Source organism: Bacteroides muris (ex Afrizal et al. 2022) (assembly GCF_004793475.1).
Taxonomy (GTDB): Bacteria; Bacteroidota; Bacteroidia; order Bacteroidales; family Bacteroidaceae; genus Bacteroides; species Bacteroides muris.
In genome coordinates this window covers 230,687-288,357 of the sequence record NZ_SRYZ01000001.1, presented here as the reverse complement: position 1 = coordinate 288,357, position 57,671 = coordinate 230,687, and the positions used below count along the sequence as shown (strand labels likewise).

The following is a 57,671-nucleotide window of genomic DNA, read 5'->3' as shown; positions in this document are numbered from 1 at the left end:
ATGAAAATGGTGGATGGGCTGGTGCTCCGGGTTTTGATGATTTTACCAACCCTGTTCGATTATTGACAATGAATAAGGATAATATCAATAATTATGTGAAGATTATTGGTAATATTTTCCTCGATTTGAATATTTGGAAAGGCATTTCGGCAAGAACCCAGTTCGGTCTTGATTATGGCAATGCTTATAATCGTGCTGTTGATGGTGTTTGGTCGGAAACTGGAGGAAGAAATAGCGATGGAGAAAACTATGTAGGCAGTTATCAATCACATCCGTTGAGTTATGTATGGACTAACACTTTGTCATATACATTGAGTACTGGTAAACACAATTTGGATGTTGTGTTGGGTACTGAGGCAACCAGATTCGTTCAAGAAGGATTTTCTGCAAGAAGAGAAGGTATTTATTTGGAAGATAGAGATTTTGCACATATTGGTGTAACTACCGGAGAGAAATATAACTTAGGTAGTTCTGCAGATGAATATACCTATTTCTCTTTGTTTGGTAAGGCCAACTATGTTTATAACGGAAAGTACTTGCTGTCTGCTACCGTTCGCCGTGACGGTTCTTCTTTATTCGGTGAGAATAACCGTTATGCTACTTTCCCTGCTTTCTCCGTTGGTTGGAGAATCAAGGATGAAGCTTTTATGGAAGATTTTGACTTTCTGTCCGATCTTAAATTACGTGCTAGCTGGGGAGCAAACGGAAGTGTGCAAGGTCTTCCGAGAGGATATACTACCACTCCGTTTACAACAGATTATTTTGGAACATCTTATCCTATTCAGGGTAATGAGAGCGGTCCCTTGTATTCCGGTTATAACAGAACTTGGCTTGGTAATCCTGACTTGAAGTGGGAAACTACTACGCAGACGGATTTGGCTGTCGACTTCGGATTTTTCAACCAACGTCTTACAGGTTCTTTAGGATACTATTTCAAGAAGACAAAGGATATTCTTGTACAGACTCCTTATATTGCTGTGATGGGAGAAGGTGGAGAACCTTGGATTAATGGTGCAAATATGAATAATCAAGGTCTTGAATTTGAAGTTAGTTTTAGGAATGACCCAAGTGCCGAATTTCAGTATACTATTTCAGCAAATATAGGTACTTATAAGACGAAATTGACAGAGCTTCCTGAAAACGTAATTAATAAATATCCGGGAGATGGTGTCCGTGACTTCGTTATTGGTAGGTCTCCCAATGTATTTTATGGTCTTGTAGCTGATGGAATTTTCAAGACACAAGAGGAAGTGGATAACCATGCTGAACAACCAGGAAAAGCTATTGGTCGAATTCGTTATAAAGATTTGGATGGTGATGGTCGTGTAGATGAATTGACTGACAGAACGTATATCGGAACAGCCGATCCAGATTTCTTTGGAGGAATCACTTTCGATTTCAAATATCGTAATTTTGATTTGAATATGTTTTTCCAAGGTGTGTTTGGTAATCAGGTAAGTAATGATTGGAAGCGTCAGAGTGATTTTTGGCATATATCAGGTTCCGTTCCTGTCGGAAAAAATCATCCGACTAGATTATTGGATGCTTGGTCGTTTGACAATCCTGATTCAGATATTCCGGCGATGACAAATGTTATGACCAATAATGAACAGAGAATGTCTACTTATTATATAGAAGATGGTTCTTACTTGAAGTTGAGAAATATAGAATTGGGTTATACTTTTCCTGCTAAAATCACCAACAAGATGATGATGAAAAATTTGAGAGTATATGCTTCTGCAAGAAACGTATTTACTTTGAAGAAATTCTGGGGAGATGACCAATTTACAAGTTTTGACCCGGAAATGTCTGGTTATGGATATTTGACTCCATTCACAATGACTTTCGGACTTAATGTTACATTTTAATTAAAAAAACACAATGAAAAAGTTTATATCATCATTATTGATTTTAACCGCTACATTCGGCTTGACCGGATGTGAGGATTTCCTACAAGTAAATCCCAAACAAGTTTTGGATGAGAACTTGCTTGTTAGACCAAGTGATATGGAAGGCTTTGTAACAGCTGCTTATGCAAGAATGACAGATATTCCGTCTTGGGATTCACCATTCTCACCTTGGTGGTCTGGTTCTCTTCGTTCTGATGACTCTTATAAAGGAGGAGGAGGCGTCTGGGACGGCGGCGATGGATGGGGATATATGGAAACCTTTGTGAATTTGACTCCTAATGGCTGGCCTATTGATTACCCTTGGTATGTTTCTTATCAAGTTATCCAAAGATGTAATACTGCAATCCAGAAAATGCAGCCGATTTCTGAAGAAGATTTTCCAGTAAAGAACAGTCGAATGGGTGAGATGCTGTTTCTTCGCGGATTTACTCATTTCAGACTGAAAGAGTTCTTCAAATATATACCTTACATGGATGAAACTATAACAGGTACTTCTGCAGATTTTGAGGCTGTACCGAATAGGGACAAGAACTATCCGAATGATCAGTATCTGTGGGAGAGAATTCTTAAGGATTTCAAGGATGCAGAGTCATATCTTCCAGAAGTACAGATAGATAAAGGAAGAGTCAATAAGAATGCGGCAACGGCAATGGTTGCAAGAACATTGATGTTTATGGCTTATGAGCAAGATGAGAGACATCAGGTGATTAATGTAAACAAAGAACGGCTGAATGAAGCTTTGATTTATCTGAACAAGTTGACGGAACAAGAAGGTAAAGCTTTGGACTTATGTAGCAATTTTGGTGAGAATTTCATGATTGAGTCTGATAACAATACGAAAGAATCCATTTGGGAGATTCAGTATTCTATCAATGATAATAGTTCTACTGGGGGTAAAATCAATAGAAGTGAAGGACTGAATCATCCGTGGAATTGGGGAGGTTTTCAGTGTTGTGGTTTCCATCATGCAAGCTATACAATGGGTAATGCTTTCAAGACTGGTGAAAATGGATTACCGTTGTTTGATACCTATAATGATGATTGCTATGGTGATTACATAAAGAAAGCCGATGGTTCGGATGATATTACACTTGTAGATGCCGGTAATAAGGCTTTCTTCGACCGCTACACTTTCGACCCTCGTTTCAGTCATACGATATGTGCACCCGGACAGCCTTGGAAGTATGACCCTTATTTGATTTTTGAGGCTCGTGGTATTCGTAATGGTGTTGAGTATGGTTATTTGAAATCTGTGAAGGAATTACCGCATCCTAATTGTGACTGTTTGCTGTACGATGGTTGGCAGTTTAACTCTATGAACAAGAGATTAATCAGATATGATGAAGTGATACTATGGAAAGCAGAAGTCCTAATTCAATTGGACAGACAAGATGAAGCTTTGCCTTTGATTAATAAAATTCGTCAGCGTGCCGCCAATAGTCTTGAGAATCTGAAAACTGCGGATGGAAGCTATATTCTGAACTACAAATGTGAGTTGTATAAACCTGGTGTGAATTGTACATGGACTAAAGAATTTGCATGGAAGGCCATGGAATGGGAAAACCGTCTTGAACTAGCTTGTGAAGGACGCCGTTTCTTCGACTTGCAGCGTTGGGGAACTCTGGAGAAAACGATGAATGCTTATTTTGCAGTGGAAAGAAATAGATTTGACTGGATGAATATAGCACGCTTTACTGCTGGTAGAGATGAATTCTTCCCCATATCACAGGCTCAGATGAAGTGGGCAAAAGGTAATTATACACAAAATCCGGGATATTAATATTAAACTTTTAGAATTATGATTATGAAAAATATAGTAAGAATATGCATGGTAATATTTACTTGTTTATTGTTTACTGGTTGTTACGACAGAGATGTTGTAGGCAGTAAAGGAACACATTATATTTTGCCTAAAGTGGAAAACCTTGATTATTCAGTACAAGGGAATACAGTGAAGTTGACATGGCAAATTCCAGATAATATACCTGATGAGTTTTTGAGGCCTCTTGAAGTAAGTATTCAGAAAGTGGAGAATGACATCTATAGAGATGTGATAACCATTGGTAATGAAGGGACATTTGCCGAAGGCATTGCAATCGATGCGAATAAAAGGTACAGATTCGTTGTAAAATTGGTAGGAAACTTGACAGACGAAGTTGTAGAAACCGGAATATCCAGCAGAATATACTCCGAAGGTCAGGTAATTGACATTCAATAATTAAAGTTTGCTGTATCATAGATGCAGTCCGGTATTTCTATGCTTCCCGTGTACTGCATCTATAGATACAGTAAACTGACTTAAAACAGACGCTATGAAAAATATTCTATTTATGGTTCTTTCTTTCTCTATATTCTTGTTGTTTTCTTGTTCGGATAAAGAGGAAAATGAGCCTTTTATACCAGTTGATGAGATTATCTCTGCGAAAACTTTTCTGATTCCAAATAAAGACACGAAGGTTGTTTCAACGATTCTGAATTTTAAGAATATAGATGCCATAGATTATCTGATGGTTCGAAAAAGTGGAGGAAATAGTTATTCAGTCAAAATAGATAGAAATGAGTTAACTGCAGATTATGTATTTAATTATGTGGTTCAGAAGACGGATCCCCAGAATTTTAGATTGATATTGGTAGCAGTTTATAAAGATGGAAACAAATCGAATGACCTTTCTTTGAATGTGGATAACCGTTGGGGATTCTTTATCCGAAGCGTCAGTCGTACTGCTCGTGTAACTGGTAGTTCTATGGACGGAGAAAACTTCCCAAACCCTAATAATACTGCGACAAAATGGAATGTAGGAGGAACAGATCTTGGCATTATTTGGGAGATGCAGCCCGGAAAATATGGAATTTTCTTTGGTGATACTTTTGGGTATGACTTTAAGCCTAATCCGGCTAATCCTGGACCTAACGGAGGGAGTTGGCGTAGTAATGTGCTGGCTTTCTCGGAGGATAATGATTTAGAAGATGGATTGTCATTCAGTAATATGGCTACTGATGATAAAGGGTATGCCCGCGAGATAGTATATGGAGGAAAAGATTCGTCAGGTAATGGTGATTGGACTTCTATCCCAACAGCTGCTATTCGTGCTAATGGAATAGATTATGTGCATTATTTTAATATGAGAAATTGGACGGGATGGATTACAAATTATTCGGGAATATATAAGTCGGTTGATAATGGTTTGACATGGGCTAAATGTAAAGATATAACCTTCTCATCTTATAGTTTTTTTGGCCAGGTAGGGTACTTTAAGAAAGATGGATATGTTTATATGATAGGTACTCAAACGGGGAGGGATAGCAATGCTAAATTAGCACGATTTCATGAAACAGATATTGAGAATAAGACAGCTTATGAATATTGGAATGCTTTTACTAATCAATGGATAAAAGGCAATGAAAATGAGGCAACAGTATTAATAGAAGATAAGGTTGGTGAACTTTCTTTTATATATAACGAGACACATAAGAAATGGATAATTGCTTATTTCAATGCAGATAGATATAATATAACTATGCGTACGGCAGAAGACATAACTGGCCCATGGAGTGAACCCTATGAGCTTGCTAATGGTAGAGAGTATGCCCAATTGTATGGTTCTTACATTCATCCGTTGTCGGTAACTGGTGATAATTTATATTTTACGATGTCAATGTGGATGCCTTATAATGTTTTTTTAATGAAGGCTGAATTGGCTGATATGGGAGAGTTTTAATTATATTGATAAATATAATATCATGAACACACGCACATTAATTATAACTTTTGTTTGGATGATAATGTCCAACATAGGCATCTGTGCTCAAGAGCATTGGGATGCACAAGAGAGAATTGAGTTGAATAAGGGTGTTTTTCCGAAAAATTTTAGTAAAGCTATTGATGCTATACAGTATGATTTATTAGGAATTGAGAGAGGAAAAAGCCATGTGAAAGTGATAGATAACAACACTTTGTACATAAACCTTTCTTTTTCGCTTAAAAACTCTGTTCAACAAGGTGATTGGCGTATAGCCGTAAAGCCGGATTTTTTACCTTCATTCCATTGGGCGCCACATCTTACCCCTACTGATAGAAATGTCATCGATCAACATGTATTCCGTTCTCCTGCCCTTATTGTAGCAGACGATCATCAAACTCTTATTCTTATCCCCGATTTGGATATTATGCAGAAGGGGACTCCTGTACGATGGTATATGGATATGGACGCATCCTCTAATACACTTATTCTCGGAATGTGCAATAACCATGTATCCGAACACGTTCTGTTTGAGCGTAATCAAGAAACTACTTATCCAAAAGGAGATATTGAAATAGGCTTTTATTTGATGTATTCTGATAGCAAGGAAGTATTGCGGAATCCTTTCAAGAAGCCGTTAGAATTTATGTGGAGTCGATGGGGGCATACTGCATATGTGAAAGGTAATCCGGTGAAGGAGAGCCTGGAAAAGTATGTGCAACATACTTATAATTGGGCTTTTAATTCATGGTCAGAAAATGTGTGGCAGCAATTTGAGTTAGATGGAAACAAAGTGGGTGCTCCCGTATTCATTGTGAATGTTACACAAAGTCCCAATTATCCGGGAGAGATTAATGAACGTGAATTTCGTTCTATCTGGAATCAGGCATGGTTCAGTTCATTGCGTTCTGCAAGTGGGTTATATCGATATGCAAGAAGAACCGGTAATAGGGAGCTTTTTGCAAAAGCAAATTTGACAAAAGAACTGGCTCTGTCATTTCCGCAGAGGAATGGTTTTTTCTATGGACTTATCGGTACGGAAATGCATGAAGTAGAGATTGATGGTAAAAAGTATAATCGGAGCAAGGGGTGGAATACCTATTATTGGGGAAATTCCAACAGAAACCCTTATACTTGGAATCCGAAAGAATCTCCGTATCATATTCTTGATATGAGTTGGACAGCATTGTTGATGCTTCGGTGGTATGATGAATTAGAAAAAGATGCCCGTCTTTTGGCTTATGCAGAAGATTATGCGATGGCTTTACTTGGAATACAGTATGAAAATGGTTTTTTCCCTGGCTGGCTTGACTTAAAGACAATGCAGCCGATGAACCATTTAAATGCTTCTCCTGAAACATCTTTATCAGTTACTTTTTTACTTAAACTGTATGAGCTTACACATAAGGAAGAGTATAAACGGGCAGCATTTAGAGCTATGAATGCAGTTATCCATGAAATTATTCCGGTTGGGAAGTGGGAAGACTTTGAAACCTATTGGTCTTGTTCTCGTTACGGTTCGGATAACTTGGTAGGTAAAAAAGTTTTGCGGAACAATATGCATAAACAGAATAATTTTTCAATGTTCTGGACAGCTGAAGCCTTACTGGAGTGCTATCGTCTTACCTCAAATAAAGAATATCTTGATTATGGACAGCGTACACTTGATGAATTGCTGATGACCCAAGCGTCGTGGCAGCCGCCATACATGTATGTAAATGTATTGGGTGGTTTTGGTGTGTTGAATGCCGATGGTGAATGGAATGATTCACGCGAAAGTCTTTTTTCCGAACTCATCATTCAATATGGAAAACTTCTTGATAAGCCAGAGTATATAGAACGGGGATATGCTGCACTTAAGGCATCTTTTGTAATGATGTATTGTACTGAAAATCCTCAAACCAAACAGCAATGGGAAAAAGTTCATCCGTTCTTTGCTTCAGAGGATTATGGATTCATGATGGAAAATTACGGGCATGGCGGCCGTACAAATCCGGCAGGTGAAGGTATGGGTGAGTTTACAATCTATGATTGGGGAAATGGAGCAGCGGCTGAAGCGTACAACCGCATCCTTGATAAATTTGGAAAAATAGAATAATGATTCGTTAACATTAATAATTCAACTATGGTAAGATCAACTTTAACTTTATTGGCCCTATTTAATGTGGCTATACTGTTTCCGGGTAAAGCAATGTCCCAGAACAGTGAAGGGCGGGAGTTTAACGGTAAGTATCAAAAGGAATATCTGGATAAGATTGCATTTCCTATAGGGGGAATCGGCGCCGGAATGTTCTGTTTGGAGGGAACCGGTGCCATTTCGCATGTGTCTCTCAGGCACTATCCTGATGTGATGAATGAGCCGTATACCTTTGCCGCGATTTATGTAAAGGGTGTTGAAAACGGGGCAAAGGTATTGGAAGGGCAGGTTCCGACTTGGAAGTTATTTGGTCCTGCACAGAGTGGTTTAGGTAGGGGAGACAAGACATATGGCCTTCCCCGCTTTGAGGAGGCGGTTTTCCAGGCACGTTTTCCTTTTGCGACTATTGATTTAAGAGACAAGGATATGCCTTTGGTGGCAAAGATTACGGGTTGGAGTCCTTTTATTCCGACGGATGCGGACAATTCCAGCTTACCGGTTGGAGTACTGGAATATCAGTTTACAAACACTTCCGATAAGGCTATCGAAACCGTGTTTTCTTATAATACCAAAAATTTCATTGATGGTCAGGGTACTATCCGAGGAGTAAAGAACGGGTTTGTTTTAGAATCCGACCAGAACAACAGCGGACTGGCCATTTATGTGGACAATGCTGCTGCTGTTGTAGACCATTGTTGGTTCCGTGGTGCCTGGTTCGATCCGCAGACTGTGGTTTGGGATAATATTCGCTATGGGCGGATCGCTGATAAGCAGCCGGTTAAGGGTGTTGTTCCGGGAGCGTCTGTTTATGTTCCGCTGACGTTGCAGCCGGGAGAGACAAAAACAGTCAAGGTAAACTTCTGCTGGTATCTGCCCGATTCAAACCTTTCTATCGGTGGTGCCAGAAAGGTAGGACAGGCATTTACGGGGATGCCCTGCAAGGGAACGGCTTCCGGTCAGCAACCTGTGAGCGGCTTTGTCGGCAAGCAGTTGCTGAACTCGTTCGATAAGGGTGGAGATGGACTGACGGGTATTATTCAGTCTCCTGAATTCAATATTGGGAAAAGATATCTGAAGTTTCTGGTAGGTGGAGGCAGTCAGGCTGACCGTACTTCTGTAAATCTTGTAGTAGACGGAAAGATTGTAGAGACGGCGGTCGGAAACCAGACGGAGACTCTGAGTGAAACCGTATGGGATTTGAAACCTTATCAAGGAAAGAAGGCTTTTGTGAAAGTCATTGATTTGGATGTTTACCCGTGGGGACATATTCTGGCTGACCAGTTTGTGTTGACAGACAATAGGAATGAAGATATTTACAACTTGTCTTCTACATCCACCTTACTTGCCGATTTTGAAAGCAACGGCTGGGGAGACTGGCAGGTTGTGGATTCTTCCGAAGAAGAAAAACAATTCCTGGCAAATGAAGAAGATGCCGAAGCTACCTACAGACCTTGGTACTCGGAGCGCTTCAAGAGTTTGAATGAGGTTATCGGCTATTGGGATGCAAACCGGGCGATGCTGGAAAAGAACAGCCGGCTGTTCAGTGATGCATTCTATAGTTCCTCTTTGCCGGCAGAAGTATTGGAGGCTGTCGCTGCTAATTTGACTATATTGAAATCTCCTACGGTATTGCGCCAATGGGATGGAAGATTTTGGGCTTGGGAAGGATGCCAGGATTCTTTTGGCTCTTGTCACGGAAGTTGTACGCATGTGTGGAATTATGCACAGGCTTTGCCCCATTTGTTTCCGTCTTTGGAAAGAACCTTGCGTGAAACGGAATTCAGGGTAAGCCAGAATACGGAAGGACACCAGAATTTTAGAGTAAACTTGCCTATTTCGGCACCGCCCCACAACTTCCATGCTGCTGCCGACGGACAGTTGGGCGGGATTATGAAAGTTTACCGTGAATGGCGTATCAGCGGGGACACGCAGTGGATGAAAGACCTTTTCCCGGCAGTGAAGAAGAGCCTGGACTATTGCATCCGTACATGGGACCCCTTACATAAGGGCTGTCTTGAAGAGCCGCACCACAATACTTATGACATCGAGTTCTGGGGACCGGACGGCATGTGTACAAGTTTCTATTTGGGAGCTTTGACTGCGTTTATAGAGATGGGCAAGGAGCTGAAGCAACCCGTCAAGGAATATACGGCCCTGCTGTCAAAGGGCAGGAAATACATGGAAACTGCACTCTTCGATGGAGAATATTTCATACAGAAAATTCAGTGGGAAGGGCTTCAGGCTCCCAATCCGGTCGATGTAATGTCTTTCGGGGGAAGTTATTCCGAAGAGGCCCTGAAATTGCTGAAGGAAGAAGGACCGAAATACCAATACGGTACCGGTTGTCTGTCCGATGGAATTTTGGGGATGTGGATGGCTTCCGTATGCGGACTGGATGAAGTGCTGGACAATGAAAAGGTCAGGAGCCATCTGGTGGCCGTACACAAATACAATCTGAAACATGACTTGATAGACCATTTCAATCCTCAAAGACCGGTGTATGCTTGTGGTAAGGATGGCGGATTATTGCTTTGCACATGGCCGAAGGGTGGTATGCTGTCACTGCCTTTTGTATACAGCAACGAGGTCTGGACCGGTATCGAATATCAGGTTGCCAGTCATTTGATGATGAAAGGTGAGGTGGAAAAGGGCTTGGATATTGTCCGTGAATGCCGTGAGAGATATGATGGAAGAGTAAGAAACCCATTCAATGAGATAGAGTGCGGCCACTGGTATGCACGTGCCATGGCAAGCTATGGAATGTTGCAGGGGCTTACAGGAGTGCGGTATGATGCTGTTGACAAAACCATGTACATCAATTCTAAGATTGGTGATTTCAAAAGTTTCATCAGTACTGATACCGGTTTCGGAACTATTGAATGGAAAGCAGGAAAGCCTGTGTTGAACGTGGTTTATGGCAACATTGATGTGAAACGCTATAATGTTTCAGGCAAGATTGTGGATTGAGGTCAATTAGGATAGGGATGTACAATCAAAGACAGATTAAGATGACAGAGAAGAAGAAACTTCTTGTTTTGTGTGTTGCATTATTTTGTTTTATAGCTGTTTCTGCACAGCAGAGAATGTCTGTATCGTCTCCTGACGGAAAACTTAGATTTTCTCTGAAAGTAACGCCGGAGAGTGTTTCATATGACATCGACTATAGGAAGCAGTCTCTTATAGCAAATTCTTTGCTTGGTTTCAGCTTTGATAGCGGAGAGTTCGGAAGGAATCTTAAAGCAGGAAAGGTGCAGCGTAAAAAGATTGATGAGACATACAAGCTCATTGTCGGCAAGACAAGTAGTGTACGTAGCCGTTGCAATGAAATGACCGTTCCCATGCAGGAACGGTCAGATTCCGGCCGTCTGATAAACCTGGTTGTAAGGGCATTCGATGACGGGATAGCATTCAGATATGAATTTCCGGAACAGAAAGCATGGGATTCATACGTGATGTATGATGAAAGGACACAGTTCAACTTGCAAGGAAACCCGATGGCGTTGCTCATGTACCTGCCCGGGTATGTGAATACACACGAAGGGGTATACAGTCATGTAAGATATGACAAGGTGGCAAGGAAAAGGCTGATAGAGATGCCGGCGACATTCGAGTTCGACAACGGGGTGGCAGTGGCTATAACTGAAGCGGCCATAAGGGACTATGCGGGAATGTACCTGGTGAAGGAGAAGGGTGGACTGGTGGGAAAGCTCTCGCCAAAACTGGGGCAGGAGAAGATAAAGGTCGAGACAGACAGTTTCCCGCACCGTACCCCGTGGCGCGTAATCTCCGTTGCAGACCGGGTGGGAGGATTGCTGGAGACGAATATACTAACAAGCCTGAACGAGCCCTGCAGGATTGAAGACACTTCATGGATTAAGCCTTGCAGGACTACGTTCACATGGTGGAACGGGAATGTCGTGCCGGACAGCACGTTCTCTCCGGGAAACAACTTCGATACAAACAAGTACTACATCGATTTTGCAGCACGCAATGGCTTGGATGCACATGGAATCTACGGATATGCAGAGACTCCTTGGTACTATGATGACAACTTCAATTTCGGATGGGCGGGACCCAATGCGGACGTTACAAAACCGATACCGTGCCTGAACATGCCGAGAATTGTGGAATATGCAAGGAGCAAGGGGGTTGGCATACATCTGTGGGTACACTGGAGACCGTTGTACGACAAACTCGAAGAAGCCTTTGCGCTCTATGAGGGATGGGGGGTCAGGGGACTCATGGTGGACTTCATGGACCGCAATGACCAAGAGATGATACGCATTCAAGAAGAGATACTGGAATGTGCGGCAAGACACAGACTGTTCATACAGTTCCATGGGTCGAGCAAGCCTTCCGGACTGGTAAGGACGTATCCGAATGAATTCACACGGGAAGGGACACTCAACTATGAAGTATGCAAATGGGACACGCTGGTGAATGCGGACCATGACATTGCGATACCCTTCACCAGGATGCTGGCGGGAGCGACGGACTATCACCTGGGAGGGTTCAGGGCACTGCCGCGCTCGGAGTTCAAGATACAGTATGTAAATCCTCATGTAATGAGCACGCGCTGCCATATGTTGGCCATGTATGTGGTTTTGGAAAACCATCTTACCTCGTTGTGCGATACGCCAAAGGCTTATGAAGGTCAACCGGGGTTCGAGGTGCTCCGTACCGTGCCGGGAACGTGGGATGAGATAAGAGTTCCGCTGGCAAGGATGAATGAGCATGTCACGGTGGCCCGCAGGAGCGGTTCGGACTGGTGGGTAGGCTCGCTGAACAACGGTACGGAAAGGGATCTGAAATTGGAATTGGACTTCCTTAGTGAGGGGGACTACCAGGCAACGATCTATACCGATGCGGAGGATGTGGAGCGGAATCCAAACAATCTGGACAGACAGGTACGGAAAGTTACAAGGAAGGATATCATTGAACTGAATCTGGCAAAGGATGGAGGAGCGCTATTACATATCAGAAGGTTATAAGGGTGATGTTTATCAGTTGAAATTGTATTTCAATCAGTTGTTAGTTTGTTAGGATAAGAAGATTGTTCCAGGATAATATTTTTAATCAATGGATTTATAGCATGAACAGAAGAAATTTTATAAGGAGAGTGGGCCTTTTGGGGGCAGGATATGCGCTGAATAAAAACTTGATGTTTGCGAATTCAGGCGTAGCTTCGACAGCTACCTCTTTTTCGTCGTTTCCAACAGTAAGGAAGCCTATATCGGAAAGGAACTTCAAAAGTCCTGCCATTGAAAAGGCCATTGCTACTTTTAAACAGAAGGTCAAGAATGAAGAACTGGGCTGGCTGTTTGGGAATTGTTTTCCGAATACGTTGGACACAACCGTTTTTTATTCAGAAAAGGATGGCCGACCGGATACATATGTGATTACCGGTGATATTGATGCCATGTGGTTAAGGGATAGTTCTGCCCAAGTATATCCGTATTTGGATTTCATGTCTGAAGATAAGAACCTGCAGAAACTGATAATTGGCGTTATCAATAAGCAGACTTCCTTTATATTGAAGGATCCGTATGCCAATGCCTTTTATGATGATGATACGAAGTATACAAGGTGGAACAGCGATCATACGGAGATGAAACCGGGTATTCACGAACGTAAGTATGAATTGGATTCGCTTTGCTATCCCATTCGCCTGGCATATGGATACTGGAAAAAGACAAATGATGCTTCTCCTTTCGATGCGCAATGGAAGAAGGCGATAGAAACCATTTTAAGAGTCTGCAAGGAACAGCAGAGAAAACATGGTAACGGGCCTTATAGCTTTCGCAGAACTTCGGAATGGGCTATAGATGCTGTTCCTATGGGTGGAGTGGGTTATAAAGTAAATCCGGTTGGATTGATTTGTTCTACTTTCAGGCCTAGTGATGATGCCACTATCTTTCCTTTTCTCGTCCCGTCCAATTTCTTTGCGGTGGCCAGTTTGAGGCAGGCTTCCGAAATGGTTCAAAAGATAACCAAAGACAATGTATTGGCTGATGAACTGTTGACGTTGAGTAAAGAAGTTTATAATGCTTTACAGACGTATGCCGTGGTGAATCATCCGAAGTTTGGTAAAATCTATGCTTTTGAAATAGATGGCTTTGGATCGGCTTATCTTAGTGATGATGCCAACGTCCCTAATCTGCTGGCGTTACCCTATCTGGGTGGTGTTGATAGTGATGATGCAATTTATGCCAATACCAGAAGATTCGTGTGGTCGGAATACAATCCTTATTTCTTTAAAGGCTTTTATTTTGAAGGGATAGGAGGACATCATATTGGTACAGACATGATATGGCCGATGAGTCTGATAATGAAAGCCCTGACCGCTCAAAACGATGAAGAGTTACAGCAATGTATCCGGATGCTCCAGAAAACGCATGCCGGTACCGGATTCATGCACGAGTCATTCCACAAGGATGACCCCAAGAAATTCACAAGGAGCTGGTTTGCATGGGCCAATACATTGTTTGGAGAATTGCTGTGGAAAACATTCAATGAGAAACCCTATTTATTGGAATACTAATCATCTAATTAATCAATGTAAACAAAAAATCATGAGAAGAATTACAAAATTCAGTTTGTTGCTTTCCCTTGTTTTGGGATTGTACTTTCCTGCTGTTTTTGCACAGTCGAACATGACGAATGAAATGTTTGACTTGGCAAAGTTGAAATCGGGTGTAAGAAACAAGAGAATCTCCAGTACCGATTCCACGGGAGGCAACAGAGACCATCTGGAACCTTTCAAGCCGGGTGAAAAGCGGATTATCGCGGACATCAAGGGGGCAGGAGCCATCAACCATATCTGGGTGACCATTGCGCCTCCTCCTCCCACGTTGAGCAGAAACGACATCATCATCCGTATGTACTGGGATGGAAACGACTACCCTTCGGTAGAGTCTCCTATCGGGCCTTTCTTCGGGCAAGGATGGGACGAAAGATATAATTATGCGTCATTGCCCCTTTCGTCAGGTCCCGAAAACGGTACAGGCATGTCGTGCTATTTCACTATGCCTTTTGAGAAGGGCGCACGTATCGAAATCGAGAATCAAACCGACCGGAACATTGATGCCTTCTATTTCTACGTGGATTATTTGGAAATGGACAAGCTTCCCAAGGATATGGGCAGATTCCATGCATGGTACAACCATAACCTCACGGAGGCCCTTCCCGAAGGTGAAACGGAATGGGGACTTACCGGAGAGCAGAAACCGAATACTACCGGTAAGGACAATTACGTTTTCGTAGACACACAAGGAAAAGGGCATTTCGTGGGCATCAACTACTATGTGCACTGCCCTACTACTATGTGGTATGGCGAAGGGGACGATATGTGGTTCATTGACGGAGAGGAAACGCCTTCGTTGATAGGAACGGGCACGGAAGACTTCTTCAACACTTCCTGGTGCCCTAAAGAGCCGTTCTCGCATCCTTATTTCGGGTATCCGCGCGTTAATAATGACATAGGCTGGCTGGGACGTACCCATGTCTACCGCTTCTTCATAGCCGATCCCGTCTTCTTTGAGAAGAGTGTGAAAGGCACGATAGAGCATGGTTCCAACAATAACCTGACCTTGGATTTGGCCACCGTCGCCTATTGGTATCAGGATTCGGCAGTATCTCTTCCCGAAGCTCCTACAAAGGCACAAAGGGCACCGAAGCCTTTCATCAATCACATGGACATACATCGTTGGCGTGACGCCTGGCGTAAAGCTAAGGGTAATAAAGCTACGCTTTGGGGGAACGAATAAGAGGGATTCTTTCTTTCGTATAGAGCCGTATTTAAGTATTGCTGTTTTTCTTAAGTCTTGCCAACGTAGTGGCAAGACTGTGCCATCGCTTTGGCACAATGTTGCCAATAGATTGGCACAATAGTGCCAGCATGATGGCACTGCTATGGTGCCGGTAATAGGTTGTATGGCTTTCTATACAATTAGTAAATCATCAATAATAGTTTCTAATATGAAAAACATTTTTCAGCAGCAACCGATGAAATGTCTCCTGGTATTTTTAATCTTTATCGGGAATATGCATTATGCACTTGCACAGTCGCCCAAGAAGGTGACCGGACGTGTGATGGACGCACAAGGTGAATTGCTCATCGGAGTAAACGTGACGGAGGTCAATAATCCCTCCAATGGCGTGATTACCGATATCAACGGCACGTATACGATTGTATTGAGTGGTGAGAAGCCTTCCTTGAAGTTTTCTTATATCGGTTTTAAGGATAAAGTATTACCGGTCGGTTCGAAGGGTATTGTCGACGTATCCATGGAAGAAGACGTGGCGGCCCTTGACGAAGTGGTGGTAGTGGGCTTCGGTACGCAGAAGAAGGCTTCCGTGGTCGGCTCCATCACCAACATTGAGCCTGCCAAGCTTGCTGCGGCTCCCAGCCGTTCCTTAAGCAATAATTTGGCAGGTATGGTACCTGGTGTTATTGCAGTTCAAAGAAGCGGTGACCCTTGGTTTAATAATTCGGATTTCTGGATTCGTGGTATCAGTAGTTTTACAGGAAATACCAATCCGCTGGTGTTGGTGGACGGTATCGAAAGGTCGCTTCACGATATCGATCCCGAGGAAATAGCTTCTTTCTCTGTCTTGAAGGATGCTGCTGCCAGTGCCGTTTACGGCGTACGCGGTGCTAATGGGGTGGTGATGATTGAAACCAAGCGCGGTAAAATCGGAAAGCCTCAGGTAGATGTACGTTTTGAACACTCCTTTACGCAACCCATCAAGATACCCGATTATATTGGTAGTGTGAAATACCTGCAATTGATTAATGAGATGTATGCCGAGCAAGGAAGAGCTCCGTTCGTGAGCGATGCCACTTTGCTGAACTATCAGAATCAGACCGACCCGGAACTGTACCCGGATGTAAACTGGTGGGATGTCGTGTCGAAGGACCATGCAGACAATACGAAGGCCAACGTCAGTGTCAATGGTGGTACGGATATCCTGCGTTATTCGCTGGTGGTGGGATATTATAATGAGAATGGTATTATTGAGCGCGACAAAAATCAGGAATGGGACTCTTCATTGAAAGTGAACCGATATACGGTACGTTCCAACGTCGACGTGAATCTGACTCCGACCACGCTGTTTCGCGCTAATGTAGGAGTCTTTCTGCAAACCAGGAATGCGCCTCCGGGAAGCAACGAAACAAATGCCGGTATTTTCTATCAGGCGATGCGTGTTCCGCCCTATGTGCATCCGGCTATTTATTCCGATGGTCGCATTCCGCGTGTGAAGTTCAAGGAGAACCCTTGGGCCTGGGCCACGCAACGCGGATATGAAAAGATGAACCACAATAAAATCGAGTCCTTGACTTCTCTTGAGCAGGATTTGAAATTCATCACACCCGGTTTGAAGGCGAAAGTGACTTTTTCGTTTGATAAGTTCTCTGCCAATTCGGTGACGCGTTCCAAGAATCCTTATTACTATAATCCGGCAACATCGCGCGATGAGGATGGCAACATTGTTACCGATGTACAGGAAAACGGTCAGGAGTTCTTGGGCTATGCCAAAGGAGCCGAATGGGGAGACCAAAGTATCTACCTGGAAGGAATGCTTTCTTACAACCGCGTTTTCGGAGGTATGCATGACGTGAATGCCATGTTCTTGTATAATCAGAAGGATTATGACAAGGGCGAAACTCTCCCTTACCGGAGTCAGGGTATAGCTGGAAGGTTCTCGTATACTTACGACAGCCGTTATATAGGTGAATTTAATTTTGGTTACAACGGTTCCGAGAACTTTGCACGTGGCAAACGGTTCGGATTCTTTCCGGCCGTGGCTTTAGGATGGATTGTATCGTCAGAGAAATTCATGAAGCCGTTGTCCGATATTGTATCTAACCTCAAACTGAGAGCCACTTGGGGAAAAGCCGGTAACAGTAATATCGGAGGCGGCAGACGCTTCGCGTATATTTCTACCATTGTAGATACCGGGTCCTATACTTGGGGTACGGATGCCAATGTTTATCGTTTGGGGCGTTCCGAAGGTGAAATCGGGGTCAATAATCTGACTTGGGAGACTGTGACCAAGATGAATGCCGGTCTGGACTTGGGACTTTGGAACAACAGTGTGAACCTTGTGGTAGATGTGTTTAAGGAAAAGAGAGAAGACATCTTCATGCAACGTAAGAATGTACCGGGTTCGGCAGGATTTAACCGTAGTGTCTGGGCCAATTTCGGTAAGGTGGAGAATAAAGGATTTGACATCTCGTTGAATGTCAACCACCAGTTCAATAAAGACTGGGCTGTGTCTGCCATGGCCAACTATACGTATGCCCACAATAAAGTGTTGGAAATAGATGAACCGGCGGCCATCCTCGGTACTTATCGTTCGGGCACCGGCAAACCGGTAGGACAAATGTTCGGTCTGATAGCCGAAAGACTCTTTACGGAAGATGACTTTGACGAGAACGGCAGGCTGAAGGAAGGCATTCCTGCGCAGAACTTCAGCGATGCGAGTAATTTGCGTCCGGGGGATATTAAATATAAGGACTTGAATGGTGACGGTGAAGTGACGGCAGTGGATGAGACAGCCATTGGCGGTACGCGTATTCCTGAGGTGGTTTATGGCTTTGGAGCAACGGTCAGATACAAGGCGGTCGATTTTGGCATATTCTTCCAGGGTACCGGCAAGACTTATCAGTTGCTGGGAGGAGAAACTTGGCTGCCGGGTTCTTCATTGGGAGCTGGCAATATCTTCTCGAATATAGACGACCGCTGGACACCGGAAAATCCGAGGCAAGATGTATTCTGGCCCCGCATGGGTGACAAGGCCGTGGCTAATAACTCCAGAGCTTCCACTTGGTGGTTGCGTGACATGAGTTTCTTGCGGTTGAAGAATCTTGAACTGGGGTATACCCTTCCACGGCGCTGGACAAGCAAGATTGGGGTTCGGGACTGCCGTTTGTTTGCAAGGGGAACCAATCTGTTGACATTCTCCGATTTCAAGCTTTGGGATCCGGAACTGGAAACTACGGATGGATTGAGATATCCTCAGATGAAATCTGTGTCAATAGGATTCAGCATTAATTTCAATAACTAACAAGATACGATATATGAAAAAATATAAATCTATATTGGTAGCCGTTTTGTTGTCGGGTTTCATGGCACTGACAACAAGTTGCAACGATTTTCTGGATAAGGCCCCTGACGATCAGCTGACCATGGAGATGGTTTTTTCCGATAAGATAAGAACGGAAGACTGGTTGGCCGGTGTTTATTCTTCTGTTCCCAGTCCTATGTGGGGATATTTTAAAGACCATGGTTACAATATCATGGGGGATGATATCACGATTCCTCAGGACTGGTCGCCCTTCGGTTGGGGCAATGTGTATGCCTATACCACTGGCAACTGGAGCCCTATTTCGGCTTGGAATCCCTATTATTGGGTAGAACTTAACAAGCGGATACGCGCCGGACTGATTTTCTTGGAACAAGCAAAGGTTATTCCGGAGAAAGGTCTCACCGAAGCCTATGTGCATCAGATGAAATACGAAGTTCGCTTCCTGATAGCCTACTATTATTCTTTAATGATTGAATTATACGGGCCTATTCCGTTTACTCCCGGGGTAATTTTTCCGGTTGATGCTCCCGAATCTGAATTGATGACGCCTCAACGGCCTTATGACGAGATTGTAGCTTGGATTGACAATGAACTTTTGGAAGTATCTAAAAGCTTGCCCGCTGTCTATCCGAATAATACCGATTGGGGCAGGGCGACTTCTATAATGGCTTTGGCTATCCGGGCGAAGACATTGCTTTATGCTGCAAGCCCTTTGTTCAACGGAAATCCCGATTTCAAGGACTGGCAAAATTCGGAAGGAGAATATTTGTTTGATGCGGAAGAAAAAACGGAAAAATGGACGAAAGCGGCAGCCGCCCATCTGGATTTGATAGCGGCTGCCGAGGCCGCCGGATATAAATTATACTGTGAGTATAATGCGGACGGCACAATTGACCCTTTCATGTCTTATTATAACATGTCATTGAAACGCTTTTCCGAAGGTAATAAGGAGATTGTCTTCGGGCGGCCCGAGAATGCAGACCTCTATTATTGGCAAGACCATCATTTGCCGAAGGGCATTGGTGGAAATGCTGCAATGGGGGTTACCCAAGAATTGGTAGATGCGTTCTATATGAAGAATGGGGAGGTTCCCGTCGTAGGATATAATGAAGACGGTTCTCCTATTATCAATCCCGAATCGGGATATGTGGAGAAGGGATTTTCCACCGAAACGGAATTCAGAACTACCAAGTGGCCCGGAGGAGGACCTTCACACTTGGCTGACAAAGAGACCGGCATGAGTCCGGTGACCGAAGAGGGTACTTACAATATGTATTGTAATCGCGAACCTCGTTTCTATGTTTCCGTAATTTATAATGGTGCTTGGTTGGGAGTGGATAACCGTCACGTAGAGTTTTTGCAGGGAGGTAGAGACACCGACATGACTTTCGACTCTCCGCAGAACGGCTATAATGTCCGGAAAAGAATCTCTTTGGATGTATTCCCCCGGGAAAACAAGTATGTATATCAACCGGGTATCTTATACCGGATGGCCGATGCTTACCTGGGTTATGCGGAAGCACTGAACGAATCGTCGTCAGCTCCTACGGCCGATGTGTATAAGTATGTCAATCTGATAAGAGAAAGAGCCGGGATTCCTGCTTTGAAAGAGGGATTGAGCAAGGAAGAAATGCGTGCCGCCATTCAACAGGAACGCCGTGTGGAATTCAATTGCGAAGGTATCCGCTTCCATGATATCCGTCGTTGGAAACTTGGGGAAAAGTATTTGGGTGGTAAGTTGTACGGAATGAACCATGATGGTTCTGAAAAGAGTGATGATGTGAACAATCCGAAAGCTTTTTATAAGAGAACTTATTATAAGAGCCGTACCTTCAATAAGAGAATGTATTTGTGGCCTGTTCCTCAAGCCCAGATGGATATAAATCCTAAACTGAGACAAGCTCCCGGATATTAATAAATCATGCGAATCAGTAGTTGCCCCCGTTTCTATATCACATTTAGTTCATAACCGGTAAAAAAGAAATCAGTTGCAACTGCTGAATCGCATAAATAATTGAGAAGAAGTATGAAATCAATAAAATTCATTTTTTGTACAATGGCGTTAGCGTTTGCCACATTGATGTCTTGCTCGGATGACAATGATGTGGACTTGTCCAATCGTAAGTTTGTTCGTATCGATCAGCCGTCGGTTTATATGGAGATTGACGAAACTGCCACTGTCACCGCTTCCGTTGACACCTTGGCGGGTGATTCCTATCAGTTGAAGTGGAGTGTGCTCGATTCCGATGTGGCGACCATTGAAGGCGTAGAAAACAATGCGGCCGTCATTACGCCTGTTGCCGTCGGAAAAACGGTCATCAAGGTAGAGACGGCCGATGGCAAGTTGTGCTACTTTAGCGACTTGACTGTTATCAAGACTCCTAAGACGTGTTACATTGACTTTGGTGTCTTCGACTCTCCAGCTCCGTTCAACAACTATCGGAATCCTAGAGACCCCGGATTGGTGAACATGCTTGATCAAAGAGGCCGTCCTACTACCTTTGGCATCGAAGTGGACAAACCGTTTTCCGGAGAATTGGCTCGTGGCTTGAGTAACAACTTGGGCTTTCCGAATACAGCTTCTGAGGATATGTTCTTCAGCGACGGCATTGCTATTCCGGTCAGTGGATTCAAGCTGACAGGTCTCTCTCGGGAAACAAAATATACGTTCAACTTCTATGGCCACATCAGTGACCGTGGAACGGAGACCGAGTATCATGTAATCGGAAAGAACGATGGCACTGCTTGTCTGGTCAATGACGATAATTTCGATAGAATGGTAAAGATCAAGGGCATCGAGCCCAATGACGAAGGTGTCGTTCATATCGAAATGAGACCAGGTCCGAACAATGTGCAATGGGCCAAATTCTTTGGCGTAAATTTCATTGTATTTTCAGAAGATGAGAATTGATGTGGCTTTATGGACACAGGTAATCCTTTCTATTGAAATAGTACTGTCAGTGAGGAGAGATACCGTTTAAGCAGGCATTCTCTCCTTGCCTTTTTAATAAACATATAACAAATAATCTATGGAGATTACCCTAAAGAAAGTTTCAGTTTTCTTGTCTGCCGTTTTGTGGGCAGGCTCGTATGTAATGGCTCAGAATCCGTACAGATGGACAGACGAGCTGGAGTTGTTGAAAAGAGTGGATAAACTGCCCGAATATCGTACGGGCTCTTATGTGGAGCAGTTTTCGAGCTACGACAGGACATGGGGCAACGACGATGGTTTTGCCGGGACTTATTCTTTCCTCCGCAAGGAAGATGATAGGCTGGTGATTGCCGAGATGGAAGGTCCCGGAGTCATCAACCGCATCTGGACACCCACACCGACGGACAACATGCTCTATTTCTATTTTGACGGACAGAAAGAACCCGGTTTGAAAATAAAGTTCTCGGACTTGTTTTCCGGTAAGGTTTATCCGTTTACGAAGCCGGTCTGCGGCAATGAAATCGGTGGCTTTTATTGTTATCTGCCCATTACGTACAAAAAGTCCTGCAAGATTGTTTTCGACGGACCTAAGTTGGAATTCATTCAGATACAATACCGTAACCTTCCGGGAAAGAAGGTGGAAACCTATACCGGTGAATTCTCACAGCAGGATAAGGAGTTGCTGGCCGAGGTGAACAAGGTATGGGCTGATTTGACTCCCGCCGTCACCAACTATACGTTCGGAAAGTCTGCCGTCACGCAGACTATGGAGAAGACATTCACCATCAATCCGGGCGAAGAAGTTTCTTTCTTTGAGATGGAGGAGCCGGGACGTATTGTCGGTATGACGATTGACGGCGGTAGCTCTTTCGAAGGCTTGTACAAGGATGTGCTTCTTTCTGCCAGGTGGGACAATGAGAAAGTGGAGGCTATCTATGCTCCCGTTGCCGACTTCTTTGGCTACGCTTATGGCAAAGGAGCCATGCGCAGCATTCTGATGGGTAAGCAGGGTACTTCCAACTACTGTTACCTGCCGATGCCTTTCGATGAATCGGCTTCCATGAAGATAATTTATAAGAAGAGAGAAGACGTTCAGCAATCCCCTGTTTCCGTAAATGTGAAGGTGTATTATAACAGTAACAAGCGCAATGCCAAGCAAGAAGGTAAATTCTATTCTACATGGCGCAGGGAGAAGACTCCGCTCGGCACCTTCCATAAGTTTGCAGCACAAAAAGGAAAGGGACACTATATAGGCACCATCCACCAAGCGCAGGGATTGCGTCCGGGTATGACCCTCTTCTTTGAGGGAGACGATACGACCTATGTAGATAAGAAGGCACGCCTGCATGGTACCGGTTCCGAAGACTATTATAACGGCGGTTGGTATGCTTGCCTGGACCGTTGGGACAGAGGAAACAGTCTTCCCCTTCATGGTTGTCTGGACTATTCGCTTCCGATGGCGCGTACCGGCGGTTACCGCTTCTTCTTGGTCGACAAGATGTCTTATGAAAAGGAAATCTATCATGGAATGGAACACGGTGAGGTAAAAAATAACTTCCCGGTGGATTATATTTCCATTGGTCTCTTTTACTCTGACCGTCCTTTGCAAAATAGGGAAGAACCTTCTGCGGAACAACGTGTGGTTTACTTGCCTACCGAACATATTTATTTCCCTCAGTTGATGGAAATGACAGTGGGTGGAGGCATTCAGGTATCCAATGATCGTGGCATCCGCATGAACACCTGTCACGGAGGTGTGGTTCGTATCAATCTGACCGATGTGCCCGAAGGCAGGTACCGTTTGCTGATTAACTATTTTGAAAAGCCAAATGGTGCGGATTTTCAAATTTGGCAGCGACAGAAACAGTTATCCGATTGGATTTCCACTAAGAATGGTAAAGAAGTAGAAAAGACGAGAGTACATGTAGGTGATATCAATCTGACGGAACAAACCAATACTATTACTTTCCATGTGAGAAACAACCAGGGTGGAGATCAATTTGAATTGGGATTGATTATTCTGGAAAGAATAAAAGAATGAGATAGATAGAGTTGGTCTGTCCACGAAACAAGGCAGTGGCTGTTTCGTCGGCAGCCCCATTTGATAAATGTGAATTGGGAATGGAAACAAAACAAGTTTTACTGTATAGTATTGTAGCTTCCGGCTTATTGGGAGTTGCGGGTTGTAAAGATGCCGATGCAGGGAAGGAATTGCCAAACGTGACGGATGGATTTATATGACGTGGTGATGCTGCGTATCTGGCGTGTTTCCTTGAGAACAATCTTCTGGATATGAAGGCCTATGAATACTGGGACGAGCCGAAAGTATTGGCGGAAGCAGATAGGTATCCTGCTTTGTATTGCGCTTACATACATCCGCAGAAGGACAATGATGAGCAGCTTTGGTTCATCATGTCCATGTGGGGGCCGTACAATGCTTTCCTAATGTGTGCCGATATGAAACCGGAATCTCCAGACCACAAGCAAGGATTCTATATTATAATAAATTAGCAGTATATGTACTGCTCTTCTGATTTATTCTTCTTCTCTTTGTATGACAGTATTGCATGAATATGAAGGGGGAAGATATATGCGCATGAAACGGAAAGTCTGTATCTCTTGTTTGGGTGTCCGTAGATGCCACCGTTACGATAAGGCAAGTATAAATCCACTTGTTGCAGAGACAATTTCATTTTTTTGGAACGTCATACCATAAATTTTCCGCTAGTTCTGATATCAGACAATTTACTACTGTTACATAATATTACTGCCAATGTAGAAATGTTTTCAATATAAAAGAGCCAAGTATCGTGAGGTGAGATACCTTTGATACTTGGCTTTTTTTCGTTGAGGAAATGTATTATTGTTTCTCTGTTATCAGTCCGACAGCATAATTCAGGACTGTATCTTCATCCTTCATGAAATCTGCTACGGTTTGGGATGCTTGATGATGGGGTGGTATGCCTATACCTTCCATAGGGAAACCTTTGGGAGAGACATCCGGCTGGCGGGTAGGAATACGGAAATAGGTTCGCTGTTTAGTGCAGAAAGGACGGGGCTCATTGCCGGTATCCCCTCCAGTGGCTTCACCGATGAGGGTGACATGGCCGCTTTCCTTCATGTCAAGTGTGAAGCTTTCGGCAGCAGAGAGTGTATAAGTGTCGGTCAGCAGGTAGATTTTACCTTTATAGGCGTCGGTTTCGGGTTGCATGATGTAGTTCTTGCTGACGCAGTGTAGTTGTGCTTCGCGGATGAAGTACTTGCAGATGTCTACTCCATTCATGCTGTTTCCTCCTCCGTTTCTACGTACGTCTATAATGAGGTATGGTAAATCCTTGACTTTGGGATAAACTGCCTTGAAATCTTCCATGACGGGGTTCATCATGGTTTTGATGGTAAGGTAACCGATGCTGTCTTGTAATATCCTGCTCTCCACAGTTTGTTCTTCGTTATCCGGAAAATAGTCCCTTTGTTTCAAGGGAAGGGTGACGGTCAGGGTATCGCTCCCTCTCAGCAATGTATAGTTTCTTAAGGTGTCTGCATAACTCCGGAACGCATCATAGGCTGTACGGAGCCGTCTGTAGGGGATGGTAGATGCTTCGGTATATTTTTCGTTCTGTTCAATCCATTGTTTATAGGGGAATCCGTTGATAGCTATAATCCGGTCTTTGTCCTGGAATCCGTATTCTGTCAGATAGTCATTGGGTTTGTCAACGAACAAGGAATCCTTTATAAAGGCTACGCGCTGATTGGCTGTGTACCTCTTGTAGCAGGTAATGGCGTGGGCACATTGTAAGGCAGAGATGTATTCCTGCACTATCAGTCCGTAGTCTGTGGGGGTCTGCGCCTGGCGAACGCGGGCGTCACAAGCTTGATACAATGAATCCATATTCAGATGCTTGGCTTGGTATAATGAATAATTCTCCATGACAATCTGGTGTATTTCTTTGAAATCTTCTTCAAACTGCGAGGGGGTTAACGGTAGTTCCGCGATGTAGAAGTTTTCTACATCAATCTGCTTGTCATTATAGAAATAGTTGGCATAAACATACAAACCACACCAAATGGTTGCCAGTACAGCCATTACGATGACTATTACTTTTGAAATTTTTTTCAGAATCTTCATGTTTTATAGAGTTTAGTCGATATTTGCTTTTTCGGCAAAAATAGTAATAATTTTCGTTAATCTTATTTTTCTAACTCCTTATTTGCCAATAATGGTAACATGGAGGTAACTAACTGAGCTTCAAGTGCCTTCTTGTACGATGTCTGGTAGTTGGCTAACTTTGCAGCCGTAAATCAAAACATACTAAGGAGAAGTGATTATGAAGAACTATCAGAAAGTAAATGTGCCCGCAGGCGAGGCACGTGTCGAGTTGCACGATTCATTGAATCTGACTGGTGCAGAAGTATCTATCAGCAATTTGCCGGCTGGTGCAGGAGTACCTTTTGTGCATTCGCACAAGCAAAATGAAGAAATTTATGCCGTCCTCTCCGGACATGGCACCATGGTGATTGACGGAGAAACCTTAGAGCTGCAGGCGGGTGACTGGCTTCGCGTGGCTCCGGCAGGAGAACGCCAATTGTCGGCTGCGGCAGATAGTGCTATCAGTGTGATTTGTATTCAGGTGAAAGCCGGTTCGCTGGAAGGCTTTACGATGACGGACGGTGTGGTGAAGTAAGAGGAGAAGTCACACAAGTAAAATTAAGGTGATAGGGGATGGGCTGTGGTGCAGGCTATTCCCTATTACTATATGATGTGCAGTGATTTATTGACTACGATTTGTTTTAAGTTAAAATTGTCAATAAGAAAAAGGATGATACCATACTTTTCAAACATTAATTTTTGATACTTACCGACTTTTTTGAACCCTATTTCGACTTTTTATTTGTACTTTTGCACCGGATTTCTTAATCAATAGTGCTCGAAATTCGGTTCTCATCTTTTTTATATTCCCTGATGAGGTCGTTTGTAGCGCATTGTGGCAGATGTTGTGCTGTCCGGACTCTTATGGTTCATTATTAGTATTTCCGAGGGAATGAACAGAGGTTAACGGCTTATAGTTAACGGTTAGAGGAAAAAATAATGAACAACAATACATTTATTTTTATTTCATGAACAAACTTATGGTTTATTCAGCTCTGGTTGTCGCTCTGATGGCCGGAGAGCTTTGTCTTATGCCTATATATGCACAAGACAAGGCTGTGCAGGCGATGACACTCACGGCACTTTACAATCTTGCTGACCAACAGAGTCAGAAAGTGAGGGTGAGTGAAGTGGCTTTGCAGGCAGCCAGCGAAGGGGTGGCAGTAGCCAGATCGGCTTTGCTGCCGAGTGTGGATTTGAGCCTTCAGGGCAGTTATACGGGCAATGCCTTCATGCTGTCGCGAGGTTTTTCGACCGATGGAGTGACAGACTACATCGTGCCAGGGTATGGGGGCTATTCCTGTGGCAAACGGCAAGCAGGACACCCCCCATTGGGGAAATAGTTTCACGGCTCGGGTGTCGCAGGTTGTGTATGCCGGTGGCGCTATCCGTTCGGGCATCCGCATGGCGGAATTGGGCAAAAAGATGGCAGAACTCGATGTGGAGAAAAACCGCCAGGAGGTGCGCTTCTTGTTGACGGGTTACTATCTTGACCTCTACAAGTTAGGCAATCAGATAGAAGTGGTGCGTCAGAATATCGCACTTACGCAGAAGGAGATTGACCAAATGAAAGCCCGCCGTGAGCAGGGTACTGTTTTGCAGAACGACATCACTCGCTATGAATATCAGTTGCAGAGTCTTGAACTCACACTGACAAGGCTCACCGATGCTTCTACCATCATTAACCATCAACTAGTTACAACGCTTCATTTACCGGAGCAGACGGTTATAGTTCCCGATGAGAATGAGCTAAATACAGAAATAAATGCACTCTCGGCAATCGCCGTTCAAGACACATGGCAGCAGACGGCAACGGAGAACAATCTTGGTATCAGCCAGGCAACAATTGCCACAAATCTTGCAGAGCAGAAGGTGAAGCAAGCAAAGGCGGAATCATTACCTTCTGTGGCTGTTGTGGCAGAGAATCATCTCTTTGGACCTTATACACAAGACCTCATCCCGAAGGATTGCAATGTAAATTTGTGGTTTGTAGGGATAGGCGTAAAGTTCAATCTTGGCAGTCTTTGGAAGAACAAACACCACATCCGCAAGGCACGTACTGAACATCGGCAGTCGAGGGAAGTGCTCGCCTTGGCCCGTGAGGGTGTGGAGAATGCTGTAGAGGCAAACTACATCAACCTCCTTACGTCCTACACCGAGGTGAAGACACAGCAGAAGCAGGTGGAACTTGCCAATCAGAACTACTCTGTGGTGCAGAATCGTTATCAGAACGACCTTGCGCTCCTTACCGACATGGTCGATGCCTCCAACATGAAACTTTCTGCAGAAATGGCGCTGGTTAATGCCCGCATCGGCATGCTTTATAATTTCTATACACTCAAATACGTAACAAATACTTTATAATAATGGAAAAGAACAAGATACATATCTATTTATACAATGCGCTTATCGTGTTTTGCCTCTTGGGTGGAGCTGTTTATGTGGTGAGCCAGTTTATGCACTTCGGCAGTGGAGAATTTACCGACAATGCCCGTGTGCGCCAGAACATCGTGCCTCAGAGCAGCCGTGTGCAAGGCTTCATCCGTGAGGTACGGTTCGCGGATTTTCAGCAGGTAAAGAAAGGTGATACGCTTGCCATCATCGAGGATGCCGAATTTCGCTTGCGACTGGCCCAAGCCGAGACAAATCTTCTCCGTGCCGAACAGGGTTCGCAGGGAACGGCAAGCAGTATCGTTACCACCAAAACAAGCATGACCGTTACCGAGGCAGGCATCGAATCCGCACGTGTGCAGATGGAGAATGCCATGCGTGAGGATGCTCGTTTCAAGAAGCTCCTCAGTCAGGATGCTGTTACCCGACAACAGTATGACAAGGTACATACGGTTTATCTTAGTGCCAAGGCAGCCTACGAGCAGGCGGTTCGTTCACGTCAGATGCAGTCGGCTGTCGTGGTCGAACAGGGGCATCACCTTTCCGCTTCGGAGCAGGGCATCGAGCTGGCTTGTCGTGCCGTCGACCTCGCCCGTCTCAACCTCTCTTTTTGCTACATCATTGCCACTTGTAACGGTACCGTTGGTACGAAGGATATTCACATAGGTCAGCTTGTCAATCCGGGCCAGACGCTGGTGAGTATCGTTGACGATGGTGAACGTTGGGTTGAGGCGAACTACAAGGAAAGCCAGTTGCCTCATATCAAGGTGGGCAGTAAGGCCGAGATTACAGCCGATGCCGTTCCCGGTATACAATATACGGGTACGGTGGAACGTATCTCTGATGCTACCGGCAGTGCCTTCTCACTTATTCCCATCGACAATGCCACGGGTAATTTTGTGAAGGTCGAACAGCGCGTCACCGTACGTATCAAGCTCGATGAGAATGCTAATGTTGCCAGACTCAAAGGCGGTTATAATGTGGAATGTATCGTTGAGGAATAATGGGACAATTGACTGAATTCTTTATGAAGAGCGCCGGTGGCCCTCCACCCGGCATGGGCTTTTCCATGCCTATGATGAAGGGGTGGGTGCTTCGCCGGATACAGCCGTGGCTGTACGTGCTGACCGCTCTTTGCTTCCAGTTCGGCGGCAGCATCTACCTTGGTGCGCTGGATGGCATTCGTGGCACCACTGACTTCATGATTGAGGACGTGCTCTTTCTGCTTTATGCCACCCTCGCGGGCATGGCAGTCTATTTTCCTATGCTTTTCCGCATGAAGCTCCGCTTTACCAACAAGCAGTTGCTCTGCGGTTCTGCTATTGTTCTTGCTGTATGCAATGTGCTGACGATGCATTGCCAGTCGATGCCTGTGCTCATGATAGTGTGCTTCATGGCCGGGATGGCTAAGATACAGGGCACGTTCGAGTGCATGAGCAACATCCAGCTTTGGATTACCCCCCGACGCGATTTTGCCGTTTTCTTCCCCGTGCTTCACATCATCCTGCTCACCGCCATCGAGGGTAGCGGATGGCTTGCCGCTTGGTTCGGTCATCATTTCACATGGCAGATGATGCATGTCTTTACCATCGGCACTATGTTGTTCGTATTGCTCACGCAGAACGTCTTCTGCCGTCCGTTTTGTCCCATGCCCCAGCGTCTGTCGCTCAAAGGTATCGACTTTCAGGGAGCATTGCTCATCTGCGGACTGATGCTCGTGGTGTCGTACATTGTGGTGTACGGCGACTATTTCATGTGGTTCGATACCCTCCGCATACGTCTTCTGTTCGGTGCTGCCATTGTGCTTTTCGGCATTGTGCTCTACCGCCTGCGCTACTACCGTTACCCCTACATCGAGCTTAGTCTTTTTAGATATCGCAACGTTGTTCCCATCCTCATCGTCACCTTCTTTACCGAACTCGCTTTCGGTGCTGAACACACGATGGAAGAGATACTTTACAGCGAGGTCCTCCGGCTGGAGGAACTGACCAAAGAGATGCAGTATATGTGGGCGCTTCTCGGCATGTATCTCGGTATCCTGCTCGATCTCTATTGGCTGAAAATCAAGAAGTGGAAGGTGTGGAAACTCTTCGGCATTGCCTTCATCGGTATCGCACTCTATGGCATGCTGATGTACTTCACGCTGGACATAAACGTCCATATCGAGCAGTATCGCTTTGCCATCTTCTTGCGAGGATTTGCATATGCCATCCTTGCCCCAACATTGATGTGGGCTTTAGACGAATCGGTACCGAGTCTTGAGCAGTTCTTCATGAGCTTGTTCGTGTTCAACATCCTCCATATGTATCTGGCAGGAGCAGCAGGTTATGGCATTTATACCACTATCTTCTCGCACTTTATGAACGACAACATGATGAGCTACGGACAGCAACTCACTCTCACGCACTTGGATATGGCGCACTTCAACCTCGGGGAATACGTTGGCCGCAACTTCCTGCACTCCATGATGATGGTGGCAATGAAGCAGGTTTATGGCTATGTTATCTGGTTCGCTTTAGGCCTTGCCGCCCTCTTCCTGCTGTGCGACATTCCTGCTGTCCGTACAAATATCCGCAAAGTTCCCCGCTGGCCGGTTTATGCCATCGAGTATCTTGCGAGAAGGAAATAAAGCTTTGCAAAAAAGAGATATCCTGCGATTACTTATAAATGCAGCAATCCGGCAAAACAGAAAGAGGTGGCAAAGGAAATCAGTGTCATGTCCGGTGTGAGTGAGGGTAATTCCTACAGTACGCTGAAAGATTTCCGTACTTATCTGAAGAAAGCATTGCTGGCAGGTCGTATCGTGAACATTGCTGGGCTGAGTAAATTCTGAAAATATGGAGACTATGGGACTCCTTTCTACACTATGTGCGGGAGGGAGGCCTTTCCTTTCCAAAAATGACCGGATTGCCTTTCTTGGACAAACAATTATGAATATCTTTGTAACATTATTCATTAAACTAACAGAAAACGCCATGGGAATTACAAACAAATCAACAGTAAAAGTAGGTGCGGCAGGAGTCTCAGTCATTGGAATTATAGTATTGTTCTTGGTCATGTTTGCCGTGGAGCGTATTGACTCGGGACAGACGGGTATCATCGTTAACCTGGCAGGCAGTGAGCGCGGTGTGGACGATGCCAAGGTGGAAACGGGTTGGGTGGTTTACAACCGCTTTGCCAAGCAGCTTTTTGAGTATCCCGCTTTCGCGCAGATTGTGGACTACGAGCCTTTTGACATTCAAGATAAGAAAGGTACGATTTTCAAGACAGACCCTACTATTGAGTATTATATTGAGCGCGACAATGCCAAGGTGGTCTTTTTGCGCTATCGCAAGACTACCGAAGAATTGGAGCAGAGCGTCATTCTGACGGAAGTGAAGAATGCCTATAAGGACGTGGCAGGACTCTATGAGACGGACTCGCTCATCAACAACCGTCCCGCTTTCGAGAAAGAAGTGGAGGAACTGCTGAAAGAGCGTCTGAGCAAGCGTGGCTTTACGTTCACCAATATCCAGTCGTCCGTGAAACCCAATGAGACTTTGCAGGCGGCCATTGATGCCAAGAACACTGCTGTGCAGAATGCCTTGAAGGTGGAGAATGAAAAGAAAGCTGCCATAGCCGAGGCAGAAAAGGTAGTAGCTGCCGCCAAGGGTAAGGCGGATGCCAACCGTATTCTTCAACAAAGCATTACGCCGGAATTGATTCAACTCAAGGCTGTGGAGAAATGGGACGGGAAGTTGCCGCTGTCAACGAGCGGGAATACGCTGCCGTTCTTGAAGCTGCAATAACAATCTCTATGAGAACTCATTAGCAACTTGATTCTTTTGGAAAGGAACTGATTGTGCGCGCGGATAATCACTTAGTAAGCAAGAATTTGAAATGCAGTATTGCAGGAAACAGGCAATACTGCATACGAATAAAATAATATTATGCAAGCAGAAGTGCAGAAATACTAAGAGCCTGTTTAATTCTTTTTCAAAAAGTTTGTTCAGCGTTTTAATATGAGAATGAAATCATGAAGCCCCTTTAGCTCTACTTTCTTTTGTTTTCCATACAAAAGGAACAAGACAAAATATGCTGGCAAAAAGTGAATTTATTCTTTTTGCCAGCACCACTTAATTGGTATTTAGATTCTTAAACAATAGAACCAATGTATAACGACCATTAACTAAAGAGTGAAAAGGCTCCAATAGACCCGACGACGAACACAACGACAATCACCCATATAAATGAGATAATGAAACCTGCAATGGCGCAGCCGCGCGGACTTTTGAATAATCCGATGAAACTAAAAAGCGCACCGAAGAACCAGATAATCCACCCAAGAATAGGTATCCACCCAAGAAAGATTCCAAGAATGGCGAATACCAGCCCGGTAGTACCGATACCATTGGACTGCTTGCCGGGAACATTTACATAAACCGACTGTTGTGTAGCATTCGTGTTCTGCTGGAACGGTTGTTGGGCTGTTTGAGGTTGAACCTGAGGTTGTCCTGCTTGCAGGACTGCATTACAATGAGGGCAGGTGGTGGCTTTGTCCGAAACCTGCTTTCCACAATGGGAGCAAAAAATGAGTGCCATAATACAAAATATTTTAGCGTTAATAAATAAAAAAACTATTCTAGGTGAGTATGTTGTTTGGAAACGTATAGTACAAGTCCTTTATAATCAATTCTATAAAAGTCTCCTATGTCTCCTAGATAAGGAAACCGTTCACCTTTCTCCGGGTGGCGGTTAGTTCCGTCAGCCCACTTGTATGTTTCTGCATCCGGCGATGGTGCATACCGTAAACGTAGGTTGACACCATCAGTCACTACTTGCTGCGAAGTACCTACGATAGATTCCAATGTGGTGGTCTTATCCTTAAAATAATCGGTCGTATAATAAAATATACCGAAACTTACTAACAGCACCAATACAATACCACCAATAAACCAATATAAAGCTCTGCTCCTTGGGGGAAGGGAAAGTTCCTGCTCTTCAACCTCTATAGGAGATGTTGTCTGTGTAATGGATACCGGAGGGATGGGTGAAACGGCAATCGGTGCAGCTGGTACAACGGGACATCCGCATTGCGGACAAACGTGTACGCAATCAGCCAGTTCAGCGCCACATTCATGGCAATGGCGATTTTTCGTGGCAGATATGGGGCACCCGCATGTGGGGCACGATGTTGCACCGTTAGGAATTTCAGTTCCACATTCACTACAGACAATAAACTGTTCTTCTTCTGCACAACGTTCACTGGTGTTGCCACACTTCGGACAGAAACATTCTTTTTGATAAGCATCATGTTCAAATATGTGTTGGCATGAAGTACACTTGAATTTCATTTTCGTACTCATAATAGTTATTTTTAGTTGTTGAAATACTTAAGGGATTGTGTCTCGATACGTTCCGGCTCTGTTTTGATAGAGAATGACTCACCATTCTCCTTATACTCCTTTACCTGATTGGTGCGGATTACTTTCCGCTTTAACCAATTCCCGTGTTCGTCCGCTTCCAGATACTCATACCTGTCTGTGGTAAGATAATCTCCGGTTTCATCGTAATCGTGTACACTTTTACTATCAGGAAGAAGGTTCGCTCCGGTGTAAGTAAATTTTTCTGTGAGGTAAATCATTTTTACCTGATTTTTACGTTCTATGATTCTGTCCTGCTCGTCAAAAAGATATTCTACAGAACCTTCCATATCAGACTCATCTGAACTCATATCGCTCCTCTTATGGTCACTGTATGTAATGATATAAGAACCCCAGTTACTTCTGTTATATTTTGTACGTTCGGTATTATAACTGTAAGTTGTAGAAGATTCATTCCCTTCACTGATTTCCAATATATTTCCTACTTTATCAAACCGAATAAATTTCCCTTCACTATCAGCCACACTTTCTACATTCACATATATACAGAGACCTTTGCGTGCCGACAAAGGATGAGGAACTCCAGTATCTTCATTAACTGAAACCGTATTCAAGTCTTCATCCAAATCTACAGCCTTGAACAGTGCTCCTTCAAAAATAAATCCTCTTTCTACGGGTGAATAATACGCAGTGTAAGGCTCTATTTCCTCCAGCTCCGATGGAGCAAGGGAGTCCAAAGTCAAATCAAAGCGTGACAAGCTACGTGTGAAGACCAGTCGGTTTCCTTCTATCTTTCCATAATAGATTGTTGCTCCTTGGTAAACCGATTTCCAAAGGTCTCCATCTTCTGGCACGGAATTGTAGGCCCTCGCCATAAATACATTATTTCCATCTACCCTGAAGGACAGGTCGCCATACTGAACTCTAGGCTCTGCCAAAGGGCAATACGATTCAAAAGCCTCTTTCGGAATAGAATCGTGGGATAGCACTTTGGAGAATTCGCTGTTGACATAGCCCTTTTCACCTGTACGTAGCCGCACTTTATACCATCCGTTGACCGAATCTACCAGTTCGCATATTTCTCCACGTTCAATGAACCCTACCAGCTTGCCTTCCACCGGTTCTTTTTTGACACTAATGTCCGACTTTATTGCAATTACATACGAGTGGTTTGGATTCTTTGAGAAAGAGGGAGACTTTTGCTTGGGAGAGTCTTTGCAGGCCATGAATAACAAAAACGTACCGCATAAAATCAATAGGTAACGCACATTCATAATATTTCGAATAAATTTACCTCCCTCAGCCTCTCCGGGGGCCATTCAACATAAAAGCGTGAGACTGCATGCCACGTTCTGGTTGGAGGTCCTAGGAAAACCTTGTACACGGATATGGGTATAGCAGCCCACGCTATATGCGTGAGAACCACTATGCTATCCTTGTGTACAATTGTGAATTTCCTAGGTTCCCAACCACAAGATAAGCATAACGCTTCTTCAAATTCTAAAATGTCTTGGAGGGAGCTTCCTCTCTCCAAATGCAAAAATATGAAAAATGTAGGAAGTGCAATAACATTTCCTGCATTTTTTATGTTGGCACATAAGTATTTATAATCATTACAGTTTGAATTCCTTGTTTTTTCGTTGTGGTTGCTGTATTGTTGGAGTAGCCTCTCGAACTGCTTCCTAAACCAGTCGAGGATGTTCTTCCCGTTGATGCGCAGGACGAAGCATTTCCTTTTCCTGTTTTTTTGATGTAGTCGGTCTGCACCGTGGTCGCGGTAATGCTGGGCGGTGGAAAATGCCGGCCACCGTGCCATCAAGACAGCATAAATACTACGAATATGTTTGGTATATAGAGCAAAAGAAACAGTAATCCTGAACCGTTTATAGAAGCCATCATCAATGATGCTGAGTATAGGCATAAAAAAAGGAGTACCGCTGTACTCCAACCTTTGTTAACCTTAAATCTAATACTATGAAAAACACATTGCAAAGGTACGGACTTTTTGCTTATCTCCAAATAAAGCAAATAAAAAAGTCTGTTTTATAACATGTTTTAGGAAAATGCGTCTCTTTGTTAAGGCTTGCTAAGGTTTTGAAGCCTCTCCGTGAGTGTTTTCTAAAAAAGAATTATCTTTGTCACATTAAGTTTTGGGCTTTACTTGGCGGTCTTCTGTTCTCTTGGCTCAAAGCTTTGGAAATTAAAAACTATAGACCCGTATGCACGAAGATATTGTCCTTACCCCGATGATGAAACAGTTCCTTGACTTGAAGGCAAAGCATCCCGATGCTGTCATGCTGTTTCGTTGTGGTGACTTCTATGAAACCTATTCCACCGATGCTGTCGTTGCGTCCGAAATTCTCGGTATTACCTTGACCAAACGTGCCAACGGCAAGGGGAAGACCATCGAGATGGCTGGTTTCCCACATCATGCGCTCGATACTTATCTGCCTAAACTGATACGTGCCGGTAAGCGTGTGGCTATTTGCGACCAACTGGAAGACCCGAAGCTGACGAAGAAGCTGGTGAAGCGCGGCATCACGGAACTGGTGACGCCGGGAGTATCCATCAACGACAATGTGCTGAACTACCGGGAAAACAACTTCCTGGCTGCCGTCCATTTCGGCAAAGGAGCTTGCGGGGTGGCTTTTCTGGATATATCTACGGGCGAATTTCTGACGGCTGAGGGACCGTTCGACTATGTGGACAAGCTGCTGAACAATTTTGCTCCGAAAGAAGTGCTTTTCGAGCGTGGCAAGCGCTTGATGTTCGAGGGAAACTTCGGCAGCAAGTTCTTCACTTTCGAGTTGGACGACTGGGTGTTTACCGAGACCTCGGCCCGGGAGAAGCTGCTGAAGCATTTCGAGGTGAAGAACCTGAAAGGCTTCGGTGTAGAGCATCTCAAGAACGGCATCATAGCTTCGGGAGCCATCCTGCAATACCTCATCATGACGCAGCATACGCAGATTGGGCATGTTACTTCGCTGGCACGCATCGAGGAGGATAAGTATGTCCGCCTGGATAAGTTCACAGTGCGCAGCCTGGAGCTGATGGGCAGCATGAACGATGGCGGCAGCAGTCTGCTGAACGTGATAGACAAGACCATCAGCCCGATGGGTGCCCGCTTGCTGAAACGTTGGCTGGTATTCCCGTTGAAAGACGTGCAGCCGATTAACGAGCGGCTGAATGTGGTGGAATACTTCTTCCGCCAGCCCGATTTCAAGGAACTGATAGAGGAACAGTTGCATTTGATAGGCGACTTGGAACGTATCATCTCCAAAGTGGCGGTAGGCCGTGTCTCTCCGCGTGAGGTGGTGGCGCTGAAGGTGGCTTTGCAGGCCATTGAACCCATCAAGGCGGCTTGTATGGAGGCCGACAATGCCAGTCTGAATCATATAGGCGAACAGTTGAACATCTGCCAGTCCATCCGCGACCGCATCGACAGGGAGATAGACAATGACCCGCCGTTGCTGATTAATAAAGGAGGTGTCATCAAGTCCGGTGTCAGTGCCGAACTGGACGAGTTGCGCCGGATTGCTTACTCCGGTAAGGATTATTTGTTGCAGATACAGCAGCGCGAGAGCGAGCTGACGGAAATTCCCAGCTTGAAGATAGGCTACAATAATGTCTTTGGCTACTACATCGAGGTGCGCAACACGCATAAAGACAAAGTGCCGGCAGAGTGGATACGCAAGCAGACCCTTGCCAATGCCGAACGCTACATTACCCAGGAATTGAAGGAGTACGAAGAGAAGATTCTCGGCGCGGAGGACAAGATACTGGTGCTGGAAACACAACTCTATGCAGAGCTGGTGCAATCTCTGAGCGAGTTCATTCCTGCCATTCAGATCAATGCGAACCAGATAGCGCGTCTGGACTGCCTGCTCTCCTTTGCCACGGCAGCACGCGAGAACAACTATATACGTCCCGTCGTTGCCGACGACGATGTGCTGGAAATCCGCCAGGGACGGCATCCGGTGATTGAGAAACAGCTTCCCATCGGCGAGAAGTATATTGCCAACGATGTGATGCTGGATAGCCAGACCCAGCAGATTATTATCATAACAGGTCCCAATATGGCGGGTAAGTCCGCTTTGCTGAGGCAGACGGCATTGATTACGTTGCTGGCTCAAATCGGCAGTTTCGTACCTGCGGAGAATGCCCATATCGGGTTGGTGGATAAGATATTCACCCGTGTGGGGGCCAGCGATAATATTTCCGTGGGCGAGTCTACCTTTATGGTAGAGATGAACGAGGCGGCAGACATCCTGAACAACCTTTCTCCGCGTAGCCTGGTACTGTTCGACGAGCTGGGACGCGGCACTTCCACGTATGACGGTATTTCCATCGCCTGGGCAATCGTGGAGCACATCCATGAGCATCCGAAAGCGAAAGCGCGCACGCTCTTTGCCACGCACTACCATGAACTGAACGAGATGGAGAAAAGTTTCCGGCGCATCAAGAATTACAATGTGTCGGTCAAGGAGATAGATAACAAGGTCATTTTCCTGCGTAAGCTGGAGCGGGGTGGCAGTGAGCACTCCTTCGGTATTCATGTGGCAAAGATGGCAGGTATGCCGAAAAGCATTGTAAAGCGTGCCAACGACATTCTGAAACAACTTGAAACGGACAACCGCCAGCAGGGAATTTCCGGCAAGCCGATGCCGGAAGTGGGAGAGACGCGCGGCGGCATGCAACTCAGCTTCTTCCAGCTCGACGATCCGGTGCTGTGCCAGATACGCGACGAGATACTGAATCTGGATGTGAATAACCTTACGCCGCTGGAGGCGCTGAACAAGCTGAATGATATAAAGAGGATAGTGAAGGGGAAATGATTCCACCCTCTTTCAAGTAAGGGGCCAGGTTGAATTGGGCATTGAGATAGCTGTTTGGCATGCCTTGTTCACGCCCGAAATATTCTGGTCATTTCATTTGGGTTGTTCGTGAGTTCGTGTTGTTGCGGCTGCGGTAGCAAGCCGCCCGGTGAATGCGATACTCAAAAAAATAGCTTCTTCTTAATAAATGCAGATGGTATAAGATGATTAGGCATTAGTAATTTCCTGCCCTTCTTTCACGTTCTTTCTTTGCTGTTCGCTGTATTGACGGGGCGGCATTCCGTAACGTTGTGAAAAAGCTTTATAAAAAGTGCTTCGGTTGGTGAATCCCGTGCGGTCCATCAGCTCTTCGATGGTGAAGTTGCTGGAGACTAACAAGCGTTCTGCCCTAGAGAGGCGGTATTCTTTGATGATGTCGGCAGGCGATTTGTCGGTAAGTGGTTTCAGTTTGCGGTAGAACTGTCGGCTACTGTAGCCCATTTCTTTACTCAAGAGTTCTACTTGCAGGTCGGGATTGGCCAAGTTCTTTTCAATGACTTCTGTCATTTTTTCTAAGAATTCCTGTTCTTCTTTGTGCAGGCAGCTTCCTTCTTTCCAGGTAAAGGTGCTGAGTGCCGAACTATAATATTCCTTCAGGTTTTCTTCGCGGCGGATGAGATGATAGACCATCTTTTCCAAGTATTTCACGTTGAAAGGCTTGGTGACATAGGCATCCGCTCCCGATTCCAGTCCTTTTACTTGGTCGTCTTCGTGATGCAGTGCCGAGAGCAGGATGAGGGGGATATGGCTCCACAGCTTATGTTGCTTGATAGCGGAGGTGAAGGATAGCCCGTCTATATTGGGCATCATCACGTCTGAGATGATGAGGTCTGGCTGTCGCTGCTCCAAGCTGTTTAATGCCTTTTGGGCATTATTGAAGGAGAGTACATTGTATTTCTCCGTGAATATTTCGGATACGAACCATAGCATGGAAGGGTCATCATCTATCACCATGACTGTCTGCTTGTTTGTGTCGAATTCTCGGGTGTATTTTTCGGGCAGTTCTTGCGCTTCTTCGGTGAGAATGCTTGGAGAAGCCGTTTCGTATGCGGTTTGTGGTACCTCTTGTCCGTTGGGAGATAGCGAGGGCAGGCTTACAGTGAAGGTGGTCAGTTCGCCCGGTATGCTTTCGATGTTTATCTCCCCTTCCAGCAGCGTCACCATGCTTTTGCAGATGGCCAGTCCCAGTCCGTTTCTTGAGTTTTTGCCGTTCATCTCCACGGAATCGAGAATCTTATAGCGGTCGAATATCTTTCCGAGATTTTCGGGTGTGATGCCTTTGCCGGTATTGGCTATCTTCAAAATGAGACGTTCGTTTTTTGCATACAATGTTATGCAGATGTTCCCCTTGTCGGGTGTGTACTTGAAAGCATTGGATATGAGGTTTCCGGCTATTTTGTTGAAGCAGCTCAGGTCGGTGTTCCATATCAGTTCGGGGGCGATGTCGAGGCGGTAGTTCATTTCTCTGTTTTCTGCCATGTCGCCAAAGGATTCGGCGATGTCCCTTAACTTTTCGGAAACAGGCTGTGGCTGTATGGAGAGCATTTTGTTTTCCGTTTCCAGTCTTCTGAATTCCAGCAGCTCCACAATGAGTCCGTTCAGCTTTTCCACATTTTGCTGAATCATCTTGGCGTAGCGGTGCGTGTAGATGTCTGTCTCCTTGTGGGTGAGTATCTTTTCGCACGGTCCCTGAATCAGGGTGAGGGGGGTGCAAAACTCGTGGGTAATGTTGGTGAAGAAGCGTAGTTTTGATTCATAGATTTCCTCTTTTTTCTGTCGTTCCATTTTCTTCATCATGTGCTGCCGCTTCAGGCGGTAGGTATGGAATGCATAGGAAACTATGCCTGCACATAGTAGTAATCCTAACAAAAAGTAGCCCACATAGGCCCAGGAACTGAGATACCAAGGCGGAGCGATGTAAATAGTGAAGGCTTGCGGATGGCTTTCTTTACCGTTGATGTTATTGCGGTATTTCACAAACAGAGTATATTCTCCGGGGGAAAGGTTGGAGAAGATGGCATTGGGTGAAACTCCGTTTTCTATCCATTGGTCGCTTGCTTCCTTTAGTTTATAGGAGTAGAAATAGTCGTTTCCGTTAATGTAGTCTGTTATCCGGAAGTTCAGCTGGAAGAAGTTGTGTTTATAGTCCAGTTGTAGCACGGGTTTTCCGTTTTTGTTATGTAGAAAGTCATGTAGGTTATATTCTTTACCAAAGATGGAAAGTCCTTTCAGGCTGATGTCGGGCATATAGTCTGTGGTAATGTAAGAATCGGGCCTCACGGTGACGAAACCGTTTACACCTCCAAAGAAAAGAATTCCCGTGGCATTGTCTTTGTAGAAGGCTCCATCACTAAATTCGGTCACGGCCAGTCCGTTTCCGTTGTTGTAGGTTTGCTTGGTCTGTTCTTGGGGGTTGAGTCTCATTAATCCTTGATTGGTGCTTACCCAGAGATTGTCCCGGTTGTCCTCCAAGATACCATGTACGGTGCTGTTGGTGTAGAGCTTTGCACTGATGCTGTCTGGGTTTCCGCCTTCGTTCGGGTGGAAGCGGAGAAGCCCCGATCCGGTGCCCAGCCAGTAGCCTTGCTCGTTTTTGTGTATGGCGAACACATCGTTGGCGGTTTGGCTGTTTACCAAGTTGTTGAAGCGGAACTGTGCCATCTCTCCGGTATGCACGTCAATACGGTAGGCCCCGAGCCCTCTGTTCCCGAACCACAGCGCAGAGCTGCTTTCGCGGTAGGAGGTGAAAAAGTAGTTTGATGCCATGTGTCCGTTGCTCACCAAAGTCCGTGTGGCATGCTTCACAGTAGGATCTTTTCTCTGATTCTCTAGTGTCACCTTTACGATTCCTTCGCCCACGGTGGAAATCCACAGTGTACTGTCATTGGTTTGGTCGATGGAGTGCACATATTTCACTTTACTCCCATTGGCTTGTACCGCCAGTTCTTTCAGTTGATGGGTAGAATAAGAGTAATAATTGATACCGTTTTCCGTGCCTATCCAAAGTCGGTCTTCTCCACCGGGTGCAAAGCAGTAGACGGAGTTGTCGGTCAATGTACTGTTACCGGTGATGAGACGATCATGTTTTTCGGGGGTACTGTCGACAAGATAGTTCGGTATGCGCAATATGCCGCTTCCCTTGGTTCCTATCCATAGGGTTTGCTGTGGGTCGAGGTAGAGGCTGCGTACCGGGTTGTTCACTTGATATGCGGGAGTATTGAGCAGAGTGTTGGTCATGGTGAACGTGTCATTGTAAAGCATGTATAGTCCTTCTCCGTCGGTAGCTACCCATACGATGTCTTGGAATTTGTCTTTCATCAGGCAGAAGATGCCCGACTGTATTTCGGTGTACTCTATACGGTATTTAATCTTTTGGTTCGCTTCATATTTCAGTATTATCAAGCCGCTGCTTTTGAAACCGATGCAGAAGTCATTTTCTCGTTTGATGATGGAAGATACTTCACCCCGTTTTTCTATTTCGTCCTTCAGGTCGGCAATGTAGTAACACTGTCGGTTACTGAAACTATATTCGTAGAGGGCATAGGTTTCATCAATGAAGTAGGCTGAATCTTTTCCGATAAAGGCATGCTTCAGACCGTGATGTCCAAATGGTTTTTCCGGAATCAGAGTCACGCTTTTTCCCGTGTGATTCAGCCGATAGCAACGAGTGTTGTTTCCGGTTGCGAATATCCAAAGCAAGTTGTTGGAATCGATAGTCATGGACAGTACTTTATTGAAATCCATGGAAGAGGTGTTCAGCTGTAAAAATCTCTGGTTCTCTTGTTGGTAGTGATACAGATTCCCGTCATCTTTCAGCACTAACATGCACTTGTTGTTGCTTTGTGCCAAGAAGATGTTGTCCTTGAATTCGGTAAAGGTTCGGCAGGTCTGTCGGTATGTATCCAATCTGTCCAACCCGTAGTTGGTTTGTAACCACAGTATGCCTGGCTCTGATTCTACGATTTGGCTGATGATATTGCCTGACAATAGGTTACGTGACACATCAACTGGTGTATATAGGTGGATATTGTTGCCGTCAAACACGTTCAGTCCGTCGCATGTTCCTATCCAGAGTACACCTTGGCTGTCTTGGTAAAGGGATTGGATGGCACTATTGGAAAGACCGTTCTTGTTGGAGAATTGCCGTAGACTGTAGGCGTGTACAAAATCCGGAACACAGCATAAGAGACTGACGAGCAATAAAATTGTATGGCCTTTCCAGTATATGTCTTTCATGTGGCTTGTTGTATTGATTTTAGCGTGCAAAGATATATTTTAAGGTGGAAACAGTCAATATTCGCAATATATTTCTTCAGTTGCAGGATTACTGTTTGCTTTGTATCTGCTCCGTATTTTTTAGAAATGTATTTGTACGGAGCAGGTAGGTATGGATATGATCAGCGGATGACCGCAGCGAATCCGCCGTTGCGTGCCAAACGGACTGTGATACGGTCGCCTTTCTTCAAGGTTCGTTCTTGTTTGCGGTAGTCCATGGCCTGGTGGTCAGCGTTGATGCCGTCTTCAAAAGAGGTCATGAGATAGTTTTTTCCTTCTTGCAGAAAATCGAGGGAGATGTTGAAGACCCGTTCACGTTCGCGGTTGTTGGTCATGCCTCCTATATACCATTGTTCTCCTTTGCGTTTGGCCACGACGGCATACTCTCCTGCTTCGGCTTCGAGGGCGATGGTTTCGTCCCATGTTTGAGGTACTTGGGTGATGAAGCGGGTGCACTCGTCGTTGCGGTAGTAGAGGGTAGGGTTGTCTGCCATCATCTGCAGGCCGGTTTCAAAGAGAACAAAGAGTGCCATCTGATAGGCACGTGTGCCGATGCTGGCAGAATTGGGACGTTCGGAACGGTAGACCTCGGGCTGCATGCTGAGCATGGCGCCGGGAGTATAATCCATGGCTCCTACTGCGTTGCGTATGAAGGGGAAATAGACACTGTTGTCGGGACGGCATCCACCCATCTGCTCCATGCCTCTCACGCCTTCGTAGGAGAGTACGTTGGGGTATTTGTATTCTAATCCGGCAGGTTTGAAGGCACCGTGGAAGTCCACGAAGAGATGGTGTTTGGCGGCTTCGCGTGCCACGCGTTCATAGAAGTTCACCATCCATTGGTCGCTACGATTCATGAAATCTATCTTTACGCCTTTCACGCCCCATTTTTCGAAGGTTTCGAATAGGTCGAAGTGATTTTCTACCGTAAGCCAAGTGAGCCATAGCACAATGCCTACGTTTTTCTCTTTGCCGTAGCGGATGAGTTCGTGTATGTCTACCGTGGGATTGGGTGTATAGGGGTCTCGGGTGTTCATGGCCCAACCTTCGTCCATTACTATATATTCTATGCCATAGTGGGATGCGAAGTCGATAAAGTACTTGTAGTTGTCAAGGTTGCAGCCAGCCTTGAAGTCTACGTCGGGGCCGTAGGGTATGGCTCCGTTCCACCATTCCCAGCTGGCCAGTCCGGGTTTAATCCAAGAGGTGTTTTCTATGACATTCTTTTCAGCGAGGCGATAGGATAGGGTGTTTTCTATAAGTTTGCGGTCATCATCGGTAATGACGAAGTAACGCCACGGATAACTGCGCTTTCCTGCAGTACGGGCTATGCAGTTGGCTTCTTTCAGAATCTTGAGACTGCGGTCGCCGTCTTCTCCGAACTCAAGAGGCAGACGGGGGAAGACGGAGGCAATACCGCCTTGTCCGTCGTTTTTCAGGAACATGGCGGGATAGTCTGTCAGATTGGTTTCACTCATGAGGATTTTGTCACCTTCGGGTGTGCTGGCTAAAAGGGGAAGCAGAGCCATACGATTGGAGTTTTTCCACTCACTGCATGTTTGGTGGCGATATTCTTCTTCATAGGAAGTCTTAAAGCCGTCAGGTTGCTGAAGATGTAGCAGGCAGCCATCCACAAGGTTCAGTCGCAGGATTTCATTTATTATTTCTTGCTCGCCTTTCAAGTCAGTGAGGAAACGGTAGGCAAATCCGTCGTCAAAGGCGCGGAACTCCACCGAATAGTCTCCTTTGAATTTCAGCAGCAACCGATTGTAGCGGTTGGTTACGGTAGAGAATTTCAGGGGCACCACGGGAGTCAGCTCCTCGTTTACGCTTTGGCGTACGGCCTTGTCCAGTTTGGGATGGATGCCCAGCTGACGGTTGGCGGTTTCCAAGCCGATGACACAGCTGTCCATCAATGTTTGGTTTCCTTGGGCTACGTCATATCGGATTTGGTCGGTCAGCTCCAGCGAGATGCGGATGTTCCCGCTAGGTGAGGTCAGTTGATGTACTTTCTGTCCGAAAATGGTCAGTGAAAGGCAGAGGGCTGCCGGGAGTAGGAGTTGTTTTTTCATGCTATTGGCTTTTCGATTTTTTACTGTATGCAAAAGTAGTCCGTGGTCTGCAAGAAGTGTGTTCTATTTATGACATAAATGTATGAAATCATGCCATGGACGGTTTTTTACATATCTATGTCGCGAATCTGTACAGTACGGGAGTGGAGCCCGGGCTACCTTTGTGCTGAGGCCGGGCATCGGATTCTTGTACTTTGTCTCAAGGTTGCGGATGTCTGTCCCAAGGTTGCGGATGTCCGTTTCAAGCTTTGGGATTTCTATCCCAAGGCTTGGGATAGAACCGAATCTATGTTTTCTCAAACTTTTGTATATGTTCTTCCGAACTTTGCAACAAGTATTCCGGAACTTTTTCACTTGTGTCCGGTATGTCAGGGAATTATCTTTTATTCAATGAAAACCAATAATAGCAGAACCATGAAAAGGAGACCAATGCTGGCGGGGAAGGCCCGCCTGATAGCGGGAGCCGTAATGTTGGCCGTTGCAGGCGGACACTTATCGGCCCAGACCGCTGCACCGCAGAAAGCGAAAGCGTATATGGTGGCGGATGCCCACCTGGACACACAGTGGAACTGGGACATCCAGACCACCATCAAGGAGTATGTCTGGAATACCCTGAACCAGAATCTTTTCCTCTTGAACCAGTATCCCGACTACATCTTCAATTTCGAGGGTGGTGTGAAGTATGCCTGGATGAAGGAGTATTATCCTCGTGAATACGAACTGATGAAGGCCTTTGTAAAGGCAGGCCGCTGGCACGTGAGCGGGGCCAGTTGGGATGCTACCGATACTTTGGTGCCCTCCATCGAGTCGTTCATCCGCAATATCATGCTGGGGCAGGAGTTTTACCGCAAGGAGCTGGGTGTGGAGAGCACCGACATCTTCCTGCCCGATTGTTTCGGGTTCGGATGGACATTGCCCACCGTTGCCGCCCATTGCGGGCTGATAGGATTCTCTTCACAGAAGCTGGACTGGCGTAACAATCCTTTCTACGGCAAGAGCAAGCATCCTTTTACCGTCGGACTGTGGAAAGGGGTGGATGGAGCGTCCGTCATGCTGGCTCACGGATATGATTACGGTCGTCGTTGGGATAATGAAGACCTTTCAGAAAATAAATATCTGATGGAACTCTCCAGATGTACTCCCCTGAATACCGTTTACCGCTACTATGGAACAGGTGATGTGGGCGGTTCACCTACCATCGCTTCTGTGGCTTCCGTGGAGAAAGGCATCAAGGGAGACGGCCCGTTGAAGATTATCAGTGCTACCAGCGACCAGCTGTTTAAGGATTACCAACCATATGACGCTCATTCCGAGCTCCCCGTATTTGACGGCGAACTGCTGATGGACGTTCATGGCACCGGCTGCTACACTTCACAGGCCGCCATGAAGCTTTACAATCGCCAGAATGAACTTTTGGGTGATGCCGCCGAACGTGCTTCTGTAGCTGCCGCCCTTTTAGGCACTGCCGAATATCCCGGGAAGAGTTTGACGGAATCTTGGCAACGCTTCATTTTCCATCAGTTTCACGATGACCTGACGGGTACCAGCATTCCTCGTGCCTACGAATTCTCATGGAACGATGAGTTGCTTTCTCTGAAGCAATTCTCCGGCATCCTGACTCATGCCGTGGGAAGTGTGGCAGGCAAGCTTGATACTCGTGTCAAGGGGATTCCCGTAGTGCTCTATAACGCTTCGGGATTCAAGGCTGCCGATGTGGTGACTATGGAGGTGAAAGCACCCCGTTTTCCCAAAGGCGTGGCAGTGTACAATGAACAAGGCAAGCAGGTGGCTTCGCAGTTGGTTTCATACACCGATGGAAAGGTTCGTTTGTTAGTAGAAGCCACTGTACCCGCCAACGGATATGCGGTTTACGATGTCCGTCTTTCCGGCGAAGGCAGAAAGGTGTCCGCTGTTGAAGCCACAAGTATCGAAAATTCGCTCTACAAGCTGACACTGAACGAGAACGGTGACATCACTTCACTGCTCGACAAGAAAAACAACAAGGAACTGGTGAAAGCCGGCAAGGCCATTCGCCTGGCTCTCTTCACTGAAAACGAATCGTTCGAGTGGCCCGCATGGGAGATATTGAAGAAGACTGTGGACGCTACTCCTATCTCCATCACCGAGGATGTGAAAATGACCCTCTGCGAAAACGGGGCACTGCGTAAGACTCTCTGCGTGGAGAAACGCCACGGTGATTCTTTCTTCCGCCAGTACATCCATCTGTATGAAGGCATATTGGCCCACCGCATCGACTTCACCAACGAAGTGGACTGGCAGTCTGCCAATGCCCTGCTGAAGGCCGAGTTCCCCCTCAATCTGAACAACGAGAAAGCTACTTACGATTTGGGTGTAGGCAGCGTGCAGAGAGGAAACAACAGCTTGACCGCTTACGAAGTATATGCCCAATACTGGGCCGACCTGACAGACGCTAACGGTTCTTACGGTGTTTCCATTATGAACGACAGCAAATATGGCTGGGACAAGCCCGACAACAATACCCTGCGTCTCACTTTGCTACACACTCCGAAGACAAAAAGTAACTATGCTTACCAAGACCGTCAAGACTTCGGCCGTCATACCTTTACTTACAGCTTGGTAGGTCATACAGGCGCTTTGGACGTAGTTCGGACCCGCGAGAATGCCGAACTGCTGAACCAGCGCATCAAGGCATTTGCTGTTGGAAAGCACCGCGGCGAATTGGGCAAGAGTTATTCATTGGCTTTTTCCGACAACCGGAATGTCCTTATTAAAGCCTTAAAGAAAGCCGAAAGTTCAGATGAATATGTGGTACGCGTGTATGAAGCCGGAGGCAAGCAGGCGCAGAAAGCCTCGATTGTCTTTGCCGACAACCTTGTGGCTGCTGTAGAAGCAGATGGTACGGAAAAGACCATCGGTAAGGCTGCATTCAGTGGAAATCGCTTGGAAGTGTCAGTCAATCCAAACGGCATTAAGACCTACAAGGTACGTTTCGCTTCCAATAAGAAGGTGCAGACGGTGGCCCGGCCATTGCCGCTTGCTTATGACAAGAAGTGTTTCAGTTGGAACGAGTTCAAGGCTGCTGCCGACTTTGAGGCCGGCTATTCTTACGCTGCCGAGTTGATACCTACCGAGATGAATGTGAATGGAGTGCCTTTCAAATTGGAGACGCGTGAAGAACTGAATGGCATGGCTTGCAAGGGCAATGTGCTGAAACTGCCCGCCGACTGTGCTTATAACAGACTCTATATCCTTGCTGCCGCCGCTTCTGATAAAGATGTGAAGGGGATATTCCGCACAGGCAAGTCCGTGCAGGAGATTATTGTACCTTCTTATACTGGCTTCATCGGCCAGTGGGGGCACACCGGACATACGGAAGGTTATCTGAAAGATGCTGAAGTTGCCTATGTAGGTACGCACCGTCATTCTGGTGAAGGCGATCAGCCGTATGAATTCACTTACATGTTTAAGTTCGCCATCGACCTGCCTGAGAAGGCTACTGAAGTGGTATTGCCCGATAATAAGGATATTGTTATCTTTGCCGCCACTTTGACTAATGTTGCAGCTGCTTCCGTTTGCCCCGTTTCCGAACTGTTCCGTACGGCAAACAAGTGCAATCGCTATCAGACGGAAAGCTCCACAGAGAGAGTGAACATTCTGAAGCAGGACATGGTAATGGGCTATTCAAGCTATGTGAACGAGAAAGAGAAGCCGGCTTTCATGGTAGATGGCGACGAAAACACAAAGTGGTGTGCTATTGCTGAAATGCCCCACTACGTAGACTTTGATTTGGGCAGTGAAAGGAGCATTAACGGCTGGAAGTTACTGAACGCTGCCGGCGAAAACCATTCCTACATCACTTCCTCCTGCTTCCTGCAAGGTAAGACCGACAAGAACAGTGAATGGCGCACACTGGACTATGTTTCGGGCAATGGCAAGAATGTACTGAACCGCACGCTAAATAAGCCTGAAAGTGTCCGCTACCTGCGTCTTTTAGTGACACAACCCATGCAATCGGCTTCCGGTAAGGATGTGCGCATTTATGAAATGGAAGTGTATGCAAAATAAATAGGAGTCGCTTCTTTATCTCTAAAGCGGGTACGTTTTAGTACGTATCCGCTGATTTTTTAGATGCGGGTTTACTGTATTCATTTTGTGACAAACTTGTTTCAAAATTCTGCCATGTCCGGAATGTGGACGGTAATGTCATGGATTTATAGTTGGCTTTTAGTCTTACTGCCTATTTTTGCAATCGTTTTTAATAGGGTTTATATAGAAGGCTCCCGTGATGGAGTGAAAAACAAGTCAAACAATTTAATGCCGTTGAAAAAGATGAAAAATTCCAAGAAAGCACTTTTCTGCCTGTTGGCATGCGCCCTGGCAGTAACCGGATGCAAGACACAGAAAGAACCGGCTGTAGCGGACAACGTAATGCTGGTCAGATCAACACAAACACTTGATTCCTTATATGCTCACTATTCTGCACCGGGCACTTGTCTGTTGCGTGAGAATTACCCTTCGGACGTGGAAGGCTATACCGCCACTTATCTGGCTTCCGAGGAACAGAAGAACCGTCCCAATCTCTACTCTTATTTGTGGCCTTATTCCGGTACCTTCTCCGCAGTGAATGCGCTGATGGAGGCTACTAAAGATAACAAGAAAGATTTCGGGAACTATCAGAAGTTACTTGATGAGAAAGTGCTTCCGGGACTTGCTGAATATTTCGATACCTGTCGCATGCCCGAAGCATATGCTTCTTACATCAAGGACGCTCCGTTGTCCGACCGTTTTTATGATGACAACGTGTGGCTCGGCATCGACTTCGCGGACGTCTATCAGATGACCCGCCAAGAGAACTATCTGCAGAGCGCCAAGCTTATCTGGAAGTTTATAGAAAGCGGTATGGATGATTGTTTGGGAGGGGGTATATACTGGTGCGAACAGAAGAAAGAATCAAAGAACACTTGTTCCAACGCCCCAGGTTCCGTCTTTGCCCTGAAACTTTTCAAGGCTACGCGAGACAGCTCTTATTTTGAGAAAGGGAAGAGCTTGTACGAATGGACTAAAGCAACATTGCAGGACACAACAGATTGTCTTTACTTCGACAACATGCGTTTGGACGGTGAGATAGGACGTGCCAAATTTGCCTATAACAGCGGTCAGATGATGCAGTCGGCTGCCTTGCTCTATCAGCTTACCGGCAATGAGCAGTATCTGAAGGATGCGCAAGCGATTGCCGCCGCTTGTCATAATTATTTTTTCATGGAATTCACCCCCGAACAGGGAGCCCCGTTTCATATGCTGAAGAAGGGCGATGTGTGGTTCACCGCTGTTATGTTGCGCGGTTTCATGGAGCTCTATCAGACAGACGGAAACAAGGCTTATCTTGATTCCTTTGCCCGCAGCCTGGACTATGCCTGGATACATGCTCGTGAAGATAACGGCCTTTTCAATACTGATTTCACCGGCAAAAGCCGCGACAATCGTAAATGGTTGCTGACACAGGCCGCCATGGTAGAGATGTACGCGCGTTTGGCCGTGTCCGCTAATCAGCCTTTATAATTAAAAAAACGAATCATACCTAATGAAAAAGAGAAACATTACCTTGTGCGCTGTTGCCATGCTCTGTATGCAGGGCTATGCCAAGGCAGACACTTTTACCTTGAAAGGTGACAACACTTGTGTGGAGAACTATGCTCAGATGACCGCTGCTTATAAAAGCAATCGTCCAAAAATGAAGAAACGCCTTTTCACCTCAAAAGCCGTGGAAGCTGAGATTCTTCGTGTGAAGAAGCTGCTTACCAATCCTAAGTTGGCGTGGATGTTTGAGAACTGCTTCCCTAATACGCTTGACACTACTGTGCACTTTCGTATGCTGGACGGTAAACCCGATACTTTTGTTTATACCGGTGACATCCATGCTATGTGGCTACGCGACTCCGGTGCGCAGGTGTGGCCATATGTGCAGCTGGCCAACAATGATGCGCAATTGAAAGAGATGCTCGAAGGTGTCATCCGCCGTCAGTTCCTTTGCATCAACATTGATCCGTATGCCAATGCTTTCAACGACGGACCTACGGGTGGCAACTGGATGACTGACTTGACAGACATGAAGCCTGAACTGCACGAGCGCAAATGGGAGATAGATTCTCTTTGTTACCCGCTTCGTCTGGCCTACCAGTATTGGAAAGTAACCGGTGACAGCAGTATCTTCGACGGTGAATGGATGAGGGCAATTACTGCTATCCTGAAGACTTTCAAGGAACAGCAGCGTAAGGACGGTGTCGGTCCTTACCGTTTCCAACGCAAGACGGAACGTGCCCTCGATACGTTGAATAACGACGGCTTGGGTGCTCCGGTCAAGCCGGTGGGACTGATCGTTTCCGCTTTCCGCCCATCGGACGATGCCACTACGCTTCAATACCTGGTTCCTTCCAACTTTTTCGCTGTCTCTTCTTTGAAAAAGGCTGCTGAAATTCTGACGGAAGTAAACAAGGAAACATCTTTGGCCAAGGAATGTACCGATTTGGCTGCTGAAGTGGAGGCAGCCTTGAAGAAATATGCCACTTACAATCATCCCGAGTTTGGAACAATCTATGCATTTGAAGTAGATGGATTCGGCAATCATCTGTTGATGGACGATGCCAATGTCCCCAGCCTTCTTGCCATGCCTTATTTGGGTGATGTGGACGTAAACGACCCTATCTATCAGAATACACGTCGTTTTGTGTGGAGCGACAGTAACCCTTACTTCTTCAAAGGCAAAGCCGGCGAAGGTATCGGGGGGCCGCACATCGGTTATGATATGGTATGGCCCATGAGTATCATGATGAAGGCATTCACCAGCCAGAATGATGAGGAGATAAAGACTTGCATCAAGATGCTGATGGATACGGATGCCGGTACGGGATTCATGCACGAGTCTTTCCACAAGGATGACTCCGCTAACTTTACCCGAGCATGGTTTGCTTGGCAGAACACGCTGTTTGGAGAGCTGATTCTGAAATTGGTGAACGAGGGTAAAGTGAATTTGCTCAACAGTCTGTAAAACAGAAATCATTTAAAATCAATAAAGTGCGTTAGAATAAAGATTGGAACACAGATTACATGAATCGGTTACTCATTGATGTTGTTTGTGTTCTTCTCTTATCGCAATTTATTATAATGTTTAATCTTAAAAATATGAAAAAGAATCGAGTGTACACAGTAAGTTCATTGCTGGCTCGGATAAGCGGGAACTGTAAGTTCTGGCTTATTGCCTTGCCCGCTGTGACTATGCTGGCGCAGGCTCCCGCTGCTTATGCCCATGTGGAGAGTGTTGCCGTGGCGCAGCAAAGTAATGCCACGGTGAAAGGCTCCGTTAAGGATGCCACCGGCGAAAGCCTGATTGGAGTAAGTGTTACTGTCAAGGGTAAAGAAGGTGTGGGTACCATTACAGATGTGGATGGAAACTATTCCATTGTTTGTAGTGTCCAAGATGTTCTCGTCTTTTCCTATGTGGGGTATGCCACTCAGGAAATTGCTGTGAAAAACCAAAAGCAACTGAATGTTGTCTTAAAAGAAGATACCAAGGTGCTAGATGAAGTTATTGTCATCGGTTATGGTACTACTACTCGCAAGAGTGCCGTGGGTGCCGTAGACCAGGTGAAAGCTTCCATGATTGAGGATCGTCCCGTGGCAAATATGACCGAAGCCCTGCAAGGAGCTGCACCCAATGTGGTTATCCAGCAGCGCAGCAGCAATCCGAACGACCGCAAAACCAATTTCAATATCCGTGGTATCAGTACGGTGAACGACAACAGCCCGCTTTTCGTTATCGACGGATTGATAGCTGATGGCGGTAGCTTCGATAAATTGAATCCCAATGATATTGAGAATATTTCTATCTTGAAGGATGCCGGTACAGCCGCTATTTATGGTTCGCGTTCTTCCAATGGTGTGGTGTTGGTTACTACTAAGAAAGGTAAGAAGAACCAGCGTGCGACAGTCCGGTTAAGTGGCATGATGGGATGGCAGAATCCGGATATCTTGTTTTCGCCGGTGAAAGGTTATCAGAATGCTACTTTGCGCAATTTGGCTGCCACTAATGCCGGAGAGGCTCCTTTGTATACACCCGATCAAATCCGTGACTTGGCTGCCCATCAAAATGAAGAAAGCTGGTTTTTTGATCAGATAGTCCGCACAGCCTTACAGCAGAATTATAATCTAAGTGTATCCGGAGGTAGTGATAAAACCACTTATATGGTATCCATGGGCTATTATGACCAGGAAAGTAATTATGTGGGCAACAGTGACTTTGGCGTGCAGCGTTATAATTTTCGTACCAATGTTAGCACAGAAGTGGGACGTTTGAAACTGAATGCTATTTTGGCTTATACACGTAATAATAGTGTAAGTACCACCGGTGGAAGTTTGGAAGTGGATGCTGCCCGTGTACCTACTTATTATTATTACAAAATGAAATCGGACGATGGAAGATATTTGTTAAATGATGTATTGAGTGAATTCAACCCATTGGGAGCATTGGAAGCCGGTGGCCGTAACAAGTTCCGTAACAATTATCTGAACGCTAATGTCAATGCTGAATTCCGGCTTATTGACGGATTGAAATTGCGTGGAGTGTTGGGTGCGGATGTGATAAACGACATGCGCTCTACCCGCAATTTGGGTGTAGCCTATTACTTGAATGAAGAGGCCACCGAACCGCGTCCGGTGAAGGATACCGACTACAAAACTAGCAACTGGAACCACACTGCCTACCTCATCAATACCCAATTATTGCTGGATTACAACAAGACATTCGGCAAGCACAATGTCACCGGACTTTTCGGGGTGACCAACGAATCCTTCACTTCATTCAGCAATGATATTGAAAAGAAAGGTGTAGACCCTGACTTGGGTATTGGTACAGACATTACCAACAGTACTGTAGGAAATATTACCGGAAGTACTTTCGTAGACGGATCCAATCGTACCAGTCTGACTTCTTTGTTGGGACGTGTGGGCTACTCTTACGCAGACAGATATTATGCTGAATTCAGCTTCCGTTATGATGCCTCTTCCAAGTTCCATAAAGACTACCGTTGGGGTTTCTTCCCTTCTGTTTCGTTGGGCTGGCGCCTGAGCGAGGAGAACTTCATGCAGACCTACAAAGAACGTGTGGGCGATTTGAAGTTGCGTACCTCTTTCGGTATACTGGGCAATCAGTCTATCGGTACTTATGATCGCTTTACCGTCTACGAACTATACAACAACTCTTACGCATACAACAACCAGACAGTGTCGGGTGCAGGTTTTAAGTTAGGTAAAGATAATTTGACTTGGGAAAAGACCAAGACCTTCAATATCGGTGTGGATGCTTCGTTCTTCAATAACGCTTTGAATGTGACGTTCGACTATTTCTACAAGCGTACGAGCGACATCTTGATGAAGCCTCTCGTACCTTCGGTATTCGGTACGGATATGGCGATGGACAACATTGGTGAGATGCAGAACCAAGGTTGGGACTTCTCTATCAACTATCGTTTGAAGACGGGAGCCGCAAACCATAACTTCAGTTTCAACCTTGGTGACTCTTGGAATGAGGTACTGAAATTCCCCGGTCACGAAAGAATTTCGCAGATAGAAGAGTTGAGCCGCATCACCCGTGAAGGTTGTCCGCTGGAGTCTTACTACGGCTACAAGATGGACGGTTTCTTCCAGAGCTATGAAGAGATTGAATCATCGGCTATCCCTGTAGGTGGAAAGGTACAGCCGGGTGACGTGAAGTTTGTAGACCGTAACGAAGACGGTATCATCGATTCGAAGGATAAGTTCATCTTGGGTAACGCCTTCCCTCGCCTGACTTTCGGTTTCAACTACAATGTGGAATGGAAAGGATTCGATTTCGGTATGTTCTGGCAGGGTGTGGGCAAGCGAGACATGATGCTTCGTGGTGAATTGGTTGAACCGTTCCACGCCAACTACTCTTATAACATCTATAAGCATCAACTGGATTTCTGGACTCCTACCAACATCGATGCACGCTGGCCGAGACTTACTGCTCCGGGTTCTACTTCCAACAGAAACAACTACGGAAACGGACAAGGTTCCGACCTGTTCTTGATGGATGGAAAATACCTGCGTCTGAAGAACTTGCAGATTGGTTACACATTCCCTAGAACATGGAGCCGCAAGGTAGGCATGGAAAAGGCACGTATCTATGTAAACGGGCAAAACTTGCTGACCTTCAGTAACAATTCGTTTATTGACCCCGAGTCTTCTGAGTTTGACTCTAAGATGGGTAACAGTGGCGCCAATTCCGGTAGAAACTACCCGACGCTCCGTTACTACGGTTTCGGTATAGACATTGAATTCTAAAAACAACAGATAACTATGAAACTAAGAAAATACATAGCTTTTGCCGGAATGGCTGTTCTGATGCTTTGCAGTTGCAACGAGATGGAGAACGCACCGACAAACAAATTTACGGATAACTCCTATTGGACTTCCACCACCAAGGCTCAGTATGTGGTGAACATGGCTTATAGCCAGATGTACAATGCAGGCCGTATGTGGAGCGATGAAAGTTTGAGTGACAACGCTTACGACGGTCGCAGTGTGGACGATCAACGTGCCATTCGCAAGGGTATGGCCACTCCCTCGCTCGACATCTTCAAGAACGAATGGAAAGACCTTTACGGAGGTATAAAGACCTGCCACGTGTTTCTTGAAAAGGTGGATCTGGTACCCAACATGGACGCATCTGTTAAAGCGCGTATGATTGCTGAGATACGTTATATCCGCGCAAGCCTTTACTTCCGCCTGACTAACCTTTATGGTGCAGTACCTTTCTTTACGGAAGACATCACGCTGGAAGAATCGCGGAGTGTAAGTCGTACGGACCGCGAAACTATTATCAGCTTCATTCATCAGGAATTGGAAGACATCAAGGATGCGCTTCCCACTCGTGACCAATTACCCGAAGAAGACAGGGGCAAGATTACCAAAGGTGCCGTTTGTGCTTTGCAGGCCCGGGTCTACCTGATGGATAGCGACTGGAGCAATGTGATGCTTTATTGCAACAACCTGATGAATAAGCAAGGCGAATATGGTACTTACGCTCTGTTTTCTGATTATGCCGGGCTTTTCGATGAAGCCAATGAGTACAATGAAGAGATTATCATGGACCGTTCTTATGTACCCAATTTGATTACTTGGGGTGAGATGGTAGACATGATTCCTTTGTCAAGAGGCGGACGTGCCGTGAGCCGTGTACCGCAGCAATCGTTGGTAGACACCTACCTGATGCTTAGCGGAAAGACCATCAGCGAAGCCGGGACAGATTATAACGCTGCTTATCCTTACGACAATCGTGACCCACGTCTCACAGCCACTATCATTTATGATGGCTATGACTGGAGCGGCAATGTGGACGATGGTAGCAAGGACGTAGTCATCAACATCCGTCCGGGTTCGGGAACCGATGCCTATGATGGTGGTGGAAACGGCACTTCTACCGGTTATTTCACCCGTAAGTACTATAATCCGCAGGCTCCCGGTGACCAGAATTCCGGTATGAATATCATTGTCATGCGCTATGCTGACATCTTGCTGATGTATGCTGAGGCTGTTCACGAAACAAGCGGTATGACTGAAGAGGTATGGAACAAGACCATCCGTCCCATCCGTGAGCGTGCCGGATTCACTGCCGATGCAGCCTTGAACTTTCCTGCCGGAAAGAGCAAGGAAGAGATGAGGCAGATTATTCGCGACGAACGTCGTGTAGAAATGGCGATGGAAGGTTTGCGCTGGTATGATATTAAGCGTTGGAAGGCTGGTAACGAATACTTGTCGGGCAAGGTGCGTGGTGCAAGCTTCGTGGACGAGAACAAGCTTGACACCCGCAAGTTTGAGGAGGCAAGAGATTACCTTTGGGCAGTTCCTATCAGTGAAATAAATTTGAATCCTAATCTGGCACCTAACAATCCGGGATATGGAAATTAACGTGTGTCTAAACTCATTAAAAACAAAAGAACAATGAAAACTATATTCTCAACAATAGCTCTTTTTTCGGCAGTCCTCTTTGCTACGTCTTGTACGGAAGACATGGAATACAAGGACTCCAAAGTTTCTTCAGTAAATCAGTTGTATGAACCCACTGACGGCAAGGAGGTGGTCTTGCAATCGTCGGCCAGCGCCAGCCTGTTCTTTGAATGGGAATCGGCCAAGGCCGAAGATAGCGGCGCCCCTCTTTATGAAGTGGTATTTGATAAGGAAGGAGGAGATTTTTCTAAGCCTATTTACAAGGTGCTTTCCGACAATGGCGGTTCTTTGAGCTATGCTACCGTCAGCCACAAGATATTGAACAAGGTTGGTGCGGCTGCCGGATTGAACAGTGGCGAGACGGGTACTCTTGTTTGGACGGTAATGGCGTCCAGAGGTTTGAATTCTGTAATGGCGAAAGAAAGCAAGAAGCTCACCATCACTCGCTTGATGGGATTTGAAGAGATTCCGGCACAGCTTTACCTGACCGGAAGTGCTACTGAAGGTGGTATGGATGCTTCCAAGGCTGTGGCGTGTGCTTCACCCGAAAAGGACAAGTTCGAAGTCTTTACGAAGTTAGAAGGTGGAAAGACTTACAAACTGGTAGATAGAGCAGCCGAAGGTGCCAAGACATTCTACATCAACGGCAACCGGATTATGGAAGGCGAAGGCGAAACAACAGTGGAAAAGACGGGTGTTTACCGCATCGAAATGGATTTCTCCATTGCATCTGTAA

Annotated in this window: 34 protein-coding genes (2 of these 34 running past the window's edge); 28 read left to right on the top strand and 6 right to left on the bottom strand. The window is 45.7% G+C overall.

The window, feature by feature from the left end:
* From E5355_RS01055 to E5355_RS00990, 14 genes are all read left to right on the top strand, one after another.
* Positions 1-1,868, top strand: partial view of a SusC/RagA family TonB-linked outer membrane protein gene (locus E5355_RS01055; RefSeq protein ID WP_117681004.1) — the 3' portion only. 1,351 nt of this gene lie to the left of the window's left edge; 1,868 of the gene's 3,219 nt are visible here — the last part of the coding sequence; the start codon falls outside the window, past its left edge; the stop codon is at positions 1,866-1,868.
* A gap of 13 nt (positions 1,869-1,881) precedes the next feature.
* Positions 1,882-3,690, top strand: a complete 1,809-nt coding sequence (locus E5355_RS01050; protein ID WP_176469503.1) for a RagB/SusD family nutrient uptake outer membrane protein — start codon at positions 1,882-1,884, stop codon at positions 3,688-3,690.
* Between the two features lie 24 nt (positions 3,691-3,714).
* Complete coding sequence (locus tag E5355_RS01045; protein ID WP_225982630.1) at positions 3,715-4,128, top strand: DUF4945 domain-containing protein; 414 nt, start codon at positions 3,715-3,717, stop codon at positions 4,126-4,128.
* A 94-nt stretch (positions 4,129-4,222) separates the two neighbouring features.
* Entirely contained in the window at positions 4,223-5,629 is a 1,407-nt protein-coding gene (locus tag E5355_RS01040) for a DUF4185 domain-containing protein (RefSeq protein ID WP_136008805.1), read from the top strand.
* 22 nt (positions 5,630-5,651) lie between these two features.
* Positions 5,652-7,748, top strand: coding sequence for a hypothetical protein (locus tag E5355_RS01035; RefSeq protein ID WP_136008804.1), 2,097 nt, complete (start codon positions 5,652-5,654; stop codon positions 7,746-7,748).
* A 93-nt stretch (positions 7,749-7,841) separates the two neighbouring features.
* Positions 7,842-10,754, top strand: coding sequence for a GH116 family glycosyl hydrolase (locus tag E5355_RS01030; protein ID WP_136008803.1), 2,913 nt, complete (start codon positions 7,842-7,844; stop codon positions 10,752-10,754).
* A gap of 41 nt (positions 10,755-10,795) precedes the next feature.
* A complete protein-coding gene (locus E5355_RS01025) occupies positions 10,796-12,778 on the top strand; it encodes a glycoside hydrolase family 97 protein (protein ID WP_117749405.1) in 1,983 nt (660 codons plus the stop codon).
* A 101-nt stretch (positions 12,779-12,879) separates the two neighbouring features.
* Complete coding sequence (locus tag E5355_RS01020) at positions 12,880-14,328, top strand: glycoside hydrolase family 125 protein (RefSeq protein ID WP_136008802.1); 1,449 nt, start codon at positions 12,880-12,882, stop codon at positions 14,326-14,328.
* A gap of 31 nt (positions 14,329-14,359) precedes the next feature.
* Positions 14,360-15,553, top strand: a complete 1,194-nt coding sequence (locus E5355_RS01015; protein WP_136008801.1) for a glycoside hydrolase family 172 protein — start codon at positions 14,360-14,362, stop codon at positions 15,551-15,553.
* Between the two features lie 211 nt (positions 15,554-15,764).
* The gene (locus E5355_RS01010; protein WP_136008800.1) at positions 15,765-18,857 is read left to right on the top strand and encodes a SusC/RagA family TonB-linked outer membrane protein; all 3,093 of its coding nucleotides are present in this window, start codon (positions 15,765-15,767) and stop codon (positions 18,855-18,857) included.
* 13 nt (positions 18,858-18,870) lie between these two features.
* Positions 18,871-20,793 (top strand): RagB/SusD family nutrient uptake outer membrane protein, encoded by a 1,923-nt coding sequence (locus E5355_RS01005; RefSeq protein ID WP_016272180.1) that lies wholly within the window; start codon positions 18,871-18,873, stop codon positions 20,791-20,793.
* A gap of 111 nt (positions 20,794-20,904) precedes the next feature.
* On the top strand, positions 20,905-21,789 hold the full coding sequence (locus E5355_RS01000; protein WP_136008799.1) for an Ig-like domain-containing protein: 885 nt from the start codon (positions 20,905-20,907) through the stop codon (positions 21,787-21,789).
* Between the two features lie 118 nt (positions 21,790-21,907).
* Positions 21,908-23,851 carry a glycoside hydrolase family 172 protein gene (locus E5355_RS00995; protein WP_136008798.1) on the top strand — a complete coding sequence of 648 codons (1,944 nt, stop codon included), beginning with the start codon at positions 21,908-21,910 and terminating at the stop codon, positions 23,849-23,851.
* Positions 23,852-24,102: 251 nt separating this feature from the next.
* A complete protein-coding gene (locus E5355_RS00990) occupies positions 24,103-24,321 on the top strand; it encodes a DUF4185 domain-containing protein (RefSeq protein ID WP_246866858.1) in 219 nt (72 codons plus the stop codon).
* 349 nt (positions 24,322-24,670) lie between these two features.
* Here E5355_RS00990 and E5355_RS00985 read toward each other — a convergent pair whose 3' ends face one another.
* The gene (locus E5355_RS00985; protein WP_136008797.1) at positions 24,671-25,936 is read right to left on the bottom strand and encodes a S41 family peptidase; all 1,266 of its coding nucleotides are present in this window, start codon (positions 25,934-25,936) and stop codon (positions 24,671-24,673) included.
* A gap of 199 nt (positions 25,937-26,135) precedes the next feature.
* On the opposite strand from E5355_RS00985, the gene E5355_RS00980 reads away from it, so the two are divergent.
* The 7 genes from E5355_RS00980 (at position 26,136) to E5355_RS00955 (ending at position 32,136) form a co-directional block, all read left to right on the top strand.
* A complete protein-coding gene (locus tag E5355_RS00980) occupies positions 26,136-26,492 on the top strand; it encodes a cupin domain-containing protein (RefSeq protein WP_136008796.1) in 357 nt (118 codons plus the stop codon).
* A 445-nt stretch (positions 26,493-26,937) separates the two neighbouring features.
* The gene (locus E5355_RS19740) at positions 26,938-27,300 is read left to right on the top strand and encodes a TolC family protein (protein WP_246866857.1); all 363 of its coding nucleotides are present in this window, start codon (positions 26,938-26,940) and stop codon (positions 27,298-27,300) included.
* Complete coding sequence (locus tag E5355_RS00975) at positions 27,245-28,321, top strand: TolC family protein (protein ID WP_246866856.1); 1,077 nt, start codon at positions 27,245-27,247, stop codon at positions 28,319-28,321. Before E5355_RS19740 ends, E5355_RS00975 begins: the two co-directional genes overlap by 56 nt.
* 2 nt (positions 28,322-28,323) lie before the next feature.
* Entirely contained in the window at positions 28,324-29,352 is a 1,029-nt protein-coding gene (locus tag E5355_RS00970; RefSeq protein WP_136008795.1) for an HlyD family secretion protein, read from the top strand.
* Positions 29,352-30,977 carry a hypothetical protein gene (locus E5355_RS00965; RefSeq protein WP_136008794.1) on the top strand — a complete coding sequence of 542 codons (1,626 nt, stop codon included), beginning with the start codon at positions 29,352-29,354 and terminating at the stop codon, positions 30,975-30,977. Before E5355_RS00970 ends, E5355_RS00965 begins: the two co-directional genes overlap by 1 nt.
* Positions 30,978-31,043: 66 nt before the next feature.
* Positions 31,044-31,181: a hypothetical protein gene (locus E5355_RS00960; RefSeq protein ID WP_196229118.1), complete on the top strand. Its 138-nt coding sequence runs from the start codon at positions 31,044-31,046 to the stop codon at positions 31,179-31,181.
* A gap of 142 nt (positions 31,182-31,323) precedes the next feature.
* Positions 31,324-32,136, top strand: a complete 813-nt coding sequence (locus tag E5355_RS00955) for an SPFH domain-containing protein (RefSeq protein WP_035457507.1) — start codon at positions 31,324-31,326, stop codon at positions 32,134-32,136.
* A gap of 376 nt (positions 32,137-32,512) precedes the next feature.
* On the opposite strand, the gene E5355_RS00950 is transcribed toward E5355_RS00955, so the two are convergent.
* Genes E5355_RS00950 through E5355_RS00940 form a run of 3 tightly spaced genes read right to left on the bottom strand, consistent with a single transcriptional unit; the run spans position 32,513 to position 34,985 of the window.
* Complete coding sequence (locus E5355_RS00950) at positions 32,513-32,929, bottom strand: zinc ribbon domain-containing protein (protein WP_136008793.1); 417 nt, start codon at positions 32,927-32,929, stop codon at positions 32,513-32,515.
* A gap of 35 nt (positions 32,930-32,964) precedes the next feature.
* Positions 32,965-33,693 carry a zinc ribbon domain-containing protein gene (locus E5355_RS00945; protein WP_136008792.1) on the bottom strand — a complete coding sequence of 243 codons (729 nt, stop codon included), beginning with the start codon at positions 33,691-33,693 and terminating at the stop codon, positions 32,965-32,967.
* 11 nt (positions 33,694-33,704) lie between these two features.
* Positions 33,705-34,985 (bottom strand): SH3 domain-containing protein, encoded by a 1,281-nt coding sequence (locus E5355_RS00940; RefSeq protein ID WP_136008791.1) that lies wholly within the window; start codon positions 34,983-34,985, stop codon positions 33,705-33,707.
* Between the two features lie 945 nt (positions 34,986-35,930).
* Between E5355_RS00940 and mutS the strand changes: the two genes are divergently transcribed.
* A complete protein-coding gene (mutS, locus tag E5355_RS00930) occupies positions 35,931-38,546 on the top strand; it encodes a DNA mismatch repair protein MutS (protein ID WP_136008790.1) in 2,616 nt (871 codons plus the stop codon).
* Positions 38,547-38,753: 207 nt separating this feature from the next.
* Here the strand turns inward: mutS and E5355_RS00925 are convergent, their stop codons facing one another.
* Both E5355_RS00925 and E5355_RS00920 read right to left on the bottom strand, forming a co-directional pair.
* Positions 38,754-42,821, bottom strand: a complete 4,068-nt coding sequence (locus E5355_RS00925; RefSeq protein ID WP_136008789.1) for a hybrid sensor histidine kinase/response regulator transcription factor — start codon at positions 42,819-42,821, stop codon at positions 38,754-38,756.
* Between the two features lie 161 nt (positions 42,822-42,982).
* Positions 42,983-44,932, bottom strand: coding sequence for a glycoside hydrolase family 97 protein (locus E5355_RS00920; RefSeq protein ID WP_136008788.1), 1,950 nt, complete (start codon positions 44,930-44,932; stop codon positions 42,983-42,985).
* 414 nt (positions 44,933-45,346) lie between these two features.
* Between E5355_RS00920 and E5355_RS00915 the strand changes: the two genes are divergently transcribed.
* The 6 genes from E5355_RS00915 to E5355_RS00890 all read left to right on the top strand — a co-directional run.
* Positions 45,347-48,979 carry a glycoside hydrolase family 38 C-terminal domain-containing protein gene (locus E5355_RS00915; protein ID WP_136008787.1) on the top strand — a complete coding sequence of 1,211 codons (3,633 nt, stop codon included), beginning with the start codon at positions 45,347-45,349 and terminating at the stop codon, positions 48,977-48,979.
* 264 nt (positions 48,980-49,243) lie between these two features.
* Positions 49,244-50,473: a glycoside hydrolase family 76 protein gene (locus E5355_RS00910; protein ID WP_136008786.1), complete on the top strand. Its 1,230-nt coding sequence runs from the start codon at positions 49,244-49,246 to the stop codon at positions 50,471-50,473.
* Positions 50,474-50,495: 22 nt separating this feature from the next.
* The gene (locus E5355_RS00905; protein WP_136008785.1) at positions 50,496-51,959 is read left to right on the top strand and encodes a glycoside hydrolase family 125 protein; all 1,464 of its coding nucleotides are present in this window, start codon (positions 50,496-50,498) and stop codon (positions 51,957-51,959) included.
* Between the two features lie 134 nt (positions 51,960-52,093).
* Complete coding sequence (locus tag E5355_RS00900; RefSeq protein ID WP_136008784.1) at positions 52,094-55,270, top strand: SusC/RagA family TonB-linked outer membrane protein; 3,177 nt, start codon at positions 52,094-52,096, stop codon at positions 55,268-55,270.
* 15 nt (positions 55,271-55,285) lie between these two features.
* Positions 55,286-56,896, top strand: a complete 1,611-nt coding sequence (locus tag E5355_RS00895; RefSeq protein ID WP_136008783.1) for a RagB/SusD family nutrient uptake outer membrane protein — start codon at positions 55,286-55,288, stop codon at positions 56,894-56,896.
* 33 nt (positions 56,897-56,929) lie between these two features.
* Positions 56,930-57,671: the 5' portion of a SusE domain-containing protein gene (locus tag E5355_RS00890; protein ID WP_136008782.1), read on the top strand. Its footprint extends 407 nt past the window's final position; the window shows 742 of its 1,149 coding nt (coding positions 1-742); its start codon is at positions 56,930-56,932; the stop codon falls past the right edge of the window.

Excerpts from the sequence above, each read along its gene's own strand:
- E5355_RS01050 (WP_176469503.1), top strand. The coding sequence starts at position 1,882 with ATGAAAAAGTTTATATCATCATTATTGATTTTAACCGCTACATTCGGC.
- E5355_RS01045 (WP_225982630.1), top strand. The coding sequence starts at position 3,715 with ATGAAAAATATAGTAAGAATATGCATGGTAATATTTACTTGTTTATTG.
- E5355_RS01040 (WP_136008805.1), top strand. The coding sequence starts at position 4,223 with ATGAAAAATATTCTATTTATGGTTCTTTCTTTCTCTATATTCTTGTTG.
- E5355_RS01035 (WP_136008804.1), top strand. The coding sequence starts at position 5,652 with ATGAACACACGCACATTAATTATAACTTTTGTTTGGATGATAATGTCC.
- E5355_RS01030 (WP_136008803.1), top strand. The coding sequence starts at position 7,842 with ATGTCCCAGAACAGTGAAGGGCGGGAGTTTAACGGTAAGTATCAAAAG.
- E5355_RS01025 (WP_117749405.1), top strand. The coding sequence starts at position 10,796 with ATGACAGAGAAGAAGAAACTTCTTGTTTTGTGTGTTGCATTATTTTGT.
- E5355_RS01020 (WP_136008802.1), top strand. The coding sequence starts at position 12,880 with ATGAACAGAAGAAATTTTATAAGGAGAGTGGGCCTTTTGGGGGCAGGA.
- E5355_RS01015 (WP_136008801.1), top strand. The coding sequence starts at position 14,360 with ATGAGAAGAATTACAAAATTCAGTTTGTTGCTTTCCCTTGTTTTGGGA.
- E5355_RS01010 (WP_136008800.1), top strand. The coding sequence starts at position 15,765 with ATGAAAAACATTTTTCAGCAGCAACCGATGAAATGTCTCCTGGTATTT.
- E5355_RS01005 (WP_016272180.1), top strand. The coding sequence starts at position 18,871 with ATGAAAAAATATAAATCTATATTGGTAGCCGTTTTGTTGTCGGGTTTC.
- E5355_RS01000 (WP_136008799.1), top strand. The coding sequence starts at position 20,905 with ATGAAATCAATAAAATTCATTTTTTGTACAATGGCGTTAGCGTTTGCC.
- E5355_RS00995 (WP_136008798.1), top strand. The coding sequence starts at position 21,908 with ATGGAGATTACCCTAAAGAAAGTTTCAGTTTTCTTGTCTGCCGTTTTG.
- E5355_RS00990 (WP_246866858.1), top strand. The coding sequence starts at position 24,103 with ATGAAGGCCTATGAATACTGGGACGAGCCGAAAGTATTGGCGGAAGCA.
- E5355_RS00985 (WP_136008797.1), bottom strand. The coding sequence starts at position 25,936 with ATGAAGATTCTGAAAAAAATTTCAAAAGTAATAGTCATCGTAATGGCT.
- E5355_RS00980 (WP_136008796.1), top strand. The coding sequence starts at position 26,136 with ATGAAGAACTATCAGAAAGTAAATGTGCCCGCAGGCGAGGCACGTGTC.
- E5355_RS19740 (WP_246866857.1), top strand. The coding sequence starts at position 26,938 with ATGGTTTATTCAGCTCTGGTTGTCGCTCTGATGGCCGGAGAGCTTTGT.
- E5355_RS00975 (WP_246866856.1), top strand. The coding sequence starts at position 27,245 with ATGGGGGCTATTCCTGTGGCAAACGGCAAGCAGGACACCCCCCATTGG.
- E5355_RS00970 (WP_136008795.1), top strand. The coding sequence starts at position 28,324 with ATGGAAAAGAACAAGATACATATCTATTTATACAATGCGCTTATCGTG.
- E5355_RS00965 (WP_136008794.1), top strand. The coding sequence starts at position 29,352 with ATGGGACAATTGACTGAATTCTTTATGAAGAGCGCCGGTGGCCCTCCA.
- E5355_RS00955 (WP_035457507.1), top strand. The coding sequence starts at position 31,324 with ATGGGAATTACAAACAAATCAACAGTAAAAGTAGGTGCGGCAGGAGTC.
- E5355_RS00950 (WP_136008793.1), bottom strand. The coding sequence starts at position 32,929 with ATGGCACTCATTTTTTGCTCCCATTGTGGAAAGCAGGTTTCGGACAAA.
- E5355_RS00945 (WP_136008792.1), bottom strand. The coding sequence starts at position 33,693 with ATGAGTACGAAAATGAAATTCAAGTGTACTTCATGCCAACACATATTT.
- E5355_RS00940 (WP_136008791.1), bottom strand. The coding sequence starts at position 34,985 with ATGAATGTGCGTTACCTATTGATTTTATGCGGTACGTTTTTGTTATTC.
- mutS (WP_136008790.1), top strand. The coding sequence starts at position 35,931 with ATGCACGAAGATATTGTCCTTACCCCGATGATGAAACAGTTCCTTGAC.
- E5355_RS00925 (WP_136008789.1), bottom strand. The coding sequence starts at position 42,821 with ATGAAAGACATATACTGGAAAGGCCATACAATTTTATTGCTCGTCAGT.
- E5355_RS00920 (WP_136008788.1), bottom strand. The coding sequence starts at position 44,932 with ATGAAAAAACAACTCCTACTCCCGGCAGCCCTCTGCCTTTCACTGACC.
- E5355_RS00915 (WP_136008787.1), top strand. The coding sequence starts at position 45,347 with ATGAAAAGGAGACCAATGCTGGCGGGGAAGGCCCGCCTGATAGCGGGA.
- E5355_RS00910 (WP_136008786.1), top strand. The coding sequence starts at position 49,244 with ATGAAAAATTCCAAGAAAGCACTTTTCTGCCTGTTGGCATGCGCCCTG.
- E5355_RS00905 (WP_136008785.1), top strand. The coding sequence starts at position 50,496 with ATGAAAAAGAGAAACATTACCTTGTGCGCTGTTGCCATGCTCTGTATG.
- E5355_RS00900 (WP_136008784.1), top strand. The coding sequence starts at position 52,094 with ATGAAAAAGAATCGAGTGTACACAGTAAGTTCATTGCTGGCTCGGATA.
- E5355_RS00895 (WP_136008783.1), top strand. The coding sequence starts at position 55,286 with ATGAAACTAAGAAAATACATAGCTTTTGCCGGAATGGCTGTTCTGATG.